At 59.6% G+C, this 57,671-nt stretch carries 49 protein-coding genes (2 of these 49 only partly in view); 34 read left to right on the forward strand and 15 right to left on the reverse strand.

What is annotated here, in order from left to right; genetic code table 11:
- From CAF77_RS07975 to CAF77_RS07985, 3 genes are all read right to left on the reverse strand, one after another.
- Positions 1-858, reverse strand: partial view of a replication-associated recombination protein A gene (locus tag CAF77_RS07975; protein WP_007958186.1) — the 5' portion only. 465 nt of this gene lie to the left of the window's left edge; 858 of the gene's 1,323 nt are visible here — the first part of the coding sequence; the start codon lies at positions 856-858; the stop codon falls past the left edge of the window.
- Between the two features lie 24 nt (positions 859-882).
- The gene (lolA, locus tag CAF77_RS07980) at positions 883-1,503 is read right to left on the reverse strand and encodes an outer membrane lipoprotein chaperone LolA (protein ID WP_085654287.1); all 621 of its coding nucleotides are present in this window, start codon (positions 1,501-1,503) and stop codon (positions 883-885) included.
- 74 nt (positions 1,504-1,577) lie between these two features.
- On the reverse strand, positions 1,578-3,986 hold the full coding sequence (locus CAF77_RS07985; protein ID WP_084776936.1) for a DNA translocase FtsK: 2,409 nt from the start codon (positions 3,984-3,986) through the stop codon (positions 1,578-1,580).
- A gap of 521 nt (positions 3,987-4,507) precedes the next feature.
- On the opposite strand from CAF77_RS07985, the gene aat reads away from it, so the two are divergent.
- From aat to infA, 3 genes are all read left to right on the forward strand, one after another.
- Entirely contained in the window at positions 4,508-5,188 is a 681-nt protein-coding gene (gene aat / locus CAF77_RS07990; RefSeq protein ID WP_064380682.1) for a leucyl/phenylalanyl-tRNA--protein transferase, read from the forward strand.
- A 58-nt stretch (positions 5,189-5,246) separates the two neighbouring features.
- On the forward strand, positions 5,247-5,954 hold the full coding sequence (locus CAF77_RS07995) for an arginyltransferase (protein WP_064380683.1): 708 nt from the start codon (positions 5,247-5,249) through the stop codon (positions 5,952-5,954).
- Between the two features lie 112 nt (positions 5,955-6,066).
- Entirely contained in the window at positions 6,067-6,285 is a 219-nt protein-coding gene (gene infA / locus CAF77_RS08000; protein ID WP_002553999.1) for a translation initiation factor IF-1, read from the forward strand.
- A gap of 985 nt (positions 6,286-7,270) precedes the next feature.
- On the opposite strand, the gene clpA is transcribed toward infA, so the two are convergent.
- Positions 7,271-9,541, reverse strand: a complete 2,271-nt coding sequence (gene clpA / locus CAF77_RS08005; RefSeq protein ID WP_007951436.1) for an ATP-dependent Clp protease ATP-binding subunit ClpA — start codon at positions 9,539-9,541, stop codon at positions 7,271-7,273.
- A gap of 30 nt (positions 9,542-9,571) precedes the next feature.
- Positions 9,572-9,955 (reverse strand): ATP-dependent Clp protease adapter ClpS, encoded by a 384-nt coding sequence (gene clpS, locus CAF77_RS08010; RefSeq protein ID WP_011334948.1) that lies wholly within the window; start codon positions 9,953-9,955, stop codon positions 9,572-9,574.
- Positions 9,956-10,179: 224 nt separating this feature from the next.
- Here clpS and CAF77_RS08015 point away from each other — a divergent pair, with 224 nt between their 5' ends.
- Positions 10,180-10,461, forward strand: coding sequence for a cold shock domain-containing protein (locus CAF77_RS08015; RefSeq protein WP_064380685.1), 282 nt, complete (start codon positions 10,180-10,182; stop codon positions 10,459-10,461).
- A gap of 79 nt (positions 10,462-10,540) precedes the next feature.
- Here CAF77_RS08015 and icd read toward each other — a convergent pair whose 3' ends face one another.
- Positions 10,541-11,797, reverse strand: a complete 1,257-nt coding sequence (gene icd / locus CAF77_RS08020; RefSeq protein WP_064380687.1) for an NADP-dependent isocitrate dehydrogenase — start codon at positions 11,795-11,797, stop codon at positions 10,541-10,543.
- 481 nt (positions 11,798-12,278) lie between these two features.
- On the opposite strand from icd, the gene CAF77_RS08030 reads away from it, so the two are divergent.
- The 24 genes from CAF77_RS08030 to CAF77_RS08145 all read left to right on the forward strand — a co-directional run bounded on the left by CAF77_RS08030 (position 12,279) and on the right by CAF77_RS08145 (position 41,637).
- Entirely contained in the window at positions 12,279-14,504 is a 2,226-nt protein-coding gene (locus tag CAF77_RS08030; RefSeq protein WP_064380689.1) for an NADP-dependent isocitrate dehydrogenase, read from the forward strand.
- A gap of 200 nt (positions 14,505-14,704) precedes the next feature.
- Positions 14,705-15,151 (forward strand): NUDIX hydrolase, encoded by a 447-nt coding sequence (locus tag CAF77_RS08035; RefSeq protein WP_064380690.1) that lies wholly within the window; start codon positions 14,705-14,707, stop codon positions 15,149-15,151.
- Positions 15,152-15,210: 59 nt separating this feature from the next.
- Positions 15,211-16,335 (forward strand): tRNA 2-thiouridine(34) synthase MnmA, encoded by a 1,125-nt coding sequence (gene mnmA, locus CAF77_RS08040; RefSeq protein ID WP_064380692.1) that lies wholly within the window; start codon positions 15,211-15,213, stop codon positions 16,333-16,335.
- Positions 16,332-16,955, forward strand: coding sequence for a high frequency lysogenization protein HflD (gene hflD, locus CAF77_RS08045; RefSeq protein ID WP_064380694.1), 624 nt, complete (start codon positions 16,332-16,334; stop codon positions 16,953-16,955). Before mnmA ends, hflD begins: the two co-directional genes overlap by 4 nt.
- A 127-nt stretch (positions 16,956-17,082) precedes the next feature.
- On the forward strand, positions 17,083-18,453 hold the full coding sequence (purB, locus tag CAF77_RS08050; protein ID WP_064380697.1) for an adenylosuccinate lyase: 1,371 nt from the start codon (positions 17,083-17,085) through the stop codon (positions 18,451-18,453).
- Positions 18,454-18,539: 86 nt separating this feature from the next.
- The gene (locus tag CAF77_RS08055; protein WP_064380698.1) at positions 18,540-19,715 is read left to right on the forward strand and encodes a cupin domain-containing protein; all 1,176 of its coding nucleotides are present in this window, start codon (positions 18,540-18,542) and stop codon (positions 19,713-19,715) included.
- Positions 19,708-20,133 (forward strand): GNAT family N-acetyltransferase, encoded by a 426-nt coding sequence (locus CAF77_RS08060; protein ID WP_007951452.1) that lies wholly within the window; start codon positions 19,708-19,710, stop codon positions 20,131-20,133. Before CAF77_RS08055 ends, CAF77_RS08060 begins: the two co-directional genes overlap by 8 nt.
- A gap of 245 nt (positions 20,134-20,378) precedes the next feature.
- Positions 20,379-21,131 (forward strand): secretin N-terminal domain-containing protein, encoded by a 753-nt coding sequence (locus CAF77_RS08065; protein ID WP_064380699.1) that lies wholly within the window; start codon positions 20,379-20,381, stop codon positions 21,129-21,131.
- A gap of 476 nt (positions 21,132-21,607) precedes the next feature.
- A complete protein-coding gene (gene aceA, locus CAF77_RS08070) occupies positions 21,608-22,933 on the forward strand; it encodes an isocitrate lyase (protein WP_011334956.1) in 1,326 nt (441 codons plus the stop codon).
- Positions 22,934-23,479: 546 nt separating this feature from the next.
- Positions 23,480-23,893 carry an NADH-quinone oxidoreductase subunit A gene (locus tag CAF77_RS08075; RefSeq protein WP_003223812.1) on the forward strand — a complete coding sequence of 138 codons (414 nt, stop codon included), beginning with the start codon at positions 23,480-23,482 and terminating at the stop codon, positions 23,891-23,893.
- Between the two features lie 10 nt (positions 23,894-23,903).
- Positions 23,904-24,578 carry an NADH-quinone oxidoreductase subunit B family protein gene (locus tag CAF77_RS08080; RefSeq protein ID WP_007951456.1) on the forward strand — a complete coding sequence of 225 codons (675 nt, stop codon included), beginning with the start codon at positions 23,904-23,906 and terminating at the stop codon, positions 24,576-24,578.
- Between the two features lie 69 nt (positions 24,579-24,647).
- Complete coding sequence (gene nuoC, locus CAF77_RS08085; protein ID WP_064384075.1) at positions 24,648-26,432, forward strand: NADH-quinone oxidoreductase subunit C/D; 1,785 nt, start codon at positions 24,648-24,650, stop codon at positions 26,430-26,432.
- A gap of 2 nt (positions 26,433-26,434) precedes the next feature.
- The gene (gene nuoE / locus CAF77_RS08090; protein ID WP_003223804.1) at positions 26,435-26,932 is read left to right on the forward strand and encodes an NADH-quinone oxidoreductase subunit NuoE; all 498 of its coding nucleotides are present in this window, start codon (positions 26,435-26,437) and stop codon (positions 26,930-26,932) included.
- Positions 26,929-28,284: an NADH-quinone oxidoreductase subunit NuoF gene (gene nuoF, locus CAF77_RS08095; RefSeq protein ID WP_064380702.1), complete on the forward strand. Its 1,356-nt coding sequence runs from the start codon at positions 26,929-26,931 to the stop codon at positions 28,282-28,284. Before nuoE ends, nuoF begins: the two co-directional genes overlap by 4 nt.
- A gap of 136 nt (positions 28,285-28,420) precedes the next feature.
- The gene (gene nuoG, locus CAF77_RS08100) at positions 28,421-31,135 is read left to right on the forward strand and encodes an NADH-quinone oxidoreductase subunit NuoG (protein ID WP_085654288.1); all 2,715 of its coding nucleotides are present in this window, start codon (positions 28,421-28,423) and stop codon (positions 31,133-31,135) included.
- Positions 31,132-32,139, forward strand: coding sequence for an NADH-quinone oxidoreductase subunit NuoH (gene nuoH, locus CAF77_RS08105; RefSeq protein ID WP_007951460.1), 1,008 nt, complete (start codon positions 31,132-31,134; stop codon positions 32,137-32,139). Before nuoG ends, nuoH begins: the two co-directional genes overlap by 4 nt.
- A gap of 11 nt (positions 32,140-32,150) precedes the next feature.
- Positions 32,151-32,699 carry an NADH-quinone oxidoreductase subunit NuoI gene (gene nuoI / locus CAF77_RS08110; RefSeq protein WP_011334960.1) on the forward strand — a complete coding sequence of 183 codons (549 nt, stop codon included), beginning with the start codon at positions 32,151-32,153 and terminating at the stop codon, positions 32,697-32,699.
- 9 nt (positions 32,700-32,708) lie between these two features.
- Complete coding sequence (gene nuoJ, locus CAF77_RS08115) at positions 32,709-33,209, forward strand: NADH-quinone oxidoreductase subunit J (RefSeq protein ID WP_011334961.1); 501 nt, start codon at positions 32,709-32,711, stop codon at positions 33,207-33,209.
- Positions 33,210-33,212: 3 nt separating this feature from the next.
- Positions 33,213-33,521, forward strand: coding sequence for an NADH-quinone oxidoreductase subunit NuoK (nuoK, locus tag CAF77_RS08120; protein ID WP_003180046.1), 309 nt, complete (start codon positions 33,213-33,215; stop codon positions 33,519-33,521).
- Positions 33,518-35,371, forward strand: a complete 1,854-nt coding sequence (gene nuoL, locus CAF77_RS08125; protein ID WP_085654289.1) for an NADH-quinone oxidoreductase subunit L — start codon at positions 33,518-33,520, stop codon at positions 35,369-35,371. Before nuoK ends, nuoL begins: the two co-directional genes overlap by 4 nt.
- A gap of 39 nt (positions 35,372-35,410) precedes the next feature.
- Entirely contained in the window at positions 35,411-36,943 is a 1,533-nt protein-coding gene (gene nuoM / locus CAF77_RS08130) for an NADH-quinone oxidoreductase subunit M (RefSeq protein WP_011334963.1), read from the forward strand.
- Between the two features lie 7 nt (positions 36,944-36,950).
- Positions 36,951-38,414: an NADH-quinone oxidoreductase subunit NuoN gene (gene nuoN / locus CAF77_RS08135; protein ID WP_085654290.1), complete on the forward strand. Its 1,464-nt coding sequence runs from the start codon at positions 36,951-36,953 to the stop codon at positions 38,412-38,414.
- Between the two features lie 242 nt (positions 38,415-38,656).
- Entirely contained in the window at positions 38,657-39,343 is a 687-nt protein-coding gene (locus tag CAF77_RS08140; RefSeq protein ID WP_223290653.1) for a hypothetical protein, read from the forward strand.
- Positions 39,344-40,311: 968 nt separating this feature from the next.
- Positions 40,312-41,637: an OprD family porin gene (locus CAF77_RS08145; RefSeq protein ID WP_064380707.1), complete on the forward strand. Its 1,326-nt coding sequence runs from the start codon at positions 40,312-40,314 to the stop codon at positions 41,635-41,637.
- 150 nt (positions 41,638-41,787) lie between these two features.
- Here the strand turns inward: CAF77_RS08145 and CAF77_RS08150 are convergent, their stop codons facing one another.
- The 5 genes from CAF77_RS08150 to CAF77_RS08170 all read right to left on the reverse strand — a co-directional run bounded on the left by CAF77_RS08150 (position 41,788) and on the right by CAF77_RS08170 (position 48,191).
- On the reverse strand, positions 41,788-42,120 hold the full coding sequence (locus CAF77_RS08150) for a DUF2790 domain-containing protein (protein ID WP_064380710.1): 333 nt from the start codon (positions 42,118-42,120) through the stop codon (positions 41,788-41,790).
- A gap of 78 nt (positions 42,121-42,198) precedes the next feature.
- Positions 42,199-42,399 (reverse strand): co-regulatory protein PtrA N-terminal domain-containing protein, encoded by a 201-nt coding sequence (locus CAF77_RS08155; protein ID WP_041475587.1) that lies wholly within the window; start codon positions 42,397-42,399, stop codon positions 42,199-42,201.
- Positions 42,400-42,532: 133 nt separating this feature from the next.
- Positions 42,533-45,685 carry a CusA/CzcA family heavy metal efflux RND transporter gene (locus CAF77_RS08160; RefSeq protein WP_064380712.1) on the reverse strand — a complete coding sequence of 1,051 codons (3,153 nt, stop codon included), beginning with the start codon at positions 45,683-45,685 and terminating at the stop codon, positions 42,533-42,535.
- 15 nt (positions 45,686-45,700) lie between these two features.
- A complete protein-coding gene (locus CAF77_RS08165; protein WP_064380715.1) occupies positions 45,701-46,894 on the reverse strand; it encodes an efflux RND transporter periplasmic adaptor subunit in 1,194 nt (397 codons plus the stop codon).
- Between the two features lie 49 nt (positions 46,895-46,943).
- Positions 46,944-48,191 (reverse strand): TolC family protein, encoded by a 1,248-nt coding sequence (locus tag CAF77_RS08170; RefSeq protein WP_064380718.1) that lies wholly within the window; start codon positions 48,189-48,191, stop codon positions 46,944-46,946.
- Between the two features lie 408 nt (positions 48,192-48,599).
- On the opposite strand from CAF77_RS08170, the gene CAF77_RS08175 reads away from it, so the two are divergent.
- From CAF77_RS08175 to CAF77_RS08195, 6 genes are all read left to right on the forward strand, one after another.
- Complete coding sequence (locus tag CAF77_RS08175; protein ID WP_064380720.1) at positions 48,600-49,274, forward strand: heavy metal response regulator transcription factor; 675 nt, start codon at positions 48,600-48,602, stop codon at positions 49,272-49,274.
- A complete protein-coding gene (locus CAF77_RS08180; RefSeq protein WP_064380721.1) occupies positions 49,271-50,680 on the forward strand; it encodes a heavy metal sensor histidine kinase in 1,410 nt (469 codons plus the stop codon). Before CAF77_RS08175 ends, CAF77_RS08180 begins: the two co-directional genes overlap by 4 nt.
- 373 nt (positions 50,681-51,053) lie before the next feature.
- Positions 51,054-51,182, forward strand: a complete 129-nt coding sequence (locus CAF77_RS29490; RefSeq protein WP_256576142.1) for a hypothetical protein — start codon at positions 51,054-51,056, stop codon at positions 51,180-51,182.
- Positions 51,183-51,232: 50 nt separating this feature from the next.
- The gene (locus tag CAF77_RS08185; protein ID WP_064380723.1) at positions 51,233-52,456 is read left to right on the forward strand and encodes a YcaO-like family protein; all 1,224 of its coding nucleotides are present in this window, start codon (positions 51,233-51,235) and stop codon (positions 52,454-52,456) included.
- The gene (locus CAF77_RS08190; RefSeq protein ID WP_064380725.1) at positions 52,453-53,403 is read left to right on the forward strand and encodes a trans-aconitate 2-methyltransferase; all 951 of its coding nucleotides are present in this window, start codon (positions 52,453-52,455) and stop codon (positions 53,401-53,403) included. The genes CAF77_RS08185 and CAF77_RS08190 overlap by 4 nt, the downstream gene beginning before the upstream one ends.
- A complete protein-coding gene (locus tag CAF77_RS08195) occupies positions 53,400-54,278 on the forward strand; it encodes an alpha/beta fold hydrolase (RefSeq protein WP_064380727.1) in 879 nt (292 codons plus the stop codon). Before CAF77_RS08190 ends, CAF77_RS08195 begins: the two co-directional genes overlap by 4 nt.
- A gap of 43 nt (positions 54,279-54,321) precedes the next feature.
- On the opposite strand, the gene CAF77_RS08200 is transcribed toward CAF77_RS08195, so the two are convergent.
- The 4 genes in view from CAF77_RS08200 to CAF77_RS08215 are tightly spaced (at most 47 nt apart) and all read right to left on the reverse strand, a layout consistent with a single transcriptional unit that may run on beyond the window.
- Positions 54,322-56,064 (reverse strand): ABC transporter substrate-binding protein, encoded by a 1,743-nt coding sequence (locus tag CAF77_RS08200; protein ID WP_064380728.1) that lies wholly within the window; start codon positions 56,062-56,064, stop codon positions 54,322-54,324.
- A 47-nt stretch (positions 56,065-56,111) separates the two neighbouring features.
- The gene (locus CAF77_RS08205; protein ID WP_039767461.1) at positions 56,112-56,384 is read right to left on the reverse strand and encodes a DUF2160 domain-containing protein; all 273 of its coding nucleotides are present in this window, start codon (positions 56,382-56,384) and stop codon (positions 56,112-56,114) included.
- 10 nt (positions 56,385-56,394) lie between these two features.
- Entirely contained in the window at positions 56,395-57,195 is an 801-nt protein-coding gene (locus tag CAF77_RS08210) for a carbohydrate ABC transporter permease (RefSeq protein WP_064380730.1), read from the reverse strand.
- Between the two features lie 9 nt (positions 57,196-57,204).
- Positions 57,205-57,671: the 3' portion of a carbohydrate ABC transporter permease gene (locus CAF77_RS08215; protein WP_007951487.1), read on the reverse strand. Its footprint extends 400 nt past the window's final position; only the last 467 of its 867 coding nucleotides appear in the window; its start codon lies off the right edge, out of view; its stop codon occupies positions 57,205-57,207.

Here is a 57,671-nt window from a genome sequence, read left to right on the forward strand (position 1 = left end):
CCGGGCGAGGTACAGCGGATCGCAGCCGCCGTCGATCATTCGCGCAAACCAGTACAGCGCACCATCCGGATTGGAGCCGCGCACTGACTTGTGCAGCGCGGAAATCTGGTCGTAGAACGCTTCGCCGCCCTTGTCGAAGCGCCGGCGAGTGTCGCCGAGCAGGCTTTGCAACAGCTCGGTGCCCATCTCACTGTTGTCTTCAGCCAGATCCGAGGCGTTTTCCAGCAGGTTCAGCAGGCGCCGGCCATCGCCGTCGGCGGCAGACAGCAGCATCTGGAAGCCTTCATCGCTGAGGGTCAGATGACGCTTGCCCAGACCACGCTCTTCGGTGAGTGCGCGGTGCACCAGTTTGCGCAACGCCGCTTCGTCGAGGCTCTTGAGTACATAGACTCGCGCCCGCGACAGCAATGCGTTGTTCAGTTCGAACGAAGGGTTTTCGGTGGTGGCGCCAATGAAGATCAGCGTGCCGTCTTCAACGTACGGCAGGAAGGCGTCCTGTTGAGACTTGTTGAAGCGGTGTACTTCATCGACAAACAGAATCGTGCGCTTGCCGTATTGGCCGGCCTGCTGCTTGGCGATTTCCACCGCCTGACGGATCTCCTTGACCCCGGCCAGCACCGCGGAGACCGTTTCGAAATGCGCATCCGAGACTTCCGCCAGCAACCGCGCCAGCGTGGTCTTGCCCACGCCCGGCGGGCCCCAGAAGATCATCGAATGCAGGGCACCCTGCTCCAGCGCTTCGCGCAGAGGCTTGCCGCGAGCGAGCACGTGTTCCTGACCGACGTACTCATCCAGATTGGTCGCCCGCAAACGGGCGGCCAGTGGCTGGGCAATCGGTGCACTGCGAAACAGATCCATCACGTACTGATGAAACCTCTGTGTTTATTCCTGAATCACATCGGCACCCTTCGGGATGTCGAACTTGAACTTCGATGCCGGGACCGCTTCGTTGGCCTTCACACCGGTAAACAGGATGTTGGTGCGCTGGCCGACGCTGTCGATCAGTTGCATGTCATTGACCAGACCGTTGCGGAACGACAGACGCAGGCTGTCGAACAGGGTGTCCTTGGTTTTCGGCTTCAGGGTGAAGTCGATCACGCCGCCGGCCTCTTTGGCGGTGATGTCGAAGCTCTGGCTGATTTTCGATACGTCGCCGGACAGCAACAGTGCCGGGGTCTGGGTCAGACGTTCATCGAGCTTCTTGATGGTGGCCTGTCCCAGGTCCGGGTCCCACAGGGTGACTTTCTTGCCGTCGGAGACCATGGTCTGCTCGGCGGGCGCATTGGTGTGCCAGTAGAACAGGCCCGGACGCTGCAGGGTCATGTCGCCGGTGGTTTCCTGCAACTGGGTGCCGCTGCCGTCGAGGGTCAGCTGGGAGAAGTTGGCGGTCAGGGTCTTGGATGTTTCGAGCAATTGGGTCAGGCGAGCCACATCCTTGTCATCGGCGTGAGCCGTGAGGGTGGTCAAAGCCAGTACCGGCAGCAACATGCGGATAAGACGCATGGGAGTCCTCTTGAATACTCGTGGGAAAGAGGACGGCGCTTCATGCACCGCCCATTGCATTTGGATCAATCGAATCAGTCGCGTACCGGGCCAGGGGCCAGGACTTCGCGGGAACCGTTGGTGTTCATCGACGTCACGACCCCGGCCATTTCCATGGCTTCGATCATGCGCGCGGCACGGTTGTAACCGATCTTCAGCTTGCGCTGTACAGCGGAGATGGAGGCGCGACGGCTTTCCAGTACGAACTGCACGGCTTCGTCGTACAGCGCGTCGGCTTCCGGATCGTCGCCGTCACCGCCGCCGCTGCTGCCTTCAAAACCACTGCCCGCCTCTTCGACACCGTTGAGGATGTCGTCGTTGTATTCCGGCGCGCCGCGCAGTTTCCAGGCTTCAACCACCCGGTGAACTTCATCGTCGGACACGAAGGCGCCGTGAACCCGAATCGGCAGGCTGGTGCCCGGCGGCATGTACAGCATGTCACCGTGGCCGAGCAGTTGCTCGGCGCCGCCCTGGTCGATAATGGTCCGGGAGTCGATCTTGCTCGACACCTGGAACGCCATCCGGGTCGGGATGTTGGCCTTGATCAGACCGGTGATCACGTCCACCGACGGCCGCTGGGTAGCAAGGATCAGGTGGATACCGGCCGCACGCGCCTTCTGGGCGATACGGGCGATCAGTTCTTCGACCTTCTTGCCGACGATCATCATCATGTCGGCGAATTCGTCCACGACCACGACGATGGTCGGCAGCTTCTGCAACAGCGGCGCTTCGTCGTGGATGCTTTCGCGTTTGTACAGCGGATCGCTCAGCGGCTCGCCGGCATCCTGGGCTTCCTTGACCTTGGCGTTGAAGCCGGACAGGTTTCGCACGCCCATCTTCGCCATCAGCTTGTAGCGACGTTCCATCTCGGCCACGCTCCAGCGCAGGGCGTTGGCGGCGTCCTTCATGTCGGTCACGACCGGGCACAGCAGGTGTGGAATGCCTTCGTAGATCGACAGCTCGAGCATTTTCGGGTCGATCATGATCAGCTTGGCGTCGTCCGGGCCGGATTTGAACAGGATCGACAGGATCATCGCGTTCACGCCCACCGACTTACCGGAACCGGTGGTACCGGCCACCAGCAGGTGCGGCATCTTTGCCAGATCGGTGATGACCGGTTTGCCGCCGATGTCGTGGCCCAGGGCCAGAGTGACTGGCGATTTGAAGTTGTCGTACTCGGGGGTCGACAGCACTTCGGAGAAGCGCACGATCTGCCGGTCTTCGTTAGGGATCTCGATACCGACCGTCGTCTTGCCCGGAATCACTTCCACCACCCGCACGCTGGTCACGGCCAGCGAACGCGCAAGGTCTTTTGCCAGGTTGGCGATTCGGCTGACCTTCACGCCCGCAGCAGGCTGGATTTCGTAACGGGTAATGACCGGGCCGGGATGGATCGAATCCACGGTGACTTCGACGCCGAATTCCTTGAGCTTGATCTCCAGCAAGTGGCCGACCGCGGCCAGGGATTCAGGCGAATAATTGAGTTGTTTCTTTTCCGCGGGATCGAGGATCGAGATCGGTGGCAAGGTGCCTTCCACGGCGCTGTCGACGAACAACGGCACCTGCTTCTCTTTCTGCACGCGCTTGCTTGGCTCCGGCGCCTTGACCGGGGCCGGGGCGATGACCGGCGGCACCTGTTTCTCGCGCTCGGACATGTGCTTGCTCAGGGCCTGTTCGCGCTCGATCAGACGCTCCTTGACCTTGGCCTGCTCGCGTTTGTCGGTGACCGTCGGTGCAACCACGTCATGCACGCGATCGTCGACTTCACGCAGCTGCGCGACCAGTTGCTTGCGCTCGGTACGCGCCGACCACCAACGGTTGACCGCGCCCTGGAACAGTTCGAACAGGTCGAGGGTGATCTTGCCGGTGATGTCCATCACCTTGAACCACGACAGATCGGTGAACACCGTCAGGCCGAACAGGAAGAGCGCAATGAACAGCAACGTACTGCCCTGAATGTTCAGGGCATTGCGGGCCAGGTCACCAAGGCTTTCACCCAGCGCACCACCCGCGCCGGCCGGCAATCCGGTGGGTGCATGGAAATGAATGTGCGCCAGCGCGGCGCCGGACAACACCAGAAACACCAGGCCGATCAGGCGCCAGGAGAACAGCCAGCCGCTCCACTGCCACGGCTCGTGGCGCTGACGGAAGATCTGATACGCCTTGATCGCCAGCAGCAACGGGAAGATGTACGCGAAGTAACCCAGCACCATGAACAGGATGTCGGCGCTGTAGGAGCCCGCCGGGCCACCGAAATTCTGCACGTCATCGATCTTGCTGTTGTGGCTCCAGCCCGGATCGTCCTTGCCGTAGGTCAGCAAAGCCATCATCAGGAACAGGCACAAGGCGCCGATGGCGATCAATGCACCTTCCTTGAGCCGGTAGTGCAATTGCTGGCGCCAAAGCGGAACGACTGTTTTTGGTGCTTCCGTGGATTTCTTCAAAACGCTTCTTTTCCTGCGCCAGAGGCGCGTCCATCTATTGAATGACGATAAAAAACTGCCCAATCCAGGCAGGTAAAAAATTGACGGGCGCAACGGAGACTACTTTTAACACTGCGCCCCGCCTTTTATAAACACGGCACGCGGCGAATATTCTGTAACAGCCCGGCATTGTACGGGTTTGCGCGTTCGATGCCATGCTTCCAGGTCTCTGGTTCAAGCATAGCCAAACGCACAATACCCGGCGTTCAATTTGAGCATGCATTGTCTTTTGTGACAAAGGCTTATGAGGTGTATTTGATGAACGTAGCGAAGCATGCGCACCTCATCTCCCATGAACGCCACACATTGACGTCGGCAAGCTTGCTCGCACCGGTGCAACGCCCGATTACGACCGCATCCGGATGCTCAAGTTGCAGCTACGCAAAAGCCGTACTGCAACGGAGGACATTCGCGTCATTTCCCGGCACACTTTACCGCGGGCCCAGCGCCCACCGCCCTCCCCTTCTGCAAGCCCGGACGCCATGCTGACTTGGTTACAACGCAACTCACTGACTTTCCCGCCACTGGAAAAGGCCATGCGCGATCCCAACGGATTGCTGGCGGCCGGTGGCGACCTGTCCGCCGATCGCCTGATCCAGGCCTATCGTCACGGCTGCTTTCCGTGGTTTTCCGAAGGTCAGCCGATTCTGTGGTGGTCGCCGGATCCGCGCACCGTGCTTTTTCCCGACGAACTGCACGTCTCGCGCAGCCTTGGCAAATTGATGCGTAAACAACGCTATCGAGTAACCTTCGATCAGGATTTCGACGCCGTGATCCGCGCTTGCGCCGCTCCCCGGGAATACGCCGACGGCACCTGGATCACCGAGGCGATGCAGGACGCCTATATCGAACTGCATCGACGTGGCTTTGCCCATTCGGTGGAAGTCTGGGATCAGGGCGAACTGGTCGGCGGCCTGTACGGCCTGGCGATGGGGCAACTGTTCTTCGGCGAGTCGATGTTCAGCCGTGCGGACAATGCTTCCAAGTACGGCTTTGCCACACTGGTGCAACATCTCAAGGAAGCGGGTTTCGCGCTGATCGACTGTCAGATGCCAACCGACCACCTGCACAGCCTCGGCGCCCGGGCCATTTCACGGCAGACATTCGCCGACTATCTGACCAGATACCTCGATCAACCCAATCTTGCTACCTGGGTTTGCTGAGCGACTTTTGCGCGCGTGGCTTACACTTAATTCACCAGCTTACCCTTGAGGGTTGATCATGACCGAGTTGGCGCGGTTGAAGTTTTATGCCACTCAGCCTCACTCTTGCAGTTATCTGCCCGAGGAACAGGCGACGACCCTGTTTCTCGACCCGAGCCAGCCCATGGATGTGCATGTCTACGCAGACCTGTCAGAAATGGGCTTTCGTCGCAGCGGCGATCACCTGTACCGCCCGCATTGCCAGAACTGCAATGCCTGCGTGCCTGCGCGCATTCCTGTTGCGCAGTTCAACCCCAACCGGCAGCAGAAACGCATTTTCAAACGCAACAGCGATTTGCAGGTGCGCCCGGTCAAGCCGGCGTTCAGCGAAGAGTATTTCGACCTTTATCAGCGCTACATCGAACAGCGCCACGCGGATGGCGACATGTACCCGCCGAGCCGTGATCAATTCTCGACTTTTCTGGTACGCGACCTGCCCTTCTCCCGCTTTTACGAGTTCCGGCTCGACGGACGGTTGCTGGCAGTGGCCGTCACCGACCTCCTGCCCAACGGCCTGTCAGCGGTTTACACCTTTTACGAACCGCAGGAAGAACGCCGCAGCCTCGGGCGCTACGCCATCCTCTGGCAAATCGCCGAAGCCCAGCGCCTGAGGCTTGAGGCGGTCTACCTGGGTTACTGGATCAAAAACTGCAAAAAGATGAACTACAAGACCCAATATCGGCCCATTGAACTGCTCATTAATCAGCGCTGGGTCATCCTGAACTGAATGCAAACCCTAAACCCCTTGGCGTAAACCCCATTTTTCGGGCACAATGCACGCCGCTTTTGCCTGGCGCAGTTGCACCGGGCCATTCATTGGATACCGAGGGCTTTACTGCATGTCGAAAGAAGACAGCTTCGAAATGGAAGGCACTGTCGTCGACACCCTGCCCAACACCATGTTTCGTGTGGAGTTGGAAAATGGGCACGTCGTAACCGCGCATATTTCCGGCAAGATGCGCAAGAACTACATTCGTATTCTTACCGGTGACAAAGTGCGCGTCGAGCTGACGCCCTATGACTTGAGCAAAGGGCGTATTACTTACCGCGCTCGCTAATCAAGTCAATACAAGACGCCCGGCTTAATGCCGGGCGTTTTTGTTTGTCTGGGTTTTGGGTTTGTGCTTGAGTTTTGGGTGTATATCCGTTGCTGCGGTAACGGCTTCTTATGGTTTCGCTCTTACAGCGAGTCCCTTTTTCAAACGCCAAAAAGGAACCAAAAGGCTTTTGCCCCGGCGTACGGCACTTCGCCTAGGCTCAGTGTTCCCTCGCTACGGTGTCCACCAGGGGGCATCGCCTACGGTTTGCTTCGCTGCACCTCCTCTCGATGTATGCGGCTTCGCCGCACGGCGCTGCGCGCCTACCCCCTGATGAACACCTCCGCTCGGCCTGCCGAAGGGGCAAAAAATCAAAAGCCAGGGCCAGAGCAACAGCCAGATCAAGAGCCTTCCCTCACCCTAGCCCTCCCGAAACGTCGGACCGCCCGTAGGGAGAGGGAACTGAACGAGGTGTTTGGAGAGCTACGCCGACGTGAAGTACCGAGTCGAACTCAAGTTTTGAAAAGCCCACAAATCGGCTCCCTCTCCTCGGGGAGAGGGCTGGGGTGAGGAGTAAACCCACCACAAAACCAAAGCCGAACAAGCCCCGCTCCTACCCACTCAAAACGATGAGCGTTAGCTCGAGTAAAGCTTTTGATCACAGGGCCCGTCGGCAGGCTGAGTGGAGGGATTGATCCGGGGGTGGGAGCGCAGCGACCGTTTGGCGAAGCCAAACACATCGAGAGGAGGTGCAGCGAAGCAAACCGTAGGCGATGCCCCCGGATCGATCCCGGAGCGAAGGAACCCCGAGCCTCAGCGAGGGGCCGTACGTCAGGGTTAGAGACCTTTTGGTTACTTTTGGCTGGGCCGGCATTCCGGGCGTTTGCCAAAAGTGACCCGCCGTAAGGGCGGAACCCTAAGAAGCCGTTACCGCAACAACGGATATTCACACCAAACAAACAGACAATAAAAAGGCGCCCGAAGGCGCCTTTTCACTTACCAGCCGTCAGGCCATTTCTGCAGTGGTCTCGAAGTCAAACGTCAGCTCACCATCCTTGATGTCGATGTGAACCACACCGCCATGCTCGGCCAGCTCGCCAAACAGAATCTCCTCCGCCAGCGGACGCTTGATCTTGTCCTGGATCAGACGCGCCATCGGACGAGCGCCCATGGCCGAATCGTACCCACCGGCCGCCAGCCAGCTGCGCGCCGCATCGGTAACCTCCAGAAGCACACGCTTGTCTTCCAATTGCGCCTGAAGTTCGGTGAGGAACTTGTCCACCACACTTTTGATAACCTCATGACTGAGGCGACCAAACTGAATGATGGTATCCAGACGGTTGCGGAATTCCGGCGTGAAGCTCTTCTTGATCACTTCCATCGCATCGGACGAGTGGTCCTGATGGGTGAAGCCGATCGAAGCACGTGCCGCCGTTTCAGCACCGGCGTTGGTGGTCATGATCACGATCACGTTGCGGAAGTCCGCCTTGCGCCCGTTGTTGTCAGTCAGCGTGCCGTGGTCCATCACCTGCAGCAGCAGGTTGAAGACTTCCGGATGCGCCTTCTCGATTTCATCGAGCAGCAATACGCAATGCGGCTGCTTGGTGATCGCTTCGGTCAGCAGACCGCCCTGGTCGAAACCGACATAACCCGGAGGCGCACCGATCAGACGCGATACGGTGTGACGCTCCATGTACTCGGACATGTCGAAGCGCACCAGTTCGATCCCCAACGCCTTGGCCAATTGACGCGCGGCTTCGGTTTTACCAACACCGGTCGGCCCTGCGAACAGGAACGAACCGACAGGCTTGTCAGGCGACTTGAGGCCGGCACGGGACAATTTGATCGCAGTCGACAGCGAATCGATCGCCGCGTCCTGACCAAACACCGTCAGCTTCAGATCACGCTCGAGGTTACGCAGCAGTTCCTTGTCGGAGCTGGTGACGTGCTTCGGCGGAATCCGCGCGATTTTCGCAACGATGTCCTCGACTTCAGGGACTTCGATGCGTTTCACACGCTTCTCGACCGGTTGCAGACGCTGATAAGCGCCGGCCTCGTCGATCACATCGATGGCCTTGTCCGGCATGTGCCGGTCATTGATGTAGCGCGAAGCCAGTTCCGCAGCGGCGCGCAGTGACTCATCGCTGTATTCGATGTTGTGATGCTGTTCAAAGCGCCCTTTCAGACCGCGCAGGATACCGATGGTATCTTCCACCGACGGCTCGACGACATCGACCTTCTGGAAGCGACGCGCCAGGGCGCGGTCTTTTTCGAAGATGCCACGGAATTCCTGGAACGTGGTCGAACCGATGCAGCGAATGTCGCCAGACGACAGCAGCGGCTTGAGCAGGTTCGAGGCATCCATGACGCCGCCCGAAGCGGCACCTGCACCGATAATGGTGTGGATCTCGTCGATGAACAGGATCGCCTGCGGACGTTTTTTCAGCTCGTTGAGCAGCGCCTTGAAGCGCTTCTCGAAGTCACCGCGATACTTGGTGCCCGCGAGCAGAGCGCCCAGATCGAGTGAGTAAACGACGCTGTTGGCCAGCAGGTCCGGCACCTGGTTGTCGACAATGCGCTTGGCCAGGCCTTCGGCAATCGCGGTTTTACCCACGCCCGCCTCGCCCACCAGCAGCGGATTGTTCTTGCGACGGCGCGCAAGAATCTGCGCGACACGCTCGACTTCCGTTTCACGCCCGACCAGCGGATCGATCCGGCCCTGGCGTGCGAGTTCGTTGAGATTGCTGGCATAAGCGTCCAGCGGATTGCCTGAAGAAGAAGACTCACCGCCCTCATCGTCCTGCATATCTTGTTCACCTTCAGAGTGATCGCCATGCCCCGGCACTTTGGAAATGCCGTGGGCGATATAGTTGACGACATCAATGCGTGCAACGCTCTGCTGTTTCAGCAGGAACACCGCCTGACTCTCTTGCTCACTGAAGATTGCAACCAGCACGTTGGCGCCGGTCACTTCGCGTTTGCCCGAGCTCTGCACATGAAAGACAGCACGTTGCAGTACACGCTGGAAGCCCAGGGTTGGCTGGGTTTCGCGATCCTCGTCGTGGACGGGGATCAGTGGCGTAGTGGAGTCGATGAACTCCTGCAGGTCGTGCTTGAGTTTGTCGAGGTTTGCGCCGCAGGCACGCAATACGGTGGCGGCAGCCTCATTGTCCAATAGGGCCAGCAGCAGGTGTTCGACGGTCATGAACTCATGACGTTTCGAACGTGCCTCCTTGAAGGCAAGATTGAGGGTGACTTCGAGCTCGCGGTTTAACATAGCTTCACCTCATACCCAAGTGGTCGGCGATTAACCGTCCTTCTCGATTTCACAGAGTAGCGGATGCTGGCTTTCCCTGGCGTACTGGTTGACCTGCATGGCCTTTGTCTCGGCGATGTCGCGGGTAAACACTCCACATACTGCCCGCCCTTCTGTGTGGACGGCCAGCATGACCTTGGTCGCCAGCTCGCGATTCAGGTTAAAAAACACCTCGAGCACTTCGACGACGAAATCCATCGGTGTGTAGTCATCATTGAACAAAACCACCTTGTACATCGGCGGCGCCTGTAACGCAGGCTTTGCTTCCTGAACAGCAACGCCTGCCGAATCGTCGTCGTGCTCCTGTGGAAGATCCTTTTGGAGAAGCGGGCGATCCTGATTGAATGTTAGTCGAATCTGGCTGATTGCATGCATGGAAAGAAAGGTTCGTCAGTTGTGCAAATACAGTGGTGGGGGCGGCTTGACACGTTTTCAACTCCGACTGCCCGGTCACCTTGACTATCGGGAAAACGGTGTTACAACCAATAGAACCCACAGTGGGGAAAAAAGATCCGCGGAGTCAATCTTTTTAACGGATTCGACTGCGGATGAATTGGATGATACTCCAGCGATGGAGACTGTTGCAGAGGGATTTGAGCATGGCTGTCGGCAAGGTGAAATGGTTCAACAATGCCAAGGGGTTCGGTTTTATAAACACCGACTCCCGCGAGGGGAAGGACGAGGACGGCAAGGAGATCGATTTCTTTGCCCACTATTCCGCCATTGAAATGGACGGATACAAAACCCTCAAAGCCGGGCAGATCGTCAAATTCGAGATCGTGCAAGGCCCCAAAGGCCTGCATGCCACAAAAATTCAGAATGTCGAAGCCGCAAAAGATGCGGCCCCGTCCGCTGCTCATCACCAGTCAGTGACCAGCTGAAGCGACCCGAACACCTGCCAGAAAACAAACCGCCCGACTCGATTACTCGAGCCGGGCGGTTTCGTTGCAGCTGGCTTTATTACATGTGCTTGATCAGCGCATCACCGAAGCCCGAAGAAGACACCAGCGTGGCGCCTTCCATCAGACGTTCGAAGTCGTAGGTCACGGTCTTGGCCTTGATGGCGCCATTGGTGCCCTTGATGATCAGGTCGGCCGCTTCGGTCCAGCCCAGGTGACGCAGCATCATCTCCGCCGACAGGATCACCGAGCCAGGGTTGACCTGGTCCTTGCCGGCATATTTCGGCGCGGTACCGTGGGTCGCCTCGAACATGGCCACGGTGTCGGACAGGTTGGCACCCGGCGCGATACCGATACCGCCCACTTCCGCTGCCAGGGCGTCGGACAGGTAGTCACCGTTGAGGTTGAGGGTGGCGATCACATCGTACTCGGCCGGACGCAGCAGGATCTGCTGAAGCATGGCGTCGGCGATGGCGTCCTTGACGACGACTTCACGACCGGTTTTCGGGTTCTTGAATTTCATCCATGGGCCGCCATCGAGCAGCTCGGCGCCGAATTCTTCCTTCGCCACCTCGTAACCCCAGTCCTTGAAGGCACCTTCGGTGAATTTCATGATGTTGCCCTTGTGCACGATGGTCAGCGACTTGCGGTCGTTGTCCACCACGTATTGCAGGGCCTTGCGCACCAGACGCTTGGTGCCTTCTTTGGAAACCGGCTTGATGCCGATGCCGCAATCCTGGTCGAAACGGATCTTGGTGACGCCCATTTCTTCTTTCAGGAATTTGATGACCTTGGTGGCTTCAGGGGAGCCGGCCTTCCATTCGATACCGGCATAAATGTCTTCGGAGTTCTCGCGGAAGATCACCATGTCGACGTCGCCAGGCTTTTTCACCGGGCTCGGCACACCTTCGAACCACACCACAGGGCGCAGGCAGACATAGAGATCAAGCTGTTGGCGCAGGGCGACGTTGAGGGAACGGATGCCGCCACCGACCGGAGTGGTCAGCGGGCCTTTGATGGAGACCACGTAATCCTTGACCGCGTCCAGGGTTTCCTGGGGCAGCCAGGTGTCCTGGTCATAAACCTGAGTTGCTTTTTCGCCAGCATAAACCTCCATCCAGGAAATCTTGCGCTTGCCCCCGTAGGCTTTTTCTACGGCAGCATCAACCACTTTGATCATCACAGGGCTGACGTCGACGCCAATGCCGTCACCTTCGATGAAGGGAATGATCGGGTTATCAGGGACATTGAGAGAATGGTCTGCGTTGACGGTGATTTTGTCGCCGACGGCTGGAACCTGAATCTTCTTGTAACCCATGCTGAACTCCATTGTTTGGATTGAACATCTGGCTTGGTTCGAGCGTAACCCAGTTGAATCAACACGCAAACCCTCTGTTCCGGGCGCGACCACATCTCGTTTCGTACAAGCCTGAAAGCAAAGGGAAAAGCGCCAATCTCAAGCATTCACGGCGACTCTACGCCCCACCCCGCCCTGCGACCTTTAGACCAATGGACGAGAATCGTTGCATATGAACCATCGGCAGATTGCCAGCTACCTATGTATAATGCTGCCCGCTGACCACAGGGTCACGACGGCTGGCCTCTCTAGCACGAGACTTTCCGCCTGATTGGTCGGGTTGTTACCGCAGTCCGACTGCTTGACGCTCTACTGATGCACCCAACATCACCGCGAAGATTCTCGACATTCGGTTCATGGATGACTTTGAACGAACGCGCTTACCCGGCGCCCCTCGAGTTTCTGCGCACGCTTTAGCAAAGAAGAGAGAGTTAATCCGAATATGCCCACCCGCTCGAAGATCATCTATACCTTCACCGACGAAGCTCCAGCCCTCGCCACCTATTCCCTGCTGCCGATCATCGAGGCTTACACCGCCTCGGCCGATATCGCCGTGGAAACCCGCGATATCTCTCTTGCAGCACGCATTCTGGCCAGCTTCCCCGAGCAACTGGGCGACAAAGCCGTAGCCGACCACCTCGCCGAACTGGGCGACCTGGCCGTTACGCCTGAAGCCAACATCATCAAGCTGCCGAACATCAGCGCTTCGGTTCCGCAGTTGCAGGCCGCGATCAAAGAACTGCAAGCCCAGGGCTACAACCTGCCGGACTACCCGGAATCCGTGACCAACGACGCCGAAAAAGAAGCCAAGGCGCGTTACGACAAGGTCAAGGGCAGCGCCGTGAACCCGGTTCTGCGTGAAGGCAACTCCGACCGTCGTGCGCCGCTGTCGGTCAAGAACTACGCTCGCAAGCACCCGCACAAAATGGGCGCCTGGGCCAAAGACTCCAAGTCTCATGTCGCTCACATGAGCACCGGCGATTTCTATGGCAGCGAAAAAGCTGTCCTGATCGACGCCGCTGACGCCGTGAAGATCGAACTGATCGCCAAAGACGGCACCGCGACCGTCCTGAAAGAAAAGACCACCGTTCAGGCGGGCGAGATCCTCGACTGCTCCGTGATGAGCAAAAAGGCCCTGCGCGCGTTCATCGCCGCTGAAATCGACAGCGCCAAGCAACAAGGCGTGCTGCTGTCGGTTCACCTGAAAGCCACCATGATGAAGGTCTCCGACCCGATCATGTTTGGTCAGATCGTTGCCGAGTTCTACAAGGACGCCCTGACCAAGCACGCCGACGTGCTGGCCGAAATCGGCTTCAACCTGAACAACGGCATCGGCGACCTGTACGCCCGCATCAAATCCCTGCCGGCCGAGCAGCAAGCCCAGATCGAAGCTGACATTCAAGCGGTCTACGCCGTTCGTCCGTCGCTGGCGATGGTCAACTCCGACAAAGGCATCACCAACCTGCACGTGCCGAGCGACGTTATCGTCGACGCCTCGATGCCGGCCATGATCCGTGACTCCGGCAAGATGTGGGGCACCGACGGCCAGCTGCACGACACCAAGGCCGTGATCCCGGATCGTTGCTACGCCACCATCTACCAGGCCGTGATCGAAGATTGCAAAGCCAATGGCGCTTTCGATCCGACCACCATGGGCAGCGTGCCAAACGTTGGCCTGATGGCTAAAAAAGCCGAAGAATACGGTTCCCACGACAAGACCTTCCAGATCAAGGCCGACGGCGTGGTTCGCGTGACCGACAGCAAAGGCACCCTGCTGATGGAACAGGCTGTTGAAGCCGGCGACATCTTCCGCATGTGCCAGACCAAGGACGCGCCGATCCAGGACTGGGTCAAACTGGCCGTCAACCGTGCTCGTGCAAGCGCAACTCCAGCCATTTTCTGGCTGGACCCGATGCGCGCACACGACGGCGTGGTGATCGAGAAGGTTCAGGCTTACCTGAAGGATCACGACACCACCGGTCTGGACATCCAGATCATGGCGCCGGTCGATGCCATGAAATACACCCTGCAACGCACCCGCGAAGGCAAGGACACCATTTCGGTGACCGGCAACGTACTGCGCGACTACCTGACCGACCTGTTCCCGATCATGGAACTGGGCACCAGCGCCAAGATGCTGTCGATCGTGCCGCTGATGAACGGCGGTGGCCTGTTCGAAACCGGCGCCGGCGGTTCGGCGCCGAAGCACGTACAGCAACTGGTCGAAGAGAACTTCCTGCGCTGGGATTCGCTGGGTGAATTCCTGGCCCTGGCCGCTTCTCTCGAGCACTTGGGTGTGAACTACAACAACCCGAAAGCGCTGGTGCTGTCCAAGACCCTGGACCAGGCCACTGGCCAGTTCCTCGACAACAACAAGTCGCCATCGCGCAAAGTCGGCAACATCGACAACCGCGGCAGCCACTTCTACCTGGCGATGTACTGGGCACAAGCCCTGGCCGCCCAGACCGAAGACGCTGCACTGCAAGCGCAGTTCGCGACTCTGGCCAAAACCCTGACCGAGAACGAAGCGACCATCGTCGCCGAGCTCAATGCCGTTCAAGGCAAGCCAGTGGACATCGGCGGTTACTACCACGCCAATGCCGAGCTGATCAGCAAGGCCATGCGCCCAAGCGCAACCTTCAACGCGGCGATTGCTGCGCTGGTATAAGGTTGTAAAGGGAACATCACAAACCCCGGCCCCGTGCCGGGGTTTGTGTTTCTGAAGACAACACAAACCCTTGTGGGAGCTGGCTTGCCAGCGATGGCAGCCGATTAGCCAACAATCATGGTGATTGATCCACCGCTATCGCTGGCAAGCCAGCTCCCACAGGGATAGTGTTTCAAGATTTGGAAAATTGAGGACGACTTATGGACTGGCTCCCCCACATCACCGTCGCCACCATCGTCGAGGACAACGGTCGTTTCCTGATGGTCGAGGAACACAAGGCCGGGCGCAACGTGCTCAATCAGCCGGCCGGCCATCTGGATCCGGACGAAACCCTGATCGAAGCCGCCGTGCGCGAAACCCTCGAAGAGACCGGCTGGGACGTCGAGCCCACCGCCGTGGTCGGCATTTATCTGTACACCGCCCCAAGCAACGGCGTGACTTACCAGCGCGTATGCTTCAGCGCCAAAGCCGTGAAACATCACCCGGATTATCAACTGGACGACGGCATCGTCGGCGCCAAGTGGCTGACCCGCGACGAATTATTGGATCTGCGCGAGCACTGGCGCAGCGAGCTGATCATCCGCTGCATCGATGATTATCTGGCCGGCAATCGCTTCGGCCTCGAACTGATCCGCCCTTCCCTTTAGCCTTGAGGCCGTGAGCCTGATAGAATCGCGTCCTTTTTCAAGACACTCATTGAATCCCTATGCGTGATCCAGCCCCTTCTGACACATCCAAGAAGCGCGTCATTGTCGGCATGTCCGGCGGCGTGGACTCTTCCGTTTCCGCTCTCCTGCTGATCGAGCAGGGCTATGAAGTGGAAGGCCTGTTCATGAAGAACTGGGAAGAAGACGACGGAACGGAATACTGCACCGCCATGGACGACCTGGCGGATGCTCAGGCTGTGTGCGACAAGATCGGTGTCAAGCTGCACACCGCCAACTTCGCCGCCGAGTACTGGGACAACGTGTTCGAGCACTTCCTGGCCGAATACAAGGCCGGCCGCACGCCGAACCCGGACATCCTGTGCAACCGCGAAATCAAGTTCAAGGCGTTCCTCGACTACGCCATGATGCTCGGCGCCGACCTGATCGCCACCGGTCACTACGTGCGTCGCCGCGACATCGATGGTCGCACCGAGCTGCTCAAGGGCCTGGATCCGAACAAGGATCAGAGCTACTTCCTGCACGCCGTCGGCGGCGAACAGATCGCCAAGACCCTGTTCCCGGTCGGCGAGCTGGAGAAACCGGAAGTCCGTGCAATTGCCGAGAAGTACGAGCTGGCGACCGCCAAGAAGAAGGATTCCACCGGGATCTGCTTCATCGGCGAGCGCCGTTTCAGCGATTTCCTCAAGCAATACCTGCCGGCGCAACCGGGCGAGATCAAGACCACCGAAGGCGAAGTCATCGGCCGCCACCACGGCTTGATGTACCACACCATCGGTCAGCGCCAGGGCCTGGGCATCGGCGGTCTGAAAGACGCCGGCGATGAGCCGTGGTACGTGTTGCGCAAGGATCTGGACACCAACGAGCTGATCGTCGGCCAGGGCAACAACCATCCGTGGCTGTTCTCCAGCGCCCTGCTCGCTTCGGAAATCTATTGGGTCAATCCGATCGATTTGAGCCAGCCGCTGCGACTGACCGCCAAGGTTCGTTATCGCCAGAGCGATCAGGCCTGCACCCTGGAAAAAACCGCGACCGGCTATCGTGCCGTGTTCGACGAGCCGCAACGCGCGGTCACGCCGGGCCAGTCAGTGGTGTTCTATGACGGTGAAATCTGCCTCGGTGGCGGCGTGATAGAAGTCGCCGAGCCGTGGAGCGGCCAGGCATGAGCCCGACTCAGGAGCAATTGACGGCTCTGGGCGGGGTGTTTCTCGCCGCCGTGCTGGTCGACCGGATCGCCAAGACCGGCCAGACCAACGAAGCGGGCCTGAGCTGCATGCTCGGCAGCCTGCTGGTTCGCGACCCGAAAGACACGCTGGATGTTTACGGCGGCGACGATATCAACCTGCGCGAGGGTTACCGCGCGCTGATCGGCGCCCTCGAACGCGACCCGAGCACCTTGCAGCGCGAGCCGCTGCGCTACGCCCTGTCGATGCTCGGCCTTGAGCGACAACTGGCCAAGCGCAACGACATGCTCGACGTGATCGGCAAGCGCTTGCCGCAGATCCAGTCGCAGGTCGAGCATTTCGGCCCGGCCCACGAAAACGTGATCGCGGCCTGCGGCGCGCTGTATCAGGACACCCTGAGCACGCTGCGCCAACGCATTCAGGTGCATGGCGACATGCGCAACTTGCAGCAGCCGAGCAATGCCTCGAAGATCCGCGCCCTGCTGCTCGCCGGCATTCGCTCTGCACGCCTGTGGCGTCAGCTCGGCGGTCATCGCTGGCAACTGGTCATCAGTCGGCGCAAATTGCTCAAAGAGCTGTATCCGTTGATGCGCAGCGAGTAAATCACCGCGCAACAAAAGCTTTGTAGTCTGTAACGCGTAATACGCCGGTCAGTTGGCGACGGACCGGCGGATTTTTTCATGTATGATACGCGCCCCATTTCGTTGCCCGACTGTCCGAGAACACCCCATGCAGCTCTCTTCGCTCACTGCGGTTTCCCCTGTTGACGGCCGCTACGCCGGCAAAACCCAGGCCCTGCGCCCAATTTTCAGCGAGTACGGCCTGATCCGTGCCCGCGTTCTGGTTGAAGTGCGCTGGCTCCAGCGCCTGGCCGCTCACGCCGGCATCCCGGAAGTGCCAGCCTTCTCCGCCGAAGCCAACGCCGTTCTGAACGAACTGGCCGAAAACTTCTCGCTGGAGCACGCCGAGCGCGTGAAAGAGATCGAGCGCACCACCAACCACGACGTCAAAGCGATCGAATACCTGCTCAAGGAGCAGGCGGCCAAGCTGCCGGAGCTGGCCAAGGTCAGCGAATTCATCCACTTCGCCTGCACCAGCGAGGACATCAACAACCTGTCCCACGCCCTGATGCTGCGCGAAGGCCGTGACGACGTGATGCTGCCGCTGATGCGCCAGACCGCCACCGCCATCCGCGAACTGGCCCTGCGCTTCGCCGACGTGCCAATGCTGTCGCGCACCCACGGCCAGCCGGCTTCGCCGACCACTCTGGGTAAAGAGCTGGCGAACGTGGTTTACCGTCTCGAGCGTCAGATCGCTCAGGTCGCTGCCGTTCCGCTGCTGGGCAAGATCAACGGTGCTGTCGGCAACTACAACGCTCACCTGTCGGCCTACCCGCAGATCGACTGGGAAGCCAACGCCCGCGCCTTCATCGAAGACGAGCTGGGCCTGGCCTTCAACCCGTACACCACGCAGATCGAACCGCACGACTACATCGCCGAGCTGTTCGACGCCATTGCGCGCTTCAACACCATCCTGATCGACTTCGACCGTGACATCTGGGGCTACATCTCCCTGGGTTACTTCAAGCAGCGCACCATCGCCGGCGAAATCGGTTCGTCGACCATGCCGCACAAGGTCAACCCGATCGACTTCGAAAACTCCGAAGGCAACCTGGGCATCGCCAACGCACTGTTCCAGCACCTGGCGAGCAAACTGCCGATCTCCCGCTGGCAGCGCGACCTGACCGACTCCACCGTATTGCGTAATCTCGGTGTGGGTTTCGCCCACAGCGTGATCGCGTACGAAGCGAGTCTCAAAGGCATCAGCAAGCTCGAACTGAACGCTGACAAGATCGCTGCCGATCTGGACGCTTGCTGGGAAGTCCTGGCCGAGCCGATCCAGACCGTGATGCGCCGCTACAACATCGAAAACCCTTACGAGAAGCTGAAAGAACTGACGCGCGGCAAGGGCATCAGCCCTGAAGCACTGCAGACTTTCATCGATGGCCTGGACATGCCGGCCGCTGCGAAAGCCGAGCTCAAGCAACTGACCCCGGCCAACTACATCGGCAACGCTGTAGCGCAAGCCAAACGCATCTGATCGACTGCTTGACCCGTTTGAGACGCCCGGCCGCGCCGGGCGTTTTTATTCCCGTCTGAAAAATGCTTTTTTTCAATAGGTTACATATGAATCCCGATATTCCTCTTCAACTTCTGGGTGGTCTTACGGCGCGCGAGTTCATGCGCGATTACTGGCAGAAAAAACCACTGCTGATCCGCCAGGCGTTTCCTGATTTTGAAAGCCCGATCGACGCCGACGAACTCGCCGGCCTGGCCCTGGAAGAAGAAGTTGAATCGCGTCTGGTGATCGAGCACGGCGAGCGTCCCTGGGAACTGCGCCGCGGCCCGTTCGCCGAAGACGAATTCAGCAAACTGCCGGAACGTGAGTGGACCCTGCTGGTGCAGGCCGTCGATCAGTTCGTGCCGGAAGTCAGCGAGCTGCTGGAAAACTTCCGCTTTCTGCCGAGCTGGCGCGTCGACGACGTGATGATCAGCTTCGCCGCTCCGGGCGGCAGCGTCGGCCCGCACTTCGACAACTACGACGTGTTCCTGCTGCAAGGCCACGGCAAGCGCAACTGGAAAATCGGCCAGATGTGCGACTCCGAAAGCCCGCTGCTGCAACACGCAGACCTGCGCATCCTCGCCGAATTCCACGAGACTGAAGAGTGGGTCCTGGAACCCGGCGACATGCTCTACCTGCCGCCGCGCCTGGCTCACTGCGGCGTTGCTGTTGACGACTGCATGACCTACTCGGTCGGCTTCCGCGCACCGAGCGCCGCTGAAGTGCTGACCCACTTCACCGACTTCCTCAGCCAGTTCCTGACTGACGAAGAGCGTTATACCGACGCCGATGCAAAACCGGTCAGCGATGATCCACATCAGATCCAGCACGATGCCCTCGGCCGCCTGAAAGCGCTGCTCGCCGAGCACATGAGCGACGAACGCCTGCTGCTGACCTGGTTCGGCCAGTACATGACCGAGCCGCGTTATCCAGAGCTGGTGGTCGGTCCGGAAGAGGTCGAGGAAGAAGACTTGCTCGGCGCGCTCGAAGACGGCGCCATCCTGATCCGCAACCCGAGCGCGCGCCTGGCGTGGTCGGACGTCGATGACGATCTGCTGCTGTTCGCCAGCGGCCAGAGCCGCTACCTGCCGGGCAAGCTGCGCGAACTGCTGAAGCTGATCTGCTCCGCCGACGCCCTGCACACCGACAACCTCGGTGACTGGCTGAGCGACGAAGACGGTCGCGGCCTGCTGTGCGAACTGGTCAAACAGGGCAGTCTGGGGTTCGCCGACGATGAATAAGATTCGCGTACGTGTTGCAGACTGGCAAAAGGACAACGCCGAGATCCGCCGCATTCGCGAAACGGTGTTCATTGCCGAACAATCGGTTCCACCCGAGCTTGAGTGGGATGCCGATGACGCCACGGCGGTGCATTTTCTGGCCTTCGAAGGCGACTTTCCGATCGGCACCGCCCGCCTGTTGCCCGACGGGCATGTTGGCCGGGTCTCAGTGCTGAAGGACTGGCGCGGCCTGAAGGTCGGCGATGCGCTGATGCAAGCGGTGATTGCCGAAGCGGAAGCACGCGGCCTGAAGCAGCAGATGCTCAGTGCCCAGGTTCAGGCCACGGCGTTCTATGAGCGTCTGGGTTTCAATCTGGTCAGCGAGGAATTCCTGGAAGCAGGGATTCCGCATGTCGATATGGTTCGTCACTCAGCTTAAGACCGAGGAGCCGATCGTTCCCACGCTCTGCGTGGGGATGCCTCTCGGGACGCTCCGCGTCCCTCGCGGCATGTGACGCAGAGCGTCACTGGCTGCATTCCCACGCAGAGCGTGGGAACGATCAACACCTAAAACGCCCCGCCATCTCACGATGCCGGGGCGTTTTGCTGTCTACGATTCAACTTGCCCCACCCCGGGCCGACAAACTGGCAATATCAAGCCTTTCGAAAGCGGAGATAACGGACATGTCCCTACGCACCCTGCTCACCACCCTGCTGCTCGGCTGCAGTTTTTCGGTGATGGCAGCCACAGAAATCGTGCCCCTCAAGTACCACACCAGTGCCGACATGCTGCCGGTGGCTCAGGACTTCATCGGCAAGGACGGCCAGGTCAGCGCCTATGGCAACCAACTGATCGTCAAGGCCGAGCCCGGCAAGATTCAAGAACTCAAGGACCTGCTCTCGCAGCTCGACACCGCGCCCAAGCGCTTGCTGATCACGGTCGACACCAACGAAAACAACGGTCGTGGCGATGAAGGTTATTCGGTCAATGGCGCGCAAACCCGCATCATCAGCCGCGGCACCGCCAGCCGTGACGGCGGCATTCAGCAAATTCAGGCCAGCGAAGGTGCACCGGCACTGATCCAGGTCGGCCAGAGCGTGCCGATCACCAGCAGCCAGACCAACTCCTACGGCGATTACAGCAGCCAGACGCAATATCGCAACGTCACCCAGGGCTTTTACGTCACCGCCAGCGTCACCGGCGAAACCGTTCACCTGGCAATCAGTACCAACCGTGACCGCATGAGCCAGGAACGTCCCGATGTAGTGAACGTTCAAAGCACCGACACAACTGTCACCGGACGCCTGGGCGAGTGGATCACCCTCGCCGGCGTGAATCGCCAGACCCAGGCCGACAAACAGGGCCTGGCCCGCAGCTACTCGACTCAAGGCCGGGATGACATGACGTTGCGGGTGAAAGTCGACACGTTGGACTAAAGCACCGAAAACTGACTGATTAGTCGTATTAGACGAAAGATGTAGTGCTTGAAAAAAAGCACTACAAATCGTTTGACGAGCCAAAAAAGCGAAGGCATGATGGCCTCGCTCCCGCTAATCAGAGGCCCTGGCAAGGGCCTTCGAAGCGCTGCTCGCAACCATCCCCGCGAGCCGTTTCGTGTCTGTACCGCCCACAAGGTGTGTTTGACGAGGTTGCCGACTGGAACGAAGTTGTCCCGAGGGACGGAAGCGTAATTAGGTAACCCGGCTTTACACTGTAGTTCGTATAAAGGCCCACGACGCCCGAATGCGCCCGCCAGTTCGCCTTTACCTGCTCACTTCCCCTCGAGCCCATCGTTCATCCCGTCGCCTGCCCCGCCGAACCCGACCTGACCACCTAAGCTTCTGGTCAGCGAGCGCAAGGAATTTTCCACCGCAGAACAACTTTTCATAAAGACGCGACGAGGTTTATCTCCATGGCACTGACACGCGAACAGCAAATTGCAGCCCTTGAAAAAGACTGGGCTGAAAACCCGCGCTGGAAAGGCGTGACTCGCAATTACTCCGCTGCTGACGTCGTCCGTCTGCGTGGCTCGGTTCAACCAGAGCACACCTTTGCAAAAATGGGCGCCGAAAAACTGTGGAACCTGGTCACCCAGGGTGCCAAGCCGTCCTTCCGCCCAGAGAAAGATTTCGTCAACTGCATGGGCGCCCTGACCGGCGGCCAGGCTGTGCAACAGGTCAAGGCCGGTATTCAGGCGATTTACCTGTCGGGCTGGCAAGTCGCTGCGGACAACAACTCCGCCGAATCGATGTACCCGGACCAGTCGCTGTACCCGGTGGACTCGGTTCCGACCGTGGTCAAGCGCATCAACAACTCGTTCCGTCGTGCCGACCAGATCCAGTGGAAAGCCGGCAAGAACCCGGGCGACGAAGGCTACATCGACTACTTCGCGCCAATCGTGGCTGACGCTGAAGCCGGGTTCGGCGGCGTACTGAACGCCTACGAGCTGATGAAGAGCATGATCGAAGCAGGCGCCGCCGGCGTTCACTTCGAAGACCAGCTGGCTTCCGTGAAGAAATGCGGCCACATGGGCGGCAAGGTTCTGGTTCCAACCCAGGAAGCCGTGCAGAAGCTGACCGCGGCTCGTCTGGCTGCCGACGTTGCCGGTGTACCGACCATCATCCTGGCCCGTACCGATGCCAACGCTGCCGACCTGCTGACTTCCGACTGCGATCCGTACGACCAGCCATTCGTGACTGGCACCCGTACCCAGGAAGGTTTCTACAAGGTTCGTGCAGGTCTGGACCAGGCAATCGCCCGTGGCCTGGCCTACGCGCCGTACGCCGACCTGATCTGGTGCGAAACCGCCAAACCAGACCTGGACGAAGCCCGTCGTTTCGCTGAAGCGATCAAGAAGGAATACCCGGACCAGATCCTGTCGTACAACTGCTCGCCTTCCTTCAACTGGAAGAAAAACCTGGACGACGCGACCATCGCCAAGTTCCAGCGCGAACTGTCCGCCATGGGTTACAAGCACCAGTTCATTACCCTGGCCGGCATTCACAACATGTGGCACAGCATGTTCAACCTGGCGCACGACTACGCCCGCAACGACATGACTGCCTACGTGAAGCTGCAAGAGCAGGAATTCGCTGACGCCGCCAAGGGTTACACCTTCGTGGCTCACCAGCAGGAAGTGGGCACTGGCTACTTCGACGACATGACCACCGTGATCCAGGGCGGCACGTCCTCGGTGACCGCGCTGACCGGTTCGACCGAAGAAGAACAGTTCCACTGATCGACTTCGCCTGAGCGAACGGCCTTTGCGGACCGTATAGAAAGCTAACCGCACTGCCGAAAAACTGACGCCCCGACTGGTTCGGGGCGTTTTTTTGCCTGCGCTTTTCCGGGCACCTTAGGAAATGGCACAGCCTGTCAGGCAAAACATTGATCCAGAGCGGTATCCGTATCGGAAAAACCGGTTAAAACGGGCGCCGCCGCTACTTGCAGTAACGCGGATATAAGACAACTTCCCGACTACTGACCCGTTAAACAGTTACCCAATCACTCCAAACGATATCAATTATCATTTAGCGACAACTATGTTCGTTACATTTCCTACAAAACATAATTCGTGAAATCCCGGCTAATGCCCGCAGCGCATGGGCTGCGGGCCCTTCGAGGTGCGCTATGTCCTTATTCCAATAAATAATTTCGCTATAGGAATTTTACTTGCCGGGTGTTTAGCCATAAAATCAGCGCGATTGATTGCTGCGACATATCGTCACTGCCTTATTTCTTTATCAAGCTCAGAGACCTTTGCTCTCTGTTAAGGATTTCCAGCATGCCCGAAGCGACAGGACTCATGGCCCACAACTGGGGCTTTGCCATTTTCCTTCTGGGTGTAGTCGGCCTGTGTGCCTTCATGCTCGGCGTCTCCAGCCTCCTCGGGTCAAAAGCCTGGGGCCGCAGCAAAAACGAACCGTTCGAGTCCGGCATGCTACCTACCGGTGGCGCCCGCTTGCGGCTCTCAGCCAAATTCTATCTGGTCGCGATGCTGTTCGTGATCTTCGATATCGAAGCCCTCTTTCTCTTTGCATGGTCTGTGTCCGTCCGCGAAAGCGGCTGGACCGGATTCGTCGAAGCTCTCGTTTTCATAGCAATTCTGTTGGCAGGTCTTGTCTACCTGTTCCGAGTGGGCGCCCTTGACTGGGCTCCGGAAGCTCGTCGCAAGCGGCAGGCGAAGCTGAAACAATGAGGCTTTGGCAATGCAATACAATCTCACCAGAATCGACCCCGATGCTCCTAACGAGCAGTATCCGATCGGCCAGCGGGAAACCGTTTCCGATCCGTTAGAGGATCAAGTCCACAAAAACATTTTCATGGGCAAGCTGGAAGACGTGCTGAGTGGCGCGGTCAACTGGGGACGTAAGAACTCCCTGTGGCCGTACAACTTCGGTCTGTCGTGCTGCTACGTGGAAATGACCACCGCCTTCACGGCGCCCCACGACATCGCGCGCTTCGGCGCCGAAGTTATCCGGGCATCACCGCGTCAGGCCGACTTCATGGTTATCGCCGGGACCTGCTTCATCAAGATGGCGCCGATCATTCAGCGCCTGTATGAGCAGATGCTTGAGCCCAAGTGGGTGATCTCGATGGGTTCGTGCGCCAACTCCGGCGGCATGTACGACATCTACTCCGTGGTTCAGGGGGTGGACAAGTTCCTGCCCGTTGACGTCTACGTACCTGGCTGCCCGCCCCGTCCAGAAGCATTTCTGCAAGGCTTGATGCTGTTGCAGGAATCCATTGGCCAGGAGCGTCGCCCACTGTCCTGGGTCGTTGGCGATCAAGGCGTCTATCGCGCCGACATGCCTTCGCAGAAGGAACAGCGCCGCGAACAGCGAATCGCAGTCACCAACCTGCGCAGCCCTGACGAAGTCTGATCCAGTCTGTTTCAAAGAAACGAGAAGCTGGCTTCATTCTTTACGTTGACCGAAAGCGAAAAAATAACCATGACTACAGGCAGTGCTCTGTACATCCCGCCTTATAAGGCAGACGACCAGGATGTGGTCGTCGAACTGAACAACCGTTTTGGCGCCGAAGCGTTCACCGCTCAGCCGACCCGCACCGGCATGCCGGTGCTGTGGGTGGCTCGCGCCAAGCTCGTCGAAGTCCTGACCTTCCTGCGTAATCTGCCCAAGCCGTACGTCATGCTCTATGACCTGCACGGCGTGGACGAGCGTCTGCGCACCAAGCGTCAAGGGCTGCCGAGCGGTGCCGATTTCACCGTGTTCTATCACCTCATGTCGCTGGAACGTAATAGTGACGTGATGATCAAGGTCGCCTTGTCCGAGAGCGACCTCAGCTTGCCGACCGTCACCAGCATCTGGCCGAATGCCAACTGGTACGAGCGTGAAGTCTGGGACATGTACGGCATCGACTTCAAAGGTCACCCGCACCTGTCGCGCATCATGATGCCGCCGACCTGGGAAGGTCACCCGCTGCGCAAGGACTTCCCGGCGCGCGCCACCGAATTCGATCCGTTCAGCCTGAACCTGGCCAAGCAACAGCTCGAGGAAGAAGCCGCGCGTTTCCGTCCTGAAGAATGGGGCATGAAGCGCTCCGGCCCGAACGAGGACTACATGTTCCTCAACCTGGGCCCGAACCACCCTTCGGCGCACGGTGCGTTCCGCATCATCCTGCAGCTGGACGGTGAAGAAATCGTCGACTGCGTTCCGGACATCGGTTACCACCACCGTGGCGCCGAGAAGATGGCTGAGCGTCAGTCCTGGCACAGCTTCATTCCGTACACCGACCGTATCGACTACCTCGGCGGCGTGATGAACAACCTGCCGTACGTGCTCTCGGTCGAGAAGCTGGCCGGCATCAAGGTGCCAGAGAAAGTCGACGTCATCCGCATCATGATGGCCGAGTTCTTCCGGATCACCAGCCACCTGCTGTTCCTGGGTACCTACATCCAGGACGTCGGCGCGATGACTCCGGTGTTCTTCACGTTCACCGACCGCCAGAAGGCGTACACGGTGATCGAAGCCATCACCGGTTTCCGTCTGCACCCGGCCTGGTACCGCATCGGCGGCGTCGCCCACGACCTGCCGCGCGGCTGGGAAAAACTGGTGAAAGATTTCGTTGAATGGCTGCCGAAGCGCCTCGACGAATACACCAAGGCCGCCCTGCAGAACAGCATCCTCAAGGGTCGTACCATCGGCGTTGCCCAGTACAACACCAAAGAGGCCCTGGAATGGGGCGTCACCGGTGCCGGCCTGCGTTCCACCGGTTGCGACTTCGACCTGCGTAAGGCGCGTCCGTACTCCGGCTACGAGAACTTCGAGTTCGAAGTACCGCTGGCCGCCAACGGCGATGCCTACGACCGCTGCATGGTTCGCGTCGAAGAGATGCGCCAGAGCGTCAAGATCATCGACCAGTGCCTGCGCAACATGCCGGAAGGCCCGTACAAGGCGGATCACCCGCTGACCACGCCGCCGCCGAAAGAGCGCACGCTGCAGCACATCGAAACCCTGATCACGCACTTCCTGCAAGTTTCGTGGGGCCCGGTCATGCCGGCCAACGAATCCTTCCAGATGATCGAAGCGACCAAGGGCATCAACAGTTATTACCTGACGAGCGACGGCGGCACCATGAGCTACCGTACCCGGATCCGTACTCCGAGCTTCGCCCACCTGCAGCAGATCCCTTCGGTGATCAAAGGCAGCATGGTCGCGGACCTGATTGCGTACTTGGGTAGTATCGACTTCGTTATGGCCGACGTGGACCGCTAAGCATGAACAGCACGCTTATCCAGACAGACCGTTTCACCTTGAGTGAAACCGAGCGCTCGGCCATCGAGCACGAGCTGCATCACTACGAAGATCCGCGCGCGGCGTCGATCGAAGCCTTGAAGATCGTCCAGAAGGAACGCGGCTGGGTGCCGGACGGCGCTCTGTACGCCATCGGCGAGATCCTCGGCATCCCGGCCAGCGACGTTGAAGGCGTGGCCACGTTCTACAGCCAGATCTTCCGTCAGCCGGTCGGCCGTCACATCATTCGCGTCTGCGACAGCATGGTCTGCTACATCGGTGGCCACGAGTCGGTGGTCAGCGAAATCCAGAACAACCTGGGTATCGGCCTGGGTCAGACCACCGCCGACGGTCGCTTCACTCTGCTGCCGGTCTGCTGCCTCGGCAACTGCGACAAGGCACCGGCGCTGATGATCGATGACGACACCTTTGGCGATGTCCAGCCTGCCGGCGTCGCCAAACTGCTCGAGGGCTACGTATGACCCTGACTTCTTTCGGTCCGGCCAACCGCATCCAGCGTTCGGCCGAGACTCACCCGCTGACCTGGCGCCTGCGTGACGACGGCGAAGCCGTCTGGCTCGACGAGTACCAGGCCAAGAACGGTTACGCCGCTGCGCGCAAGGCTTTCGCCGACATGGATCAGGACGCCATCGTCCAGACCGTGAAAGATGCCGGCCTCAAAGGTCGCGGCGGTGCAGGCTTCCCCACTGGCGTGAAGTGGGGCCTGATGCCAAAGGACGAATCCATCAACATCCGCTACCTGCTGTGCAACGCGGATGAAATGGAGCCGAACACCTGGAAAGACCGCATGCTGATGGAGCAACTGCCCCATCTGCTGATCGAAGGCATGCTGATCAGCGCCCGCGCGCTGAAAACCTACCGTGGCTACATCTTCCTGCGTGGCGAATACACCACCGCGGCCAAGCACCTGAACCGTGCCGTGGAAGAAGCCAAGGCAGCCGGCCTGCTGGGCAAGAACATCCTGGGCAGCGGCTTCGATTTCGAGCTGTTCGTCCACACCGGTGCCGGGCGTTACATCTGCGGTGAAGAAACCGCACTGATCAACTCCCTCGAAGGTCGCCGCGCCAACCCGCGCTCCAAGCCGCCCTTCCCTGCCGCCGTTGGCGTGTGGGGCAAGCCGACCTGCGTGAACAACGTTGAAACCCTGTGCAACGTGCCGGCGATCATCGCCGACGGCGTGGACTGGTACAAATCGTTGGCCCGCGACGGCAGCGAAGACATGGGCACCAAGCTCATGGGCTTCTCCGGCAAGGTCAAGAACCCCGGCCTGTGGGAACTGCCCTTCGGCGTGACCGGTCGCGAGCTGTTCGAAGACTACGCCGGCGGCATGCGCGACGGTTACAAGCTCAAGGCCTGGCAGCCAGGTGGCGCCGGTACCGGTTTCCTGTTGCCGGAACACCTCGACGCACAAATGTACGCCGGCGGCATCGCCAAAGTGGGCACCCGTATGGGTACCGGCCTGGCCATGGCGGTGGACGACAGCGTCAACATGGTGTCCCTGCTGCGCAACATGGAGCAGTTCTTCGCTCGCGAATCCTGCGGTTTCTGCACCCCATGCCGTGATGGCCTGCCATGGAGCGTCAAGCTGCTGATGGCCATCGAACAAGGTCGCGGCCAGCCGGGTGACATCGAGACCCTGCTGGGTCTGGTCAACTTCCTCGGCCCGGGCAAGACCTTCTGTGCTCACGCACCGGGTGCCGTGGAGCCGTTGGGCAGTGCCATCAAATACTTCCGTCCAGAGTTCGAAGCCGGTATCGCGCCTGCAAGCGCCGCCGTCCCGCCCCTGGCGAAGCCGATCGTAGTCGGCGCGTAAACGCTTAAAAAGGCGAAGGGTCCGTGCCCTTCGCCTTTCGTCCGATGACGCCTTTCGGGGCTGACTGGATTCGGACGGATAACAAGATTCCATTAGCCACGCCCGCTGACACCGGGCCAACGAAGACCTTTGAACCATGGCCACTATCCACGTAGACGGCAAAGCGCTCGAAGTCGACGGGGCAGACAACCTGTTACAGGCATGTCTGTCGCTGGGCCTCGACATCCCTTATTTCTGCTGGCACCCCGCGCTTGGTAGCGTCGGGGCCTGCCGCCAGTGCGCGGTCAAGCAGTACACCGACGAGAACGACACCCGTGGTCGCATCGTCATGTCCTGCATGACGCCTGCCACCGACAACACCTGGATCTCCATCGACGACGAAGAATCCAAGGCGTTCCGCGCCAGTGTCGTTGAATGGCTGATGACCAACCACCCGCACGACTGCCCTGTGTGCGAGGAAGGCGGTCACTGCCACCTGCAAGACATGACCGTGATGACCGGCCACAACGAGCGCCGTTATCGCTTCACCAAACGCACCCACCAGAACCAGCAACTGGGCCCGTTCATTTCCCACGAGATGAACCGCTGCATCGCCTGCTACCGCTGCGTGCGTTTCTACAAGGATTACGCTGGCGGCACCGACCTCGGTGTATTCGGCGCTCACGACAACGTGTACTTCGGTCGCGTTGAAGACGGCACCCTCGAAAGCGAGTTCTCCGGCAACCTCACAGAGGTCTGCCCGACCGGTGTGTTCACCGACAAGACTCACTCCGAACGCTACAACCGCAAGTGGGACATGCAGTTCTCGCCAAGCATCTGCCATGGCTGCTCGAGCGGTTGCAACATCTCCCCGGGCGAGCGTTACGGCGAACTGCGTCGCATCGAAAACCGTTACAACGGTTCGGTGAACCAGTACTTCCTGTGCGACCGTGGCCGTTTCGGTTATGGCTACGTCAACCGCACCGACCGCCCACGTCAGCCACTGCTGGCCGACGGCACCAAGCTTGGACTGGATGCCGCGCTGGACAAAGCCGCCGACCTGCTGCGCGGTCGCAACATCGTCGGTATCGGTTCACCGCGTGCCAGCCTGGAAAGCAACTACGCGTTGCGTGAACTGGTAGGCGCCGAGCACTTCTACTCCGGTATCGAAGCCTCCGAGCTGGAACGCATCCGTCTGGTCCTGCAAGTGCTGAAAGACAGCCCGCTGCCAGTGCCGAACATGCGCGACATCGAAGACCACGACGCCGTGTTCGTCCTCGGTGAAGACCTGACCCAGACCGCCGCCCGCATGGCCCTGGCCCTGCGTCAGTCGGTAAAAGGCAAGGCCGAAGACATGGCCGAAGACATGCGCGTTCAGCCTTGGCTCGACGCTGCGGTGAAGAACATCGGTCAGCACGAACTGAACCCGCTGTTCATCGCCAGCCTGGCTGAAACCAAGCTCGACGACATCGCCGAAGAATGCGTACACGCCGCTCCTGACGATCTGGCACGCATCGGTTTCGCCGTGGCTCACGCCCTGGACGCCAGCGCGCCTGCCGTTGAAGGCCTGGACGCTGAAGCCCTGGAACTGGCCAAGCGCATCGCCGATGCCCTGCTCGCTGCCAAGCGTCCGCTGATCATCGCCGGTACTTCGCTGGGCTCCAAAGCCTTGATCGAAGCGGCTGCAAACATCGCCAAGGCCCTGAAGCTGCGCGAGAAGAACGGTTCGATCAGCCTGATCGTGCCGGAAGCCAACAGCCTCGGCCTGGCCATGCTCGGTGGCGAATCGGTTGATGCTGCGCTGCAAGCAGTGATTGACGGCAAGGCCGACGCCATCGTCGTGCTGGAAAACGATCTGTACACCCGTACCGCCAAGGCCAAGGTCGATGCGGCACTGAACGCTGCGAAAGTAGTGATCGTTGCCGACCATCAGAAGACCGCCACCAGCGACCGCGCGCATCTGGTTCTGCCGGCCGCCAGCTTCGCTGAAGGCGACGGTACGCTGGTCAGCCAGGAAGGTCGCGCCCAGCGCTTCTTCCAGGTTTTCGACCCGCAATACATGGACGCGAGCATTCTGGTCCACGAAGGCTGGCGCTGGCTGCACGCCCTGCGCGCCACCCTGCTGAACCAGCCGATCGACTGGACGCAACTCGACCACGTGACCGCTGCCGTTGCTTCGAGCACGCCGCAACTGGCCCGTATTGTCGACGCAGCACCGTCCGCCTCGTTCCGCATCAAGGGTCTGAAACTGGCCCGTGAGCCGCTGCGTTACTCCGGTCGCACCGCGATGCGCGCCGACATCAGCGTTCACGAACCACGCACCCCGCAAGACAAGGACACCGCGTTCGCCTTCTCGATGGAAGGTTACTCGGGCTCCGCCGAACCGCGTCAGCAGGTTCCTTTTGCATGGTCGCCGGGCTGGAACTCGCCGCAAGCCTGGAACAAGTTCCAGGACGAAGTCGGTGGTCACCTGCGCGCTGGCGATCCGGGCACTCGCCTGATCGAAAGCACCGGTGATTCGCTGAACTGGTTCGCCAGTGTTCCGCGCGCGTTCAACCCGGCCCAGGGCACCTGGCAAGCCGTGCCGTTCTACCACCTGTTCGGCAGCGACGAGAACTCGTCGAAAGCCGCTCCGGTTCAGGAACGCATTCCGGCTGCGTACGTCGCACTGGCCAAGTCCGAAGCGGATCGCCTGGGCGTCAACGACGGCGCACTGCTGAGCCTCAACGTTGCGGGCCAGACCCTGCGTCTGCCGCTGCGTATCAATGAAGAACTGGGCGCAGGTCTGGTGGCATTGCCTGCGGGCATCGCCGGCATTCCACCGGCATTCGCCGGCGTATCCGTTGATGGTCTGCAGGAGGCAGCGCAATGACCTGGTTCACCCCTGAAGTGATCGATGTGATCCTGACGGTCATCAAGGCCATCGTGATCCTGCTGGCCGTGGTGGTCGCAGGCGCTTTGCTCAGCTTTGTCGAACGTCGCCTGCTGGGCTGGTGGCAGGACCGTTACGGTCCGAACCGCGTTGGCCCATTCGGCATGTTCCAGATCGCGGCCGACATGCTGAAGATGTTCTTCAAGGAAGACTGGACCCCTCCGTTTGCCGACAAGGTGATCTTCACCCTGGCGCCGGTGGTGGCCATGTCCGCCCTGCTGATCGCGTTCGCGATCATCCCGATCACCCCGACCTGGGGCGTGGCGGATCTGAACATCGGTCTGTTGTTCTTCTTCGCCATGGCCGGTCTTTCGGTCTACGCGGTGCTGTTCGCCGGCTGGTCGAGTAACAACAAGTTCGCCCTGCTCGGCAGCTTGCGTGCCTCGGCGCAGACCGTGTCCTACGAAGTGTTCATGGGCCTGGCCCTGATGGGCATCGTGGTGCAGGTCGGCTCGTTCAACATGCGCGACATCGTCGAGTACCAGGCGCAGAACCTGTGGTTCATCATTCCGCAGTTCTTCGGCTTCTGTACCTTCTTCATCGCTGGCGTGGCCGTGACTCACCGTCACCCGTTCGACCAGCCGGAAGCGGAACAGGAACTGGCCGACGGTTACCACATTGAATACGCCGGTATGAAATGGGGCATGTTCTTCGTCGGTGAATACATCGGCATCATCCTGATCTCGGCGCTGCTGGTCACCCTGTTCTTCGGTGGCTGGCACGGTCCGTTCGGCATCCTGCCGCAACTGTCCTTCGTCTGGTTCGCACTGAAGACCGCGTTCTTCATCATGCTGTTCATCCTGCTGCGCGCTTCCATCCCGCGTCCGCGTTATGACCAGGTGATGGATTTCAGCTGGAAATTCTGCCTGCCACTGACCCTGATCAATTTGCTGGTGACCGCTGCAATCGTGTTGTGGAACACGCCTGCGGTTGCGGTTCAGTGAGGATTTGACCCATGTTCAAATATATTGGCGACATCGTTAAGGGTACCGGTACCCAGTTGCGCAGCCTGGTCATGGTCTTCGGCCATGGCTTTCGCAAGCGCGACACCCTGCAATACCCGGAAGAGCAGGTCTACCTGCCGCCACGCTACCGTGGCCGCATCGTCCTGACCCGCGACCCCGATGGCGAAGAACGCTGCGTAGCCTGCAACCTGTGCGCCGTGGCGTGCCCGGTGGGTTGCATCTCGCTGCAGAAAGCTGAAACCGAAGACGGTCGCTGGTACCCGGACTTCTTCCGTATCAACTTCTCGCGCTGCATTTTCTGCGGTCTCTGCGAGGAAGCCTGCCCGACCACCGCGATCCAGCTGACCCCGGATTTCGAGATGGCCGAGTTCAAACGTCAGGACCTGGTGTACGAGAAAGAAGATCTTTTGATCTCCGGCCCCGGCAAAAACCCTGATTACAACTTCTATCGTGTTGCAGGTATGGCCGTTGCGGGCAAGCCGAAAGGCGCCGCACAAAACGAAGCCGAGCCGATCAACGTGAAGAGCTTGCTGCCTTAAGGAAGAACGATGGAATTCGCTTTCTATTTCGCATCGGGTATCGCTGTTGTGTCCACATTGCGTGTGGTCACCAACACCAATCCTGTGCACGCCCTGCTCTACCTGATCATTTCGCTGATCGCCGTGGCCATGACCTTCTTCGCGCTCGGCGCACCGTTCGCCGGCGTGCTGGAAGTGATCGCCTACGCCGGCGCCATCATGGTGCTGTTCGTGTTCGTGGTGATGATGCTGAACCTGGGGCCTGCCTCGGTTCAGCAGGAACGCACCTGGCTCAAGCCCGGCATCTGGGCAGGACCGGTGATTCTCGCCGCCCTGCTGCTGGCCGAACTGCTGTATGTGCTGTTCGCTCACCAGAGCGGTCAGGCCATCGGTCAAACCACCGTGGACGCGAAAGCCGTGGGCATCAGCCTGTTCGGTCCGTACCTGCTGGTGGTCGAACTCGCCTCGATGCTGCTGCTCGCTGCAGCCGTCACGGCGTTCCATTTGGGCCGTAACGAGGCGAAGGAGTAAGACATGCCTGCTATCCCTCTCGAACATGGTCTGGCGGTTGCCGGCATCCTGTTCTGCCTTGGTCTGGTCGGCCTGATGGTCCGCCGCAACATTTTGTTCGTGTTGATGAGTCTGGAAGTGATGATGAACGCCTCTGCACTGGCCTTCATCGTTGCGGGCGCCCGCTGGGCGCAACCGGATGGACAGATCATGTTCATCCTGGTGATCAGCCTTGCAGCCGCCGAAGCCAGTATTGGCCTGGCGATCCTGCTGCAACTGTATCGCCGCTTCCACACGCTCGATATCGACGCTGCCAGTGAGATGCGCGGATGAACCTACTCTTTCTGACTTTCGTATTCCCTCTGATCGGGTTCCTGTTGCTGTCGTTCTCGCGCGGCCGCCTCTCGGAAAACCTGTCGGCGCTGATCGGTGTCGGCTCCATCGGCCTGTCTGCCATCGTCGCGGCCTACGTGATCTGGCAGTTCAACGTCGCTCCACCGGAAGGTGGCGTATACGTCCACGTACTGTGGAAATGGATCTCGGTGGAAGGCTTCCAGCCGAACTTCGCCCTGTACCTGGATGGTCTGTCCGTGACCATGCTCGGTGTGGTGGTCGGCGTGGGTTTCCTGATCCACCTGTTCGCCTCCTGGTACATGCGCGGTGAAGCCGGTTACTCGCGCTTCTTCGCCTACACCAACCTGTTCATCGCCAGCATGTTGTTCCTGGTCCTGGGCGACAACCTGCTGTTCATCTACTTCGGTTGGGAAGGCGTGGGCCTGTGCTCGTACCTGTTGATCGGTTTCTACTACAGCAACCGCAACAACGGTAACGCCGCACTGAAAGCCTTCATCGTCACCCGTATCGGCGACGTGTTCATGGCAATCGGCCTGTTCATCCTGTTCCAGCAACTGGGCACGCTGAACGTCCAGGAACTGCTGGTGAAGGCGCCTGAGCACTTCAAGGTCGGCGATTTCTGGATCGTGCTGGCAACCCTGATGCTGCTGGGTGGTGCGGTCGGTAAATCGGCGCAACTGCCGCTGCAAACCTGGCTGGCGGACGCGATGGCCGGTCCTACCCCGGTTTCGGCACTGATCCACGCCGCAACCATGGTGACTGCCGGTGTCTACCTGATCGCCCGTACCCACGGTCTGTTCGCCCTGGCGCCGGACATTCTGCACCTGGTCGGCATCGTCGGCGGTGTGACCCTGGTACTGGCCGGTTTCGCCGCACTGGTGCAAACCGACATCAAACGTATCCTCGCCTACTCGACCATGAGCCAGATCGGCTACATGTTCCTGGCGCTGGGCGTTGGCGCCTGGGAAGGCGCGATCTTCCACCTGATGACCCACGCCTTCTTCAAGGCCCTGCTGTTCCTTGCTTCCGGTGCGGTGATCGTTGCCTGCCACCACGAGCAGAACATCTTCAAGATGGGCGGCCTGTCGAAGAAACTGCCGCTGGCCTACGCCAGCTTCATCGTCGGTGGTGCCGCTCTGGCCGCCCTGCCGCTGGTGACCGCAGGTTTCTACTCCAAGGACGAAATCCTCTGGGAAGCGTTCGCCAGCGGCAACCACGGTCTGCTTTACGCAGGTCTGGTCGGCGCATTCATGACGTCGCTGTACACCTTCCGCCTGATCTTCATCGCGTTCCACGGTGAAGCCAAGACCGAAGCCCACGCCGGTCACGGCATCGCTCACTGGCTGCCACTGTCGGTGCTGATCGTGCTGTCGACCTTCGTCGGCGCCATGATCGTTCCACCGCTGCATGGCGTACTGCCCGAGAGCGTTGGCCATGCCGGTGGCGAAGCCAAGCACAGTCTGGAAATCGCCTCGGGCGCCATCGCCCTGGCCGGTATCCTGCTGGCGGCCCTGCTGTTCCTTGGCAAGCGTCGCTTCGTGACCGCGATCGCCAACAGCGGCATCGGCCGTCTCCTTTCGGCCTGGTGGTTCGCTGCCTGGGGCTTCGACTGGATCTACGACAAACTGTTCGTCAAGCCGTACCTTGCGATCAGCCACATGCTGCGCAAAGACCCGCTCGACCAGACCATCGGTCTGATCCCGCGCATGGCCAAGGGGGGTCACACCGCCCTGAGCCGTACCGAAACCGGTCAACTGCGTTGGTACGCTGCTTCGATGGCTGCTGGTGCCGTGTTGGTCATCGGCGCTGTCGTGCTGGTAGCGGTCTGATATGAACCTTGCGAATTTGCGAAAGGAAACGAGCCCGTCATGATTCTGCCTTGGCTAATCCTGATCCCCTTCATCGGCGGCCTGCTGTGCTGGCTGGGTGAGCGCTTCGGCGCCACCCTCCCCCGCTGGATTGCGCTGTTGACCATGACCCTGGAACTCGCCCTCGGCCTCTGGCTGTGGGCCCACGGTGACTATTCATTTGCACCGGCGCCTGGCGCCGATCCGACCTGGGCGCTTGAGTTCAAGCACGTCTGGATCCAGCGCTTCGGCATCAACGTGCACCTGGCCCTCGACGGCCTGTCGTTGCTGATGATCCTGCTGACCGGTCTGCTGGGTATCCTGTCGGTACTCTGCTCGTGGAAAGAGATCCAGCGTCACGTCGGCTTCTTCCACCTGAACCTGATGTGGATCCTGGGCGGCGTTGTCGGCGTGTTCCTCGCCCTCGACCTGTTCATGTTCTTCTTCTTCTGGGAAATGATGCTGGTGCCGATGTACTTTCTCATCGCGCTCTGGGGTCACAGTTCTTCGGACGGCAAGAAAACCCGGATCTACGCCGCGACCAAGTTCTTCATCTTCACTCAGGCTTCCGGCCTGATCATGCTGGTGGCGATCCTCGGTCTGGTCCTGGTCAACTACAACAGCACCGGCGTGATCACCTTCAACTACGCCGATCTGTTGAAGACCAAGATGTCGATGACCACCGAGTACATTCTGATGCTCGGCTTCTTCATCGCCTTCGCGGTCAAGCTGCCCGTGGTTCCGTTCCACTCCTGGCTGCCTGACGCTCACGCCCAGGCGCCGACTGCAGGTTCCGTCGACCTCGCCGGTATCTTGCTGAAAACCGCGGCCTACGGTCTGCTGCGTTTCGCCCTGCCGCTGTTCCCGAACGCCTCGGCCGAGTTCGCGCCGATCGCCATGACCCTCGGTCTGATCGGGATCTTCTACGGTGCGTTCCTCGCTTTCGCGCAAACCGACATCAAGCGTCTGATCGCCTTTTCGTCCGTTTCCCACATGGGCTTCGTACTGATCGGCATCTACTCCGGCAGCCAACTGGCACTGCAAGGTGCTGTGATCCAGATGCTGGCCCACGGTCTGTCGGCCGCTGCACTGTTTATCCTCAGCGGTCAGCTGTACGAGCGTCTGCACACGCGTGACATGCGTGAGATGGGCGGTCTGTGGTCGCGTATCGCTTACCTGCCGGCGATCAGCCTGTTCTTCGCAGCCGCCTCTCTGGGTCTGCCGGGTACCGGTAACTTCGTCGGCGAGTTCCTGATCCTGATCGGTACGTTCGCCAGTGCTCCATGGATCACCGCGATTGCCACCTCCGGTCTGGTGTTCGGTTCGGTCTACTCGCTGATCATGATCCACCGCGCTTACTTCGGTCCGTCCAAATCGGATTCGATCCTGCACGGCATGGACGGTCGCGAACTGATCATGGTGCTGGGCCTTGCGGTACTGCTGATTTACCTCGGCGTCTACCCGCAACCGTTCCTCGACACTTCTGCCGCCACGATGCATGGCGTGCAGCAGTGGCTCGGCACCGCCTTCACTCAACTCGCTTCGGCCCGGTAAGAGCGCTATGGAATTCACGATTCAACACTTTATTGCGCTTGCGCCACTGTTGATCACCAGCCTCACCATTATCGTGGTGATGCTGGCAATCGCCTGGCGCCGCAACCACTCGCAGACCTTCCTGATTTCGGTGGCCGGTCTGAACCTGGCCTTGCTGTCGATCCTGCCGGCACTGAAAGTCGCGCCTCTGGCCGTGACTCCATTGCTGCAGATCGACACCTTTGCCTGCCTGTACATGGCGCTGATCCTGGTCGCCACCCTCGCTTGCGTCACCCTCGCCCACGCCTACCTCGGCGATGGCGGTTCGGGTTACCCGGGCAACCGTGAAGAACTGTACCTGCTGATCCTGATGGCTGCCGCCGGTGGCCTGGTTCTGGTCAGCGCGCAGCACCTGGCCGGCTTGTTCATCGGCCTGGAGCTGCTGTCGGTGCCGGTCTACGGTCTGGTGGCCTACGCCTTCTTCAACAAGCGTTCGCTGGAAGCCGGCATCAAGTACATGGTGCTGTCGGCCGCCGGTTCCGCGTTCCTGCTGTTCGGTATGGCGCTGCTGTACGCAGACTCGGGTTCGCTGAGCTTCGTCGGTATCAGTCAGGCCCTGGCCGCAACTGGCCTGCCAAGCTCGCTGGCGCAACTGGGCCTGGGCATGATGCTGATCGGTCTGGCGTTCAAGCTGTCGCTGGTACCGTTCCACCTGTGGACGCCGGACGTGTACGAAGGTGCTCCGGCACCGGTGGCCGCGTTCCTCGCCACCGCGTCGAAAGTGGCTGTGTTCGCGGTCATGGTTCGTCTGTTCCAGATCTCCCCTGCCGCAAGCAGTGGCGTACTGAGCAACGTGCTGACCATCATCGCCATTGCCTCGATCCTGTTCGGTAACCTGCTGGCCCTGACCCAGAGCAACCTCAAGCGTCTGCTCGGTTACTCGTCCATCGCGCACTTCGGCTACCTGCTGATCGCACTGGTGGCGAGCAAGGGCCTGGCGGTGGAAGCCATCGGCGTGTACCTGGTGACCTACGTGATCACCAGCCTCGGCGCCTTCGGTGTGATCACCCTGATGTCCTCGCCGTACAACGGCCGTGACGCAGACGCGCTGTACGAATACCGCGGCCTGTTCTGGCGCCGTCCGTACCTGACCGCCGTACTGACCGTGATGATGCTGTCCCTGGCCGGTATCCCGCTGACTGCAGGCTTCATCGGCAAGTTCTACATCATTGCTACCGGTGTCGAGTCGCACCAATGGTGGCTGGTCGGTTCCCTGGTACTGGGCAGCGCCATCGGCGTCTTCTACTACCTGCGCGTGATGGTCACCCTGTACCTGATCGAACCAAACCTGCGCCGCCACGACGCCCAACTGCACTGGGAACAGAAAGCAGGCGGCGTGATGCTGCTGGCGATCGCTGTGGTTGCGTTCTTCCTCGGCGTCTACCCACAACCGCTGCTGACCCTGGTCCAGCAATCGGGCCTGGCGGGCTGATCGCTCAGCGATAGCTGGCTACAAACAGAAACGGCACCTTCGGGTGCCGTTTTTGCGTCTTGGGAATCCATTACGAGTGTCCTGCCCCTTCCTGCTTAAACTCCAGAAAGCTCCCGCTGAATTGTCGGTTTCGTCCTACAGCCCGTATTCGGTTCTTGGAGCTATCGTGTGTGAGCGGGATAAAGCAGCTTCGCAGGCACATTGAATGCACTGGCCGATCGACAGGACACAGGGAAATCATATTGAATATTCACAACATACATACCACTTACGAAAAAATGTATGCATATGAAGAAGAGATAAAAAACAGCATTTCAATAAAAACCCAAATAATATTTACAGCAATATTCGCTCTTGCTTCAGCAACAATCTATCTCGCGCGATTTCTAGACTTCACGTTCAACCCCAAGATTGCATATGTTATTTCTTTCCTCGCAGCAACAACTTTAATAATTTCAGCAATATCCACATATTTCAATTGCAAAGCTTTTAGCGGCTCTGAATTCAACAGAATGCCATATGCAGAAAAAATCAAGGAATACTACGAAAGTCAAATAGAGTACAACGATGAGCTTGCCAAATATAACGCCCAAGTAGCTCAACACGAACAAATACCCTTAATCAACCCAGCCAAAGAAACCGTTAGCTTTATATCAAACACTTACATTAGCTGTTCTACACATAACGCCCTAGTCAACGAAGAGCGATCCCGCTGGGTGTTTAAAGCACTTTCAACTTTTCTGATGGCCTGTATTCCCCTCGCTATAGGCAGCTTGCTATTTGTTCTCTTTGACATGGATACCTCCTCTCCCAGGAAAAATTTTGCAATAAAAGATACATATGTAGGAGATCAAATCGCCGCTTTAAAAACTCAGCTGTTAAATGACTCTAGATCTGACGCGGTAGCAGACCTGAAAAAAGGACTATAATCCTCGAAAATATAGTTCTTCAAAAAGGGGCGGAAAAATTGAGCGAACCCAATAAACCAGCATTGAGCGAACAAAAAGCTCTGCCCCAAGCACCTGTAAAACCGTCTGTTCCACCATCCAGAAAGACGTACGACGATGTTAACGGCGGTCCCAATAGGAATCAGAAATGAAAGCGACCAACGGCCCGTCCAAACCAGTAAATGAGACCAGACCGACACCACCAAAAAAGCCCTCTGCACCAGTGGTACGCCGTGTTGTCAACGAGAGAGTTATAAATAGAAAGGAAATAGCGCTAGATAATAGATGACCATCAATCGAAACCATTCGGTCATGATCTACCACTCAAAAAAAACGGCTTCTTCGGATGCCGTTTTGTTTTTTGGTATTTCATTTCAAAAAACTCTGACACCCCTGATGGACGCAACCGAAGATAGCGATCCTTTTATCGTAGATGCCATCTGCTCTTTAGGCGTTTCCCTGCAAGTCACTGGGCAATGTATGACATTTGAAAGGAGCCATTTACCAGTAAATTCGAAGATCAATTTTCTGAAGGAGATGGCGAACCACGAACCGAGATATTTTTTCAGAGTTGATGGACGGCCTCGAGGCGTTAGCCGATGAACGTAAAGACAAAGTCACCTTGAAAAAAACGCGCGCCCAACGGATCGGAACCATGAAGGGCAAACTCACACTTCCCAATGACATCGATACCTCTCTGCCAGAAGACGTGCTGGATAGCTTCGAACGGTAGAAACGAACATCTGCATACATGGAACAATCAGATCCACCCTGTGTGTGAGTTTCGACTCCACCCCACCTGACAAAATCGTAATTCCCCCATCACCTCCGCGTTATCCGCAGCCTGCAACGATGTCACCCGGCGACTCTCCCGGCGGGCCCTTGCCCGTTCGAACAATAAAACCCACGCCGAAGCTCGTTCCCGTTCTGCCGAACCCAAGGAGTGATTGATGGTTAACAACACAAAAATGTCGATGGCCGCTCTGGCAGTGGTTGTCGGCGCCGGGCCGTCCACGGTGTTTGCAGAAGAAAAACCCGAAGGGTTTATCGAAGGCAGCAGCCTGACGGTGCTCAACCGTAACCTCTATTTCAACCGTGACCACCGCAACGGCCAGTCCAGTCCCACGGGCAATGGTTATTCTGAAGCCTGGGCCCACGGCATCATCGGCAAGTTCGAATCCGGTTTCACCCAGGGCACCGTCGGGGTCGGGGTTGATGCTTTTGCGATGATCGGCCTGAAGCTAGATACCGGAGACGGCCGCAACGGCGGCCGCAGTTCGTTCGATGTATTGCCGGTCAACAGTGACGGTGAAGCACGGGACGAATACACCAAGGTTGGTGGAGCCGCCAAAGTGCGCGCTTTCGATACCGTGGTGAAAGTCGGTGATGTGTTCCCGACCAACCCGGTGGTCGCGGCGGGCGATTCACGATTGCTGCCGGAAAGCTTTCGCGGTGTGACGGCGACCAACACCAGCGTCGAAGGCCTGTCGATCCAGGGCGGCCGGTTGCATGCGATGAGCCAACCTGTGTCCAGCGACTTGCGCGAGAACTTCGCGACTTTCTATGCCGGCCCGGTCAATTCGCCGTGGATTGCTTACGGCGGCGGCGATTACGCGCTGAACAAAAATCTGAGTTTCAGCCTGTACTCCAGCCGCCTCAAAGATGCCTGGAACCAGTACTACGCCGGCACCGCCTGGACGTATCCGCTGTCGGATGACCTGTCGCTGTTCGGCGGCCTGAATTACTACAAGGCGGTCGACGAGGGCAAACAGTTGCTCGGCGAGTTCGACAACAACATCTGGAGCGGCCGCGTCGGCGTGAAGCTCGGCGCCCACTCCGTCGCCCTCTCCCACCAGCGCAACAACGGCAATGATGACTTCGATTACCTGCGTCAGTCCGACTCGATCTTCCTCGACAACTCCATTCAGTACAGCGACTTCAACTCGCCGAAAGAGCGTTCGTGGATGGTGCGCTACGACCTCGACATGACCACCTATGGCGTGCCGGGCCTGTCGTTCATGAGCCGTTATGCACGCGGCACTGACGCTGACTATTCCAACGCCAACGCCGTGTACATGCGCCGCGATGCCGAGGGCAATCCGCTGACTGACCAGAAGCGCTGGGAGCGTGACATCGAAGTCAAATACGTGGTGCAGAGCGGTTCGATGAAAGACCTGTCGCTGCGTCTGCGCCAGGCCACTACCCGCGCCACCGCGTTCGAATCGGATCTGGATGAAGTGCGGGTGATCGTCGAATACCCGCTGGCGATTCTCTGAGTTTCACGAGCAATGCCCATTCACCTTTAGAAGCTCCTTGCTCCTTTGGTAAGAGGTGAATCTTTGGCGTCCTTCGGGACGCCTTTTTTTACGCCCGAAAAAAAGCCCGACTCACTGCACATGAACCGGGCGCTTCAGCCGGGATTAGCGTCAGCCACCCTGCTGACGACAATTCCCCATCACGTTGTAAGTGACCGTATTGAGCTGCCCCTTGGAGTCCTCATAAGTCATCGCAGCCGGCACCACAGCGCATTCATTCTTTGGCCGGACAACGCTGACCACCTTCTTCACATCCAGCTTCATTCCGTACTCGTATGCCTTGACCACCGGCGCCGCTTTGCCCTGACTGGCCGCGTACTGCTCCATGGCTTTTGCATTGGCGCTGAGCGCCCGGTCAAACGTTCTGTCGCCACCGCCTTCGGCCAGCGCATTCACGGACATGGCCATGACACTGGTGAACGCCATCCACTTGAGAAGCTTCATATCCATCTCCTTCAAAACAAACTCATAAAAAAGCCCACCATCGATGCGCGATGACGGGCTCATTCACTGGCAGCACGCTTACAGGTCTTGGGTCTTGTCGTCCTTCTTGTCATTCACGACGACCGGATCACGGGCCTTTTCCTTTGCGGCAAAAACTTCCATCGAGCGGCCATTGGCAGCCATCATTTTTTCGAAAGTGCGGTCGCCGCCACCTTCGGCCAACACCAGGGAAGACATCATCAGAGCCACGGCAAACGCGCCAATCTGTGCAAGTTTCATCATTGATTCCTCATTCAAGTCACTGACGGGATCAAGGTAACAATCCGAACCTTTCGTGACGGTGGCGCCGAAATTACATATCCGTTATGTAGAAAGGCCCGCATTGGCGGGCCTGTTGTTGAGGCAAAAGTGACTAGGCAGCCGTAGACGCTTCCTCGTCCCGACGATGCGCCAGCTGATACAACGCCGGCAGAATCAGCAACGTGAGAATGGTCGAGGACAGGATCCCGCCAATCACCACAGTCGCCAGCGGGCGCTGCACCTCGGCACCGGTGCCGGTCGCCAGGGCCATCGGAATGAAGCCCAGGGACGCCACCAACGCCGTCATCAGCACCGGGCGCAATCGCGTCAGCGCACCTTCGTGAATCGCCTCGGCAAGCGAACGCCCGTCCTCCCGCAAGTTGCGAATGAACGCGATCATCACCAGCCCGTTGAGCACCGCCACACCGGACAGCGCGATAAACCCGACACCCGCCGAGATCGACAGCGGAATGTCCCGCAGCCACAACGCCATGACCCCGCCAGTCAGCGCAAACGGAATCCCGGTGAACACCAGCAAGCCGTCCTTGAGGTTGTTGAACATCATGAACAGCAACCCGAACACCAGCAGCAACGCCACCGGCACCACGATCTGCAAGCGCTTGGCCGCCGATTGCAGTTGCTCGAACTGCCCGCCCCAGGTGGTCCAGTAACCTGCCGGCACCTGCACGTCGCGCTCGATCGCATCGCCCGCCTCGGCGACAAAAGAACCGATGTCGCGCCCACGCACGTTGGCGCTGACGATCACCAGGCGCTTGCCGTTCTCACGGCTGACTTGATTCGGCCCCAGCACCAGATCGAGGCTGGCAACGTCCTTCAGCGCAATGAAGCCGATCTGACTGGAAGCATCGCCACCTGCCGCCGGCACCGGAATCAACAGTGCCGACAACCCGTCGATGTCCTTGCGCATGGCGTCGGACAAGCGCACCAACATGTCGAATCGACGATCACCTTCGTACAGCGTCCCGGCCTTCTGTCCACCGACGGCCACCGCAATGGTGTCCTGCACATCGCCGACGTTGAGCCCGTAACGCGCGGCCTTGTCGCGGTCGATATTGATGGTCAGCACCGGCAGACCGCTGGTTTGCTCGACCTTGACCTCGGACGCGCCGTTGACCTTCTGCATCGCGACGGCAATCTTCGCCGCCGTGGCGTTGAGCACGTCCATGTCATCACCGAACACCTTGACCGCCACGTCGCTACGCACGCCGGAAATCAGTTCGTTGAAGCGCAACTGGATCGGCTGCGACAGTTCATAGTTACTGCCCGGCAGCGTTGCCGCGGCCTGTTGCAGTTCGGCCATCAGGGTTTCGCGAGACTTGCCCGGGTCCGGCCATTGCTCCTTCGGTTTGAGCATCACGTAGCTGTCGGAGATGTTCGGCGGCATCGGGTCAGAGGCGATTTCCGCAGTGCCGGTGCGGGCGAACACGCGCTCAACCTCGGGCACTTTGGCCAGGATCAACGTTTCCAGCCGCTGCTGCATGTCCACCGATTGCGTCAGGCTGGTGCCCGGCACGCGCAGCGCCTGCAAGGCAAAATCGCCCTCGCTGAGACTCGGCACAAACTCGCTGCCCATGCGGCTGGTGACCACGCCACTGAGCACAATCACAGCCAACGCCGCCCCCACGGCAACAGAACGATGCGACATCACCCAGTTCAGCGTCGGCGCATAAACGCGACGCGCGCCGCGCATCACCACGCCCTCTTCTTCCTTGACCTTGCCGGTCACGAACAGCGCAATCGCCGCCGGCACAAAGGTCACGGACAAGAGCATGGCGCCAAGCAACGCGATGACTACGGTAAACGCCATCGGGTGGAACATTTTCCCCTCGACGCCACTCAGGGCGAAGATCGGCAGGTACACCACCATGATGATCAACTGGCCGAAAATCAGCGGTCGCCGCGCCTCTTTCGCTGCCGCAAACACTTCATGGAAACGTTCGGATCGCGTCAACAGCCGTCCGTGATGCTGCTGCGCATGGGCCAGTCGTCGCAGGGTGTTTTCGACGATCACCACCGCGCCGTCGACGATGATGCCGAAGTCCAGCGCGCCGAGGCTCATCAGATTGGCGCTGACCTTGTTGCTGAACATGCCGGTGAAGGTGAACAGCATCGACAGCGGAATCACCATCGCCGTGATCAGCGCAGCGCGAATGTTGCCGAGGAACAGAAACAGGATAGCGATCACCAGAATCGCGCCTTCGACGAGGTTTTTCTTCACCGTGGCGATGGCTTTGTCGACCAGATGCGTGCGGTCGTACACCGGCACCGCGATCACGCCGGCGGGCAACGACTTGTTGATCTGTTCGAGCTTGGCGGCGACGGCCTGGGAAACCGTGCGGCTGTTTTCACCGATCAACATGAACACCGTGCCGAGCACCACTTCACGTCCATTTTCCGTGGCGGCGCCGCTGCGCAGTTCGCGGCCGATGTCCACGGAGGCGACGTTCTTGATCCGGATCGGCGTGCCGTCGACGTTGGCCATGACGATGTTGGCGATGTCTTCGGTGCTCGCTACCTGGCCCGGTGCGCGAATCAGCAATTGCTCGCCGCTGCGCTCGATGTACCCGGCGCCAACGTTGGCGTTGTTGCGCTCCAGCGCCGTCACCAGATCGGTGAGGGTCAGTTTGTAGGCCGCGAGTTTTTTCGGATCGGGCGCGATCTGATATTCCTTGGCAAAACCGCCGATGGTGTTGATCTCCGCCACGCCGGGGACGTTGCGCAGTTGCGGCTTGATGATCCAGTCCTGAATCACCCGCAAGTCGGTCGGCGTGTAGGGCGTGCCGTCCTCTTTCAGCGCGCCTTCCTTGGTCTCGACCGTCCATAAGAAGATCTCGCCGAGCCCGGTGGAAATCGGCCCCATCACCGCTTCCACGCCCTCGGGCAACTGCTCCTTGGCGGACTGCAATCGTTCGTTGACCAATTGCCGGGCGAAGAACAGATCGGTGCCGTCCTTGAAGATCACCGTGACCTGGGACAAGCCCGAGCGCGACAGCGAGCGGGTTTGCTCCAGCGCGGGCAGGCCGGCCATCGCGGTCTCAATCGGAAAGGTGATGCGCTGCTCGGTTTCCAGCGGCGAGAACCCGGCCGCGCCGGTGTTGATCTGCACCTGGACGTTGGTGATATCGGGCACGGCGTCGATCGGCAGTTTCTGATAGCTGGCGATGCCGAGGCCGGCCATGAGCAGAACGGCGAGCAGCACGATGATGCGCTGCTCGATGGCAAACTGGATCAGGCGTTCGAACATGGGAGTCTTCCGCGATTAATGACTGTGCTCGGCCGAGGCTTTGCCCAGCTCCGATTTGAGGACGAAGCTGCCGGCACTGGCGACTTGCACGCCCGGTTCCAGTCCGGCGATGACTTCAACCTGGCCTGCCGCGCGACTGCCCAGCTCCACGGCTTGCGCCTTGAAGCCGTCGTCGGTGCGCACAAACACCGTGGGCTTGTCCTCGACGGTCTGGATTGCGGTTTCCGGTACGGCGACTTTGGCCTGGCGGCTGTCGGTAGCGACCAGCGCGGTGACAAACAGGCCCGGGCGCCAGGAGCCTTGCGGGTTTTCCAGGGTGACGCGCACGGTCGCGGTACGGGTCTGTTCGCCGAGCAGGCTGCCGACGTAGGCCACGGTGCCGCTGACTTCGGCGTTCAACTCCGCCGCGCTGACGGTGACGGGTTTGCCCACTTGCACCTTGTTCAGGTCCTTGGGCGAAACGCCGAACGTGACCCACACCCGCGACAGATCCGAGAGTGTGAACGCTGCCGTTGTTTCGTCGACCACCTCCCCTGGTGTCAGGTGTTTTTCCACCACCACGCCATCGAACGGCGCGCGCAGTTCATAGCGATTGCCACCGGTGGCAACCACGCTGCCACTGAGCACGCTGATCTTTTGCCGGGCATTGCTCACCGCAATCTCGGCTTCTTCCAGAGCCTGGCGCGCCTGGAGAAAATCCTGCTCGGCGGAGATCTTGTCCTGCCACAGTTTCCTCTCGCGCTCGAACGTCGTGCGGGCCAGGGCCAGACGGCGTTGCGCGGCTGCCTGCTCGCTGCGCTGATCGGAGATCTGCTGACTGGCGATCACGGCCAGCAACTGGCCTTTCTTCACCGACTGTCCGAGGTTGACCGACACCGACTCGACCACGCCCGGCACACGCGGCACCACATGCGCGGTGCGGTCTTCGTCGAAGCGCACTTCGCCGGGGAACGACAGACCAAGGCTGAAGTTCTGCGCCTGGGCGGCGGCCAGTTGAATCCCCGCCGCCGCGATCTGCTCGGCCGTCAATTCGATGTGCCCTTCTTCGTCGTGCCCGCCGTCAGCGGCGGAGCCTTCTTCGGCATGGTCGGCGTGTTCCGCCGCTTCATCGGCATGCGCATCGACAGACGCATTGCCGCTCCACATCGAGCCGATGCCAATGCCCAGCGCCAAGGTCGCCGCAGCAACCACGATCAGTTTTTTGTCCATGCAAACTCCTCTGCGCCAAACCATCGCGCAGTAATCAGAACGTTGAAATTCAAGGGTTGGCGCTGAGGTCGCCGAAGATGCGTTCGATGCGGACCCGGGCGTCGGTCGCCTCGCTCACCGCCTGGATGTATTGGCTGCGAGCGGCGATCAATGTGCGCTGAGCATCGAGCACGTCGAGGAAGCCGAACTTGCCCATTTCGAAACCGCGGGTGGCGCTGTCCACCGCACTTTGCGCGGCGGGCAGGATGGTTCGGTCGAATGCCTGGATTTCGCCGTTGGCGGTCTGCCATTGCGCGAGCGTGGTCTGGATTTCCGTGCGCAAGCGCAGTTCGGTGGCGTTGCGCAGGTCCCGCGCCTGATCGGTACGCCGCGCCGCCGCCAGCACGTTGCCCTGATTGCGGTTGAACAGCGGAATCGGCATCGACAGCCCGACCACGTTGACCCGCTCGCGCTCGGTTTCGCTGTACTGGCTGCCGATGCTGACGGTGAGATCGGGAATCCGCTGGGACTTTTCCAACCCCAGCGACGCTTCCCGCTGGTCGATCTGCAACCTGGCCAGCCGCAGCTCCGCTGTTTCGTTCAGACGCTCAAGCAAACGGGTGGACGGCGGTACGCTGGACAGACTTTGAGTTGCGGTCTGCACCGTGGTCGAGGTCGGCAACGGTGCGCCCATGACCTGGGCCAATTGCTGGTACGCATTGGCCTGATCACGCTCGGCGCGGCTCAATTCCAGGCGCACTTCCGAAAGCTGCACTTGCGCCCGCGTGCCTTCCACCGGCGACGACTTGCCCGCCTCTATCCGCCCCTGCGCCACACGCAAACCGTGCTCGGCGAGTTGCAGCGACTGCCGGGCCAGTTGCAAACGTTGCTGCGCGGTCTGCGCGCCGTTGAACGCTTGAAGCACGTCGGCGCGCAGTGCGTTGCGCTTGCGCTCCAGTTCGATGCCGGCGGCATCCTGCGCACGACTCGCCACATCAATCCGCGCGCCGCGCTTGCCGCCCAGCTCGATCGGCTGGCTGAGCATCACCGTGGTGGTGCGTGATTCACGCCGGGTGTCTTCGGCCTCCCACGACACCTCGGGGTTGGGGATCAGCCCGGCCTGCTTGCGGTCACCGTCGGCAATGCCGATTTCCCACTGCGCGGCGGCCAGCTCCGGGTTGCTGGCGAAGGCGGTTTGCAACGCCTGATCCAGCGTCAAAGTCGATGCACTGGCAAGGCTGGTACAAGCCAGCAACAACAGGCCGCTGGCGGTTTTTTTCAGGCGTGATCGCGCCGTCAGTTCAATTAAACCGGGCAATGGAAGGCTTCCTTCAATCAAGAATCGTTGATGGCGCCACGGTAGGGTTTTGAACTTATCGACAAGGTGACGTGAACATTACAAATCCGTTATCCACGGCTTATCGAAGTTGTTTTGCTCTAGGATTCGAAGTTCTAATGAGTTTGTTGCAATAGATAGAAACAAATGCGCGTTAGTTATCCGCCGAACAGCACTTGCCGAAATGGAAGTCATCAAAAACCGACCATTTCGCTGCGACAGGCTGTCGCGGATGGCCGATTTAAAGGGCTCATGCGTTGACTCTGTAGCCACTACAGCCTTTACCGTGCACGCCACTCAGTTCCAAAGTCCGTCAGGAAGTCCCTGTAAAAACTGCAACTTCCAGACTCACTTAGTTAAATACCCATTCATTAAAAGTGGTGAAACATCATGCGAATCCTTGTCGTCGAGGACGAGCTTAAAGCTGCCGAATACTTGCATCAGGGCCTGACCGAAAGTGGTTATATCGTTGATCACGCCATCAATGGCGCAGATGGTTTGCACCTGGCGCAACAACAGGTTTATGACCTGATCATCCTCGATGTGAACCTGCCGGAACTCGACGGCTGGAGCGTGCTGGAACAACTGCGTCGCACCCATTCCACGCGAGTGATGATGCTCACCGCACGCGGGCGGCTGGCGGACAAGATCCGGGGTCTGGATCTGGGCGCCGATGATTATCTGGTCAAGCCGTTCGAGTTTCCGGAACTGCTGGCGCGGGTGCGTACGTTGATGCGGCGCAGTGAAAACATCCCGGTGCCACAGGTGCTCAAGGTCGCCGATCTGGAACTTGATCCGGGCCGTCACCGGGCCTTTCGCGGCACCCAGCGCATCGACCTGACCACCAAGGAGTTCGCCCTGCTGCACCTGCTGATGCGCCAGTCCGGCGAAGTGCTGACCCGCACCCAGATCATCTCGCTGGTGTGGGACATGAATTTCGACTGCGACACCAACGTGGTCGAAGTTTCGATCCGTCGCTTGCGGGCGAAGATCGACGACCCGTTCGACAGCAAACTGATCCACACCCTGCGCGGCGTCGGCTATGTGCTGGAGGCGCGGGAATGAAGCCGGCAAGCCTGTCGCTGCGGCTGGGTCTGACGGTCAGCATTCTCGGCGCGCTGCTGGTGGTGTTCCTGGCGATCCTCGCGTATTTCGCCCTGACCCACGAGCTGAACGCGCTATCGCGCGACAGCCTGGAAAAGAAGCTGGAACAGGTCGAGCACAGCCTGACGCTGTACTTCGACACCGGCGAGATCAGCGCCAAGCCGCACATTCTGCTCGATCAGGTCATGGGGCACGACAACCTGACCCTGACTATTTATGACCTGAACAACCTGCGCACCCCGCTGCTCAAGTCCGGTTCGGGCCTGACCGATCCACGGGTTGAGTTAAAGGCGGTACGGGCGACGACCGATCAGTTGACCCATACCGACAGCGCCGATGCCGAAGGCGCGAAGTTTCTCACCGTCTCCAAGCTGATTCGCCTCAAGGACGGCAGCAGCGTACCGGTCCTGCTGTCGATGGATAACGCCCACGATCAGGCCTTGCTCAGCGCCTATTTGCGCTCGACGTTGATGGCTTTGCCGTTGCTGTTGGTGTTCATCGGCTTGACCGCCTGGGGCGCCGTGCAGCGAGGGCTGGCACCGTTACGAGAGTTTCGCAAAGTGGCGGCGCGAGTGACGACGCAGGATCTCGATCACCGGTTGTCGGTGCTGAACATGCCCCAGGAACTCAGCGAACTGGCGCAGGGCATCAACGTCATGCTCGATCGACTGGACAGCGGCGTGCAGCAGTTGTCGCAGTTCTCCGACGACCTGGCCCACGAACTGCGCACGCCGATCAACAACCTGATGGGCAAGGCCCAGGTGACGCTGTCGCGCGAGCGCTCGGTCGACGAATACACCAACGTTCTGGTGTCTTGCACCGAAGAGCTGGAGCGGGTCGCGCGGATTGTCTCGGACATGCTGTTCCTGGCCCAGGCCAGCCAGCCTGCGGCGCACGCCTCGTTTGAGCCGATTGCGCTGGAAGAAGAGGCGTCCAGGGTGGCCGAACTGTTTTCTCTGTCGGCGCAGGAAAAACAGATCGACCTGAAGGTCTTCGGCAGCGCTCAGGTGTCGGGCGACCGGCTGATGATTCAGCGAGCGATTTCCAATCTGCTGTCCAATGCCCTGCGCCACTGCCCGTCCGGCAAGACCGTTTCGCTGTTCATCGAACAGGCGCCGAACGAGGTGTCATTGCGGGTGAGCAATCCCGGTGCGGGCATCGAAGCGCAGCACCTGCCGTATCTGTTCGACCGTTTTTACCGGGTCGACAGCAGCCGCACCCGGTCACAGGGCAGTACCGGTCTGGGACTGGCCATCGTGCACTCGATCATGACCTTGCATCAAGGCTCTGCGCAGGTTCAAAGCCGACCGGGGGCGATGACGATATTCAGTCTGGTGTTTCCCGTGACGCACCCGGACCGGCACTGAACCTTCAAGCCGATTTGTGCGGTGTTTTCTCAAACCTCATGGGAAAAATCGCCGCACAAGTGCTGCATCCATCCCCGTAAATCCTTCAGCACGAATTTGCGTCGTCCCTGCGCTGAAATGTCTGACAGCGGCAAAAGACAGAACGCCTCAAACCGCTGATTCCTTTCGCGTGGCTCGCCCGTTGCAACGCAGTGCTGCCCCCTCAGAAACACGTCCTCGCGGCGTCAATTCACGCTTTATCAGTACGTATTTCGATACCGCCGAAAGCCGCGACTGGAAACGTCCGGACATTTTTGACCCCGCCGTCACCGCCCTTTTAGATTCGGCTCGTGCTTGCCACAGCACTCCCAAACGACAACCAAGGAGCAACATCATGGGCTACATGGGCAGCTGGAACGCCAACCAGATCGATGAACTTGAAGAGCAGGAAGCACCCTCGGCAGAGCAGATCGAAGCCCTGCAACTGACCGAAGAAGAACGGGCGGAACTCAACGCCGAGTGACAGACCCCGCGGGGGCCTTGCGCCATCGCGGGCTTTGCGGGAAGGGAATCATGGACAAGACAACGTTGGTCGAGCGAGAGCTCACGGCCGATCAGGCAGAACGGCGTATTCATACCGAAATTTCACGCCTGGGGCTCACACCGCACACCCGCACCCTAGGCAGCAAAGTGGTTGCCGTCCAGGCGAGTCTTCAGGGCAGCGACAACCGCCATGCCCGCGGCTTTGGCAAGGGCTATGCAGATCAGGCGCACCTGGGCGCGCTTTATGAAGCGCTTGAGCACTATTGGACGGATAAGCTCTGCACCTGCGATGTTCACGAAGAGACTGAACGCTATTTCAAAGACACGCCGATGTTTGCCGATGACTCGCTTCTGCAAAGGCTCACGTGCCAGCAGAACGTGCGCATCAGTTGCCGGACCTATGTCTGTCCGCCGTGGCATGACCGGTTTTCCTATCCGGTGGCGCTGACCTCGCCGAACGGCACACGCTTGCCCTCGTCACCGGGCATGGCGGACTGCCGCGCCGTACAGCGCTACGCCAGCAACAGCGGCACCGCGATTGGCGCCACTTACAACGAAGCGCTGCTGCACGCCGCCAACGAGTGCATCGAACGCGATGCCGTGTCGTTGTTTCTGCTCAACCATTTTTACTATCAGAACCATCCGCCACTGCGACGGGTGGCGCGTCTCACGGAAAAGGACGAACTCGGTCGTCTATGGACCGATGCCGAACAGGAAATCGACGGCGAAATCGTGCTGGTGGATATCAGTACCGAGTTCAAGGTGCGGACCTTTCTGGCCTTCACCACGAAGCCGGGCTCTAACCCACCGGTATTCGGCAGCGGCAGCTCTCTCGACCCACGCCATGCTGCGTGGCGGGCGCTCACTGAACTGGTGCAGTTGCAACTGAGTGCCGCCGAACCTGAATACCGCCAGACACTGGCCAATGCGCTGCGCAACCTGCAGCCCTTCCCGCGCCTGCTGCGCTGTGCGCAGTTCGATCCGCAGACGCTGCTGCATCGCTGCGTTCAACACGAAGTGAATCTGCCGGATTCCGCTAAAGACCTGTCGGTGGACAATCAACTGCACTTGCTGACCCAAGACCTGCGGATTCATGGCCGTACGCTCGGTGCCGCCGTCCTGCAGCGAACCGAGCTCGGCACGACCCTGCTCAACGTGGTGATCCCCGGACTGGAACGCTTCTTCGTGGTCTCCAGCGGTAACGTGGTCGTCCCGCAAGCCCGGGGCCGTACGCTGGAGAGGCCCGCCCCATGAACCGACCCGATCGCAACCGGGAGCTGACACTGGCCCGATCCATGCGCCTTTACCTCAACGAGAACGGCGCTGTTGGCCACTACTTCGAACCGCGAGGCAGCGGACTGCATCACATTTTTTTTCTGCGGGTGAACGATGAACTCTGGGTTGGCCGCAAGCTCCTGCAACGTGACCGGCATTTCCGATGGCAGACCGGCAGCGCGCTCAAACCCGGCATGTTGTTTGGCCCGCATCTGCATTCATTGTGGGGTGATGACGGGTTGTCGATCGGCTATCGGACCGCTTCCCCCGCAGACAAAGCGCAGTTCTTCGAGCACGCCTTGCATCAGGCTGACAGCGAGATCCTGTTTCCCTTTCCACTGCTGGATGAGACAGGCAGGGAAGCGGTCTGCCCCGCAGACTTCTGGCAATGCAACGCATCACTGGCCGAACAGCTGAACACTGACGAGCAGCACTTACGCGAATACTGCGCCGGGCTGCTCCAGGCCATCACTGAAAAAGGCGCGCTGATTTACGACCCGGCCTGTTCGACCGGCGCGTTCATTGCCCACCTCGCCCGCGCCCTGCCCGACTGTCTGTGCCTGGGCAGTGATCGTTCGGCCTCGATGATCGAACACGCCAAGCGCTGGCACAGCGGGACATCCGTCGAGTTCGATGTGCTGGAGGCGAGTGAAGCTTTCGATTCCGGGATTCGCTGCGATGTCTTGATCCTGCGTTTCCTCAACGCCGAAGTCTTGACCCGTCGTGAGGCCCAAACCGCATTCGAGTCACTGATCCGCTGCATCAAGCCCGGCGGTACGATCCTCGTCTTCGGTCACACCCCGGTGCTGATTCCGGTCACCTGGCTTGCCTCCATCCACCACCTGAAACTTGAATCCAGTGTCGCGGCGCGGCCGGGGCAGGTCGAGCTGTTCCAGTTCTATCGTCTGACGGTTTCGGCGCCATGAGTTTTTCCCTGCACAGCCGAGGTTATTACCCGACCGGCGACGGCCATCAACTCTATTGGGAACGACATGGTGCTCCGGGACACGAACCCGTGTTTTTCCTCCATGGCGGCCCCGGCGGACGAATCAGTCGTCACCATCTGCAGTTCTTCGAACCGGGTCGGTTCGACATCATCCTGTTTGATCAACGGGGTTGCGGGCGCTCGACGCCTTACGGCGAGCTGCGGGACAACACTACCGGGCTGTGTGTCGAAGACATCGATGCCCTGCGCCAGCATTTCGGCTTCGAAAAAATCAGTGTGCTGGGCGTGTCATGGGGCAGCTGGCTGGCGATCCAGTACCAACAGCGTTACCCGCAGCACCTGCTGAAAAGCACACTGGTTTCGGTGTTCGTGCCGTTTGCCGCCAACGTCCGGGCATACGATCAGGCGCTCAATGACGGGTTGGCGCAATCAGCTCAAATGTCGCCCGGCCAACGCGCCAGCGACATCTACCGGATCCTCGGCGAAGGCTGTCCATCGCAGCAGCACCGCGCCGCCATCGAATGGTTGAACGCTGTTCTACGTCGCACAGGACAGACCATTTGCCCCGACACCCTGGAGCGTTTCGTCGATCAGGAAGCGGTGCTCGCGATCCGCCTCGAACTGCATTACCACCTGCAAAACTATTTCTTCACACCAAAGGACGAATACCTGACCCTCGACGACAACACCCTGCTGATCCAGGGCATCCGCGACACCCATGGCATGGCCAGCGTGCGCTGGCTCAGGCAACGCATGAACATCCACTGCCGACTGCTGCATGCCGGGCACAACGCCTTTGAAAATGCGATCCTCAAAGCAGTGCGTCGGGCGGTGAAACGTGAAATCGAAGGCTAAAAAAAACGGCACCCGAAGGTGCCGTTCCGTCCCGCAAAAAACCTTATTTGCGTGCCGCCTCCCACGACTTGAGCAGTTCGTTGTAGCTCACGGTTTCGCCTTTCGGCTTCTCGTTGGCCAGTTTCGGTTTTGGTGCGCCCGGCTGGTCGAACCAGTATTGCGCATCTCGCTCGGGGTTCATTTTCGGAGCGCACACCGCTTGGGCCTTGGAGCGTTCCAGACGGGTCATGATCGCGTCCTGATCCTTGGCCAGACCGTCGAGGGCCTGTTGCGGGGTCTTCTCGCCGCTGGCGGCCTCGGCGATGTGGCTCCACCACAGTTGTGCCAGGCGTGGATAATCCGGCACGTTGGTGCCGGTCGGGGTCCACTGCACACGGGCCGGGCTGCGGTAGAACTCGACCAGACCACCGAGTTTCGGCGCCAGGTCGGTCATCGCTTGCGAGTTGATGTCCGATTCACGAATCGGCGTCAGGCCGACGATGGTTTTCTTCAACGAAACCGTTTTCGAGGTCACGAACTGCGCGTACAGCCAGGCCGCGAGTTTCTGTTTCTCAGGCGTGGATTTCATGAAGGTCCACGAGCCCACGTCCTGATAACCGAGTTTCATCCCCTCTTCCCAGTACGGTCCGCGCGGCGACGGCGCCATGCGCCATTTCGGCGTGCCGTCGGCGTTGACCACCGGCAGGCCCGGTTTGGTCATGTCGGCGGTGAAGGCCGTGTACCAGAAGATCTGCTGGGCGATGTTGCCTTGGGATGGCACCGGGCCGGATTCGGAGAAGGTCATGCCCGCCGCTTCCGGTGGCGCGTACTTCTTCAGCCAGTCGACGTATTTGGTGGTGGCGAACACCGCCGCCGGGCCGTTGGTGTCGCCGCCGCGGGTCACGCTGGACCCGACCGGGTGGCAATCCTCGACGCGAATCCCCCACTCGTCCACCGGCAAACCGTTGGGAATGCCCTTGTCGCCGCCACCGGCCATGGAGAACCAGGCATCGGTGAAGCGCCAGCCCAGAGACGGGTCTTTCTTGCCGTAGTCCATATGCCCGTAGATGCGTTTGCCGTCGATTTCCTTGACGTCTTCGCTGAAGAACTTGGCGATGTCTTCATAGGCCGACCAGTTCACCGGTACGCCCAGTTCATAGCCGTACTTTTCCTTGAACTTGGCTTTCAGGTCGGCGCGCTCGAACCAGTCAGCGCGGAACCAGTACAGGTTGGCGAACTGCTGGTCGGGCAATTGATAGATCTTGCCGTCCGGCGCAGTGGTGAAGGAAATGCCGATGAAGTCCTTGATGTCGAGGGTTGGCGAGGTGAAGTTCTTGCCTTCGTTGGCCATCAGGTCGGTGATCGATTCGGTCTTGCCGTAGCGAAAGTGCGTACCGATCAGGTCCGAGTCGTTGACCCAGCCGTCGTAGATGTTCTTGTCCGACTGCATCACCGTCTGCATTTTTTCCACCACGTCGCCTTCCTGCAGCAGGTCGTGGGTCAGCTTGATGCCGGTGATTTCGCTGAAGGCCTTGGCCAGCACCTTGGATTCATATTCGTGGGTGGTCAGGGTTTCCGAAACCACCTTGATGTCCATCCCGCGAAACGGCTCGGCCGCCTTGATGAACCACTTCAGCTCTTCGAGCTGCTGATCTGCCGTCAGGGTCGACGGTTTGAACTCGCTGCCGATCCATTTTTTTGCGGCATCTTCGTAGGCGTCGGCCCAGGCGGACGCGCTCAAACCGCTGAGTGCCAGCATGGCTGCCAATGAAATGCTATGTCGCAGCTTATTTTTCTTATCGAACATAGAGACCTCCTGTTAGGTTTTCGGAGCACGATTGCCGAGCGATTCGACTAGCCCCAACGCATCACAGCCAACAGCCACACCAGGGACAACGCGGACGCTACCCAGATGCTCCAGTCGGTCACGCCGATTACCAGCAGATGCAGGTAGGCGCTGCCGAGAAGACCGATGAACAAGCGATCGCCACGGGTGGTGGCAATCGGCAGAAACCCTCGCCGCAAGATGCTCGGCGAGCGCAGTTCCCAGGTGGTCATGCCCACCAGGATCAACCCGATCACGATGAAAAACGCCGCCGTCGGGACGGTCCAGCTCATCCATTCCATCATCAGTTCCTCAGACCCGGCCCAGGGCAAAGCCCTTGGCCACGTGGTTGCGAACGAACCAGATCACCAGCATGCCGGGGAGAATAGTCAACACCCCCGCCGCCGCCAGTACGCCCCAGTCAATGCCGGACGCCGACACCGTGCGCGTCATCACCGCCGCGATCGGTTTGGCGTTCACCGAAGTCAGCGTGCGTGCCAGCAGCAGCTCGACCCAGGAAAACATGAAGCAGAAAAACGCCGTCACACCGATGCCGGAGCCGATCAGCGGTATGAAGATCTTCACGAAGAACTTGGGAAAACTGTAGCCGTCGATGTAGGCGGTTTCGTCGATTTCCTTCGGCACCCCGGACATGAAACCTTCGAGGATCCACACCGCCAGCGGCACGTTGAACAGGCAGTGCGCCAGCGCCACGGCGATGTGGGTGTCGAACAGGCCGATCGACGAATACAGCTGAAAGAACGGCAGCAGGAATACCGCTGGCGGCGCCATGCGGTTGGTCAGCAGCCAGAAGAACAGGTGCTTGTCGCCAAGAAAGCGGTAGCGCGAAAACGCGTAGGCCGCCGGCAGTGCCACGCTCAGGGAAATCACCGTGTTCAGACTGACGTAGTACAGCGAGTTGATATAGCCGGTGTACCAGCTCGGGTCGGTGAAGATCACCTTGTAGTTCGCCAGCGTGAAATCCTGTGGGAAAAGGGTCAGTCCGCCGAGGATTTCGGTGTTGCTCTTGAACGACATGTTCAGCAGCCAGTAGATCGGCACCAGCAGGAACAGGATGTAGAGCAGCAGGGGAATCAGCTTTCTTTTGCTCATGGCCGGGCCTCAGCGGTTGGCATCGTTGTGGGTCATGGCGGTGTAGAACAGCCAGGACACCAGCAGGATGATCAGGAAGTACACCAGCGAGAATGCCGCCGCCGGCCCCAGGTCGAATTGGCCTACGGCCATCTGGGTCAGGGTCTGACTCAGGAAGGTCGTCGAGTTACCCGGCCCGCCACCGGTGAGCACGAACGGCTCGGTGTAGATCATGAAGCTGTCCATGAAGCGCAGCATCACCGCGATCAGCAGCACGCTTTTCAACTTGGGCAACTGAATGTGCCGGAACACGGCCCAGGCCGAGGCCCGGTCGATGCGGGCGGCCTGGTAATACACATCGGGAATCGCCCGCAGCCCGGAGAAACACAATAGCGCCACCAGCGAAGTCCAGTGCCAGACGTCCATCACCAGCACAGTGACCCAGGCGTCCATGGTGTTGGCCGCGTAGTTGTAGCTGATGCCCATGGCGTTGAGGC

Source organism: Pseudomonas sp. R15(2017) (assembly GCF_002112685.1).
GTDB lineage: Bacteria > Pseudomonadota > Gammaproteobacteria > Pseudomonadales > Pseudomonadaceae > Aquipseudomonas > Aquipseudomonas glycinae.

Bases quoted from the DNA above. Each gene is read 5' to 3' on its own strand.
- CAF77_RS08015 (WP_064380685.1), top strand. From the start codon at position 10,180: ATGGCTGTCGGCAAGGTGAAATGGTTCAACAATGCCAAGGGGTTCGGT.
- clpA (WP_007951436.1), bottom strand. From the start codon at position 9,541: ATGTTAAACCGCGAGCTCGAAGTCACCCTCAATCTTGCCTTCAAGGAG.
- nuoI (WP_011334960.1), top strand. From the start codon at position 32,151: ATGTTCAAATATATTGGCGACATCGTTAAGGGTACCGGTACCCAGTTG.
- CAF77_RS08175 (WP_064380720.1), top strand. From the start codon at position 48,600: ATGCGAATCCTTGTCGTCGAGGACGAGCTTAAAGCTGCCGAATACTTG.
- CAF77_RS08145 (WP_064380707.1), top strand. From the start codon at position 40,312: ATGGTTAACAACACAAAAATGTCGATGGCCGCTCTGGCAGTGGTTGTC.
- nuoF (WP_064380702.1), top strand. From the start codon at position 26,929: ATGACCCTGACTTCTTTCGGTCCGGCCAACCGCATCCAGCGTTCGGCC.
- CAF77_RS08200 (WP_064380728.1), bottom strand. From the start codon at position 56,064: ATGTTCGATAAGAAAAATAAGCTGCGACATAGCATTTCATTGGCAGCC.
- CAF77_RS08060 (WP_007951452.1), top strand. From the start codon at position 19,708: ATGAATAAGATTCGCGTACGTGTTGCAGACTGGCAAAAGGACAACGCC.
- mnmA (WP_064380692.1), top strand. From the start codon at position 15,211: ATGCGTGATCCAGCCCCTTCTGACACATCCAAGAAGCGCGTCATTGTC.
- CAF77_RS08065 (WP_064380699.1), top strand. From the start codon at position 20,379: ATGTCCCTACGCACCCTGCTCACCACCCTGCTGCTCGGCTGCAGTTTT.
- CAF77_RS08190 (WP_064380725.1), top strand. From the start codon at position 52,453: ATGAACCGACCCGATCGCAACCGGGAGCTGACACTGGCCCGATCCATG.
- infA (WP_002553999.1), top strand. From the start codon at position 6,067: ATGTCGAAAGAAGACAGCTTCGAAATGGAAGGCACTGTCGTCGACACC.
- CAF77_RS08155 (WP_041475587.1), bottom strand. From the start codon at position 42,399: ATGAAACTTGCACAGATTGGCGCGTTTGCCGTGGCTCTGATGATGTCT.
- clpS (WP_011334948.1), bottom strand. From the start codon at position 9,955: ATGCATGCAATCAGCCAGATTCGACTAACATTCAATCAGGATCGCCCG.
- nuoL (WP_085654289.1), top strand. From the start codon at position 33,518: ATGAACCTACTCTTTCTGACTTTCGTATTCCCTCTGATCGGGTTCCTG.
- purB (WP_064380697.1), top strand. From the start codon at position 17,083: ATGCAGCTCTCTTCGCTCACTGCGGTTTCCCCTGTTGACGGCCGCTAC.
- nuoJ (WP_011334961.1), top strand. From the start codon at position 32,709: ATGGAATTCGCTTTCTATTTCGCATCGGGTATCGCTGTTGTGTCCACA.
- icd (WP_064380687.1), bottom strand. From the start codon at position 11,797: ATGGGTTACAAGAAGATTCAGGTTCCAGCCGTCGGCGACAAAATCACC.
- nuoM (WP_011334963.1), top strand. From the start codon at position 35,411: ATGATTCTGCCTTGGCTAATCCTGATCCCCTTCATCGGCGGCCTGCTG.
- aat (WP_064380682.1), top strand. From the start codon at position 4,508: ATGCTGACTTGGTTACAACGCAACTCACTGACTTTCCCGCCACTGGAA.
- nuoE (WP_003223804.1), top strand. From the start codon at position 26,435: ATGAACAGCACGCTTATCCAGACAGACCGTTTCACCTTGAGTGAAACC.
- CAF77_RS08080 (WP_007951456.1), top strand. From the start codon at position 23,904: ATGCAATACAATCTCACCAGAATCGACCCCGATGCTCCTAACGAGCAG.
- CAF77_RS08210 (WP_064380730.1), bottom strand. From the start codon at position 57,195: ATGAGCAAAAGAAAGCTGATTCCCCTGCTGCTCTACATCCTGTTCCTG.
- nuoC (WP_064384075.1), top strand. From the start codon at position 24,648: ATGACTACAGGCAGTGCTCTGTACATCCCGCCTTATAAGGCAGACGAC.
- lolA (WP_085654287.1), bottom strand. From the start codon at position 1,503: ATGCGTCTTATCCGCATGTTGCTGCCGGTACTGGCTTTGACCACCCTC.
- CAF77_RS29490 (WP_256576142.1), top strand. From the start codon at position 51,054: ATGGGCTACATGGGCAGCTGGAACGCCAACCAGATCGATGAACTTGAA.
- aceA (WP_011334956.1), top strand. From the start codon at position 21,608: ATGGCACTGACACGCGAACAGCAAATTGCAGCCCTTGAAAAAGACTGG.
- nuoG (WP_085654288.1), top strand. From the start codon at position 28,421: ATGGCCACTATCCACGTAGACGGCAAAGCGCTCGAAGTCGACGGGGCA.
- CAF77_RS08195 (WP_064380727.1), top strand. From the start codon at position 53,400: ATGAGTTTTTCCCTGCACAGCCGAGGTTATTACCCGACCGGCGACGGC.
- hflD (WP_064380694.1), top strand. From the start codon at position 16,332: ATGAGCCCGACTCAGGAGCAATTGACGGCTCTGGGCGGGGTGTTTCTC.
- CAF77_RS08075 (WP_003223812.1), top strand. From the start codon at position 23,480: ATGCCCGAAGCGACAGGACTCATGGCCCACAACTGGGGCTTTGCCATT.
- nuoK (WP_003180046.1), top strand. From the start codon at position 33,213: ATGCCTGCTATCCCTCTCGAACATGGTCTGGCGGTTGCCGGCATCCTG.
- CAF77_RS08165 (WP_064380715.1), bottom strand. From the start codon at position 46,894: ATGGACAAAAAACTGATCGTGGTTGCTGCGGCGACCTTGGCGCTGGGC.
- CAF77_RS08185 (WP_064380723.1), top strand. From the start codon at position 51,233: ATGGACAAGACAACGTTGGTCGAGCGAGAGCTCACGGCCGATCAGGCA.
- CAF77_RS08180 (WP_064380721.1), top strand. From the start codon at position 49,271: ATGAAGCCGGCAAGCCTGTCGCTGCGGCTGGGTCTGACGGTCAGCATT.
- CAF77_RS08055 (WP_064380698.1), top strand. From the start codon at position 18,540: ATGAATCCCGATATTCCTCTTCAACTTCTGGGTGGTCTTACGGCGCGC.
- CAF77_RS08035 (WP_064380690.1), top strand. From the start codon at position 14,705: ATGGACTGGCTCCCCCACATCACCGTCGCCACCATCGTCGAGGACAAC.
- nuoH (WP_007951460.1), top strand. From the start codon at position 31,132: ATGACCTGGTTCACCCCTGAAGTGATCGATGTGATCCTGACGGTCATC.
- CAF77_RS08160 (WP_064380712.1), bottom strand. From the start codon at position 45,685: ATGTTCGAACGCCTGATCCAGTTTGCCATCGAGCAGCGCATCATCGTG.
- CAF77_RS07995 (WP_064380683.1), top strand. From the start codon at position 5,247: ATGACCGAGTTGGCGCGGTTGAAGTTTTATGCCACTCAGCCTCACTCT.
- CAF77_RS08150 (WP_064380710.1), bottom strand. From the start codon at position 42,120: ATGAAGCTTCTCAAGTGGATGGCGTTCACCAGTGTCATGGCCATGTCC.
- nuoN (WP_085654290.1), top strand. From the start codon at position 36,951: ATGGAATTCACGATTCAACACTTTATTGCGCTTGCGCCACTGTTGATC.
- CAF77_RS08030 (WP_064380689.1), top strand. From the start codon at position 12,279: ATGCCCACCCGCTCGAAGATCATCTATACCTTCACCGACGAAGCTCCA.
- CAF77_RS08205 (WP_039767461.1), bottom strand. From the start codon at position 56,384: ATGGAATGGATGAGCTGGACCGTCCCGACGGCGGCGTTTTTCATCGTG.